The organism is Streptomyces sp. NPDC041068, assembly GCF_040647455.1.
Classification (GTDB): domain Bacteria; phylum Actinomycetota; class Actinomycetes; order Streptomycetales; family Streptomycetaceae; genus Streptomyces.
In genome coordinates this window covers 230686-286313 of the sequence record NZ_JBEZCG010000001.1, presented here as the reverse complement: position 1 = coordinate 286313, position 55628 = coordinate 230686, and the positions used below count along the sequence as shown (strand labels likewise).

Genomic DNA, 55628 nt, shown 5'->3' with positions numbered 1-55628 from the left:
GCGCGAGAGGCAGCTCGTTCTTGTCCGAGGCCACGGGGACGCGCAGCTCATCGGCGTACACGATCTTCTCGGCCTCGAACGAACCCGCGTAGAGCAACCCCGTCACCGCCGCCACCAGCAGGAACGGCGCGATCAGCACACCGGCGTAGAAGTGCAGGCGCAGGACCAGCGGGCGCAAGGAGGCCCAGCCGGTCCTGCGCCCGGCGGGCCGGGCCTCCGGAGCCGGTGGCGACGGCTTCGGAGGCTCGGCTGGCTGCTGCCCGTCGCCGGCGGCGAGGACGGTGGGTTCGGCGGGCATGACGCGTTCTCCTGGATCGACGCGGTCGAATCGACCGACGGGCCGCGGCCCGGCTTCGGCCGGACCGGTCCAGGAGTCGGCCCACGAGCGGACCGAGTTCCCACCCCTTCCTGTGACGTACGCCACCGGGGAGCGGTCAGCTCGCGTCGGCTGCGCCCTCCTCCGGCGCACCGGACCGTCGCCTGATCGTCTGGACGATCGCCGAGAAGTCCCGCGTCGCGCCCTCGCCCGCGGCGAACTCCTCGTACAACTGGGCAGCGCGCAGACCGAGTTCGGCATCCACCCCCGCCGCGCGGGCGGCCCCCGCGGCCAGGCCGAGGTCCTTGGCCATGAGCGCGGCGGCGAAGCCGGGCCGGTAGTCGCGGTTGGCAGGGCTGGCGGGGACCGGGCCCGGCACCGGACAGTTGGAGGTGAGCGCCCAGCACTGCCCGGACGCCGTGGATGCCACGTCGAACAGGGCCTGCGCGGACAGGCCCAGGCTCTCGCCGAGCACGAAGGCCTCGCTGACCGCGACCATCGAGACGCCGAGGATCATGTTGTTGCAGATCTTCGCCGCCTGCCCGGCCCCGGCGGCCCCGCAGTGCACGGCCTTCCTGCCCATCGCGCAGAGCAGGGGCTCCGCCTCGGCGAACTCGGCCGCGCCGCCGCCCGTCATGAAGGTCAGCGTGCCCGCCTCCGCCCCGACCACCCCGCCGGAGACCGGGGCGTCCAGGGCGCGGTGGCCCGCGGCGACCGCGGCCTCATGGGCGAGGCGGGCGTCCGCGACGTCGATGGTGGAGCAGTCGACGAACAGCGTGCCCGGGGCGGCCGCGGCGAGCAGCCCCTCGTCGCGGTAGAGGGCGAGGACGTGGCGCCCGGCGGGCAGCATGGTGATCACCACGTCGGCGCCGGAAGCGGCCTCGACCGCGGAGGCCGCGGGCACGACTCCCTTGCTCGCGGCCTCCTTCAGCGCGTCGGCCACCAGGTCGTGGCCGACGACGCGATGGCCCGCCGCAACGAGGTTCGCGGCCATGGGCCCGCCCATGTGGCCGAGGCCGATGAAGGCGATCGTCCGCCACGGCGCCTGCCCCGTACCGTGCTCGGTCCCGCTCACCACGCCACCTCCTGTCCCGCGCCGCCCGCGGCCAGGGAGAGCTCCCGGGCGCCGAGCGGTGCGAAGTATCGTTCGACGTCGTCGTCCGTCACCTCGGAGAGCGTGCCGGGGTTCCAGCGCGGCGAGCGGTCCTTGTCGATGACCTGGGCGCGGATGCCCTCGGCTAGATCGGGCGCGGTCAGGGCGGCGCAGGACACGCGGTACTCCTGGTCCAACACCGCCTCCAGCGAGCCCAGTTCACGTGCGCGGCGCAGCGAGGCCAAGGTCACCTTCAGCGCGACGGGCGACCGGGAGAGCAGCCCGTCGGCGGCCTCCTTCGCCGGGCGGGAGCCGTCCGCGAGGAGGCGGTCGACGATCTCTTCGACGGTGCCCGCGGCGTAGCAGCGGTCGATCCAGGGCCGCTCCTCCGCGAGGGGGCCCGGCGGCGCGTCCCCGACGTACCGCGCGAGGACTTCTCGTACGGGTGTGTCGGCGAGGTCGGCGATCAGCCGGGGCAGCGACGACGACGGCACGAAGTGGTCGGCGAGGCCGCACCTGAGCGCGTCGCCCGCGGTCAGCTGCGCGCCGGTCAGGGCGAGATGGGTGCCGAGTTCGCCGGGCGCGAGGCCCAGGAGGTAGGTGCCGCCGACGTCGGGCACGAAGCCGATGCCGGTCTCGGGCATGGCCACGCGGGAGCGTTCGGTGACCACGCGCACGCCGGCGTGCGCGGAGATTCCGACGCCGCCGCCCATGACGACACCGTCCATGACGGCGACGTACGGCTTCGGGTAGCGGGCTATGCGGGCGTCGAGGCGGTACTCGTCGCGCCAGAAGGCCCGCGTCGCGTCGCCGCTGCCCGCCGTGACGTCCGCATGAATGGACCTGATGTCGCCGCCCGCGCACAGACCGCGCTCCCCCGCCCCCGTGAGCACCACGGTCTCGACGGCGGGGTCGCTCTCCCATGCGGTCAGCGCCTCGTCGACGCGGCGGACCATGGTGTGGGTGAGGGCGTTGAGGGCGCGGGGGCGGTTGAGGGTGATGTGCGCCGCGCGGCCCTCGACGCGGAGGACCACGGGGTCCTCGGCCGCGGTCATCGGACGGCCTCGGTGAGGCCGCGGGCCACGATCACGCGCATGATCTCGTTCGTTCCTTCCAGGATCTGGTGGACCCGCAGGTCCCGGACGATCTTCTCGATGCCGTACTCGCTCAAGTAGCCGTATCCGCCGTGGAGTTGGAGGGCACGGTCGGCCACGGAGTAGCCGGTGTCGGTGGCGAACCTCTTGGCCATGGCGCACAGTTCGGGGGCCCGTGGGTCGCTCCGGTCGAGGGCGTCGGCGGCCTGGCGCACCAGGGCACGGGCCGCGGAGAGCTCCGTCGCCATGTCGGCGAGCCGGAACCGCAGGGCCTGGGCGTCCAGGAGGCGCGCGCCGAACGCCTCGCGGTCGGCGAGGTGGGCGATGCTGCGGTGCAGGGCGCTCTGCGCGCCGCCCAAGGAGCAGGCGGCGATGCCGAGGCGTCCGCCGTTGAGACCGTTCATGGCGATACGGAAGCCCTCGCCCTCGGCGCCGAGGCGGCGGTCGGCGGGGATGCGTACGCCGTCGAGGAGCACCTGGCGGGTGGGCTGGGCGTTCCAGCCCATCTTGCGTTCGTCTGCACCGAAGGAGAGTCCCGCGTCGTCCCGCTCGACGACGAACGCGGAGACGCCGCCGGGTCCCTCCCCTCCGGTGCGGGCCATGACGACGTACACCTGCGAGGTGCCCGCGCCGGAGATGAACTGCTTGACGCCGGTGAGGACATAGTGGTCGCCGTCGCGTTCCGCGCGGGTGCGCAGGGCCGCCGCGTCGGATCCGGCGCCGGGCTCGGTGAGGCAGTAGCTGCCCAGCGTCTCGGCCGCGCACAGGCCGGGCAGCCAGCGGGCGCGTTGGTTCTCGTCGCCGTAGCGGTCGATCATCCAGGCGACCATGTTGTGGATGGAGAGGTATCCGGCGATGGAGGGGCAGCCGGTGGCCAGGGCCTCGAAGACGAGGGTGCCGTCGGTGCGGCCGAGCCCCGAACCGCCGTGTTCCTCGCGTACGTAGACACCACCGAGGCCCAGTGCGGCGGCCTTGCGCAGCACGTCGACGGGGAAGTGCTTGTCGCGGTCCCAGGCCACGGCGTGTGGCGCGAGGTGTTCCTCGGCGAAGTCGAGCGTGACCTCGGCGAGGGCGAGTTGGTCCTTGGTGAGGGTGAGTTGGCCCTGGGCGAGGGTGCCGGTCAGCGAAGTCATCGCGGTCATCCCATCGTCGGGATGGTGAAGTTCGCGCCTTCCCTCGCTCCCGATGGCCAGCGCGAGGTGACGGTCTTGGTGCGGGTGTAGAAGCGGATGGCGTCCGGGCCGTGCTGGTTGAGGTCGCCGAAGCCGGAGCGCTTCCAGCCGCCGAAGGTGTGGTACGCCACCGGGACCGGGATGGGGACGTTGACGCCGACCATGCCCGCGCCGACGCGGCGGGAGAAGTCGCGCGCGGTGTCGCCGTCCCGGGTGAAGATGGCGACACCGTTGCCGTAGGGGTGCTCGGTCGGCAGACGCAGGGCCGCCTCGTAGTCGGCCGCGCGCGCCACGCACAGGACGGGGCCGAAGATCTCCTCGCGGTAGATCCGCATGCGCGGCGAGACGCGGTCGAAGAGCGTGGGCCCGGCGAAGAAGCCGTCCGCGTGTCCCGGCAGGGTGAAGTCGCGTCCGTCGACGACGAGTTCGGCGCCTTCGCCCACGCCGATGTCGACGTAGCGGCGTACGCGGTCGAGCGCGTCGCGGCTGACCAGCGGCCCGAAGTCGGCCTCGGGGTCGTCGGAGCGGCCGATGCGCAGCTCGGCGACGCGCTCCTTGAGGCGGGCGACGAGCGCGTCGGCGGTCTCCTCGCCGACCGGCACGGCGACCGAGATGGCCATGCAGCGCTCGCCGGCCGATCCGTACCCGGCGCCGATGAGGGCGTCCACGGCCTGGTCGAGGTCGGCGTCCGGCATAACGATCATGTGGTTCTTGGCGCCGCCGAAGCACTGGGCGCGCTTGCCGTTCGCGGCGGCGGTGGCGTAGATGTGCGCGGCGATCGGGGTGGAGCCGACGAAGCCGAGCGCCTGGACACGGGAGTCCTCGAGGAGGGTGTCCACCGATTCCTTGCCGCCGTTGACGACGTTCAGGACACCGGGCGGAAGGCCCGCCTCCAGGAAGAGTTCGGCGAGCCTGAGCGGTACGGAGGGCGCGCGTTCGGACGGCTTGAGGATGAAGGAGTTGCCGCAGGCGAGGGCGGGCGCCGCCTTCCACAGCGGGATCATCGCGGGGAAGTTGAACGGGGTGATCCCGGCGGTGACGCCGAGCGGAACGCGCAGGGAGTGCACGTCGATGCCGGTGCCCGCGTTGTCGGTGAACTCGCCCTTGAGCAGATGCGGGATGCCTGCGGCGAACTCGACGACTTCCAGGCCGCGTTGCAGATCGCCATGGGCGTCGGCGACGGTCTTGCCGTGCTCGCTGGACAGCAGTCGGGCCAGCGACTCCCGCTCGCCCTCGACGAGTTGGAGGAACCGCAGCAGCACGCGGGCACGCCGCTGCGGATTCCACTCGCCCCACTCGCGCTGCGCGGCCTGCGCATCGGCGATCGCCGCGGTCGTCTCCGCGCGCCCGGCCAGCGGCACATGTGCTTGTACGGAACCGGAGTTGGGGTCGTAGACATCGGCGAAGAGCCCGGACGTGCCGGGCACGTGCTTGCCGCCGATGAAATGTGTCAGTTCACGGACCATGAGAGCCTGCTCTCGTCAGATGAGATCCGGGGATGGCACGGCAGACCGACGGCGGCACCGGGGTGGGGGTGCGCAGCCGAGAATGCCGTGGGACGCGAAGGCCTAAGAGCCGTCGCGGAGTTGGGTGCCGTCAGGGGCCACCGCTCGCTCCGCCGGTTCACCTGGGTCGTGGGTACGGACCGGTGCCATGCGTGTCTGCTCCATCCTCGTGGACAACACGGAACACCCCGCGGCCGGTATCCTGACTCCCGGATCAGCGCGCGTCCTCCCGCCTTCCCGACGGCACTTGTCCGTCAGTGGCGTATCGCTCTGCGAGAACGCACTCCCCGGTCACAGTGGCGGGACCGCGCCGGATTCACACCGGCTTCCCTGCACCGCGGGCTCTGGTCACGAACATATAGTTGGACGTCCTAGTAAGTCCACCCCCGCCTTACACGAAGGCCGGAAGCAGCGCCTCCACCACGGTCTCGACCGGGGGCAGGAAGTCCTCGGCCGCCGCACCGAGCAGGTAGCGGTGCATGGCCCGTTGGTGGCCCGCCCCGATGAGGAGCAGGGCCCCCGCCTTCGGATCCAGGGCGGCACCCACCCGTCCCGCCGCGCGTTCGGTGCGGAGCAGGTCGGCCACCACGCCCAGCGCCAGGTGGGGGCCCACGTCGCCACCGCGCCGCGCGAGGAGTTCGCGGAGCTGCCGGTCGGACTGCAGGGCGCCGAGCACCGGCATGATCCGGAGGTAGAAACCCTCCAGGCCGCTCACCACCGCGACCAGGTCCGCCCGCAGATCCCCGTCGGCGTCCCGGCTCCCCAGCACGACCGTCGCGTCGGAGAACACCGGCAGATGCTCGCCGATGACCGCCTCCAGCAGGCCGAGTCGGTCGCCGAAGTGGTAGAAGATGCTCGACTCCGCGACACCCGCCCGGCGCGCGATCTCCTTGGTGGACAGGGCGATTCCCGCCTCGCCGAGCACTTCGCCCGTGGTCCTCAGGACCGCCTCCCGCACCCCGGTCGACGGCCGCCCGCGCCGCGCCTGTGCCACCTCGAAATCCCCTTTCCTTATTGAGTGTTCACTCAGGAAGAGGTTAACTTACTGAGAGATCGCTCAGTAAGTCGTACGCCAGTGGTTCGGCACGCCGTCCCGGAAGGAAGACCTCTTATGTCCGGTCCCTCGCAGGAAGCACGCAAGAACTCCATCCGCAGGCTCTACAAGGCACTTGAGTCCGGCGACGTCGACGCGGCCGACGGCCTGTTCACCGACGACTTCGTCACCACCGAGGGCCTGCACCAGAACGTCCGCGGCCCCCAGGGCTTCAAGGAGGCCATCCGCGCGGTGCACGCCGCGTACACCGACCCCTCCTTCGAGATCCTGGACCTCGTGGCCGAGGACGACGCGGTGGTGGTGCGCTGGCGCATGCGGGCCCGCCACACCAGCGAACTGATGGGCGTGCCCGCCACCGGGCGCGAGGTGAGCATGGAGGCGTTCGCCCTGTTCCGCTTCGTCGGCGACCGCGTCAGCGAACGCCACGCCGTCATCGACCGCCTCGGCCTGCTCCAGCAGTTGCGGGCAACGGAGTAGGGAGGTTTCAGGTCGGTCCGTGGTGGGCCAGGGCGTGGTGCGGGTCCCGCTCGCCGTCGACGGGCGCCGGATCGGCGTGGACCAGCGCCGCGGTCAGCCGGGGCACCGCGTGCAGCAGCGCGTGCTCCGCCTCGACCGCCACGTGGTGCGCCTCGCGCACGCCGAGCGAGCCGTCCACGAGGACCGCCACCTCGGCGCGCAGCCGGTGCCCGATCCAGCGCATCCGCAGCTCGCCGACACCCCGTACACCCTCCACGTCCAGGAGGGCCCGTTCGGCCGTGTCCACCAGCGCGGGATCGACCGCGTCCATGACGCGCCGCAGGACCTCGCGGGCGGCGTCCCGCAGGACCAGCAGGATCGCGGCCGTGATGAGCAGGCCGACCACGGGGTCGGCGAGCCGAACGCCCAGGGCGGCGCCGCCCGCGCTCAGCAGCACGGCCAGCGAGGTGAACCCGTCCGTACGGGCATGGAGTCCGTCGGCGACCAGCGCGGCCGAGCCGATCTCGCGGCCGACGCGGATGCGGTACCGGGCCACGCCTTCGTTGCCGACGAAACCGACGAGGGCCGCCACCGCCACGACGGGGATGTGCTCCATGTCCCGCGGATTCAGGAGCCGTTCGACGGCCGTCCACCCGGCGAAGGCGGCCGAGGCGGCGATGGTGAGCACGATGACAAGGCCCGCGAGGTCCTCGGCCCTGCCGTATCCGTACGTGAAGCGGCGCGTCGCGGCTCGCCTCCCGAGGACGAACGCGATGCCGAGCGGCACCGCGGTCAGGGCGTCCGCGGCGTTGTGCACGGTGTCGCCGAGCAGGGCGACGGAGCCGGAGAGGACGACGACCACGGCTTGCGCGAGGGCCGTCAGCCCCAGCACGGCGAGCGACACCCAGAGCGCCCGCATCCCACGCGCCGAGCTCTCCATGGCGGTGTCGACCTTGTCGGCGCTGTCGTGGGAGTGCGGCACGAAGAGATGCCGGACACGGCGTCGAAAGCCGGATCCGGAGGAATGCGGGTGCCGATGCGGATGCGGGTGGGAATGAGAGTGGGGGTGAGGATGGGAGTGGGGGTGGGGATGAGAGTGGGGGTGGGGCTGGGGGTGTCGATGCGGGTGAGGGTGCTCGTGGTCGTGACGATCGCTCACGTGGGGCCCCTTCCGGTACGCGGACGTCCTGCACGCGGACGGCGCCCCTCATTGTGTGCGTACGAGCGCCCGCGAGGCGTACGTATGACTACACGCATGCGGCCCTCACCTGCGCATCTCTCGCACCGGCACGGTGCGGTGTCGCGGATTGTGCGACTACTGCGCCCTCAGCAGCCCATCGCCCACGTGTGGGAGTCGCCGCGGTCGTTGGCGGTGGCGTTGTAGCCGACCTCGTCACCCGGACGGAGACAGATCGTCATGTCGCCGCCGGTGGAGGGCCACTGGACGGCGTCCTCGTGGACCTGGACGTGGTCCTTGACGCCCGGCCCGGAGATCCCGTGGTTCGCCCAGGAGGAGTCCGCGTCGGCGATCCAGCTCTCCCACCATTCGTCGTCGCCCGAGGCGTTCATGCGCTGGCCGCCGAAGTTGGCCTCGGTCCAGACGCAGAAGTTGCCGCTCGGGCAGTCCGCCGCCGACGCGGGTGCGGCCGTGGTCAGGCCCGTGCCGGTGGCGAGCAGGACGGCGGCGAGCAGGGCTACGGGGTGTTTCATGAAGGGGTCCTTTCCTTGCCTACTGCGGTGAGTGAGTCGTGCTGCGCGGACGGTCCGTCGAGTTCTGCGGTGAGCAGTTCCCGCGCCTCGGCGAGTGCGTGCGCGCGCAGCTCCCGGTAGGCGGCACGGTCGCTCGACGGGGCCTTGGACTTGAGGTTGTTGACGTTCGTGACCGCCCGGAACCAGCGGCGCTGGTCGCCGTAGAGACGCCGCTCGGCGGTCGCCAGGCAGCCGTCGGTGTGGTGGCCGATGACGTGCCCGCTGGGCAGCTTGAGGGTGAGCTCGGTCGGACCGGTGCCGAACAGTGCGCGTTCGACCCGCCGGGCTTCGGCCGCGTCGGATGGCGGGCGGCCGGGGCGCGGCGGCGTGAGCCCTCGATGGGTCAAACAGCGGTCGGTGAGCAGGAGTTGGGCTGCCTTGAGGGTGTCGGAAGGGCTCAGCGAGACGGTCGGCTCACGGGGCGCGCCGCAGCCGGTGAGTCCGGTCAGGCCGGCGAGCAGACAGGCGGCCGCGAGGAACGAGGCGGCGCGCGGGAGCCGTTGCCGGGGGCGGTGACGGTGAGACATCGGGCGCGACCTCACGAAGCGGTCGCGGGGGCGCCGCCGAGGGCGGTCGGGGTGACCGCCGTGAGGGCGTTTGCCGGGGCGGCGGCTGGGTGGCGCACGAGGCCTCCAGAAGTGACAGGCGGGAGATGCATGCGCTTCTTTCCCAGGTGCCCTCGCAGGTAGGCACAGCATCACTCGCACCAGTGAGTAGTCGTACCGCAGTTGTCACTGGCATCTCCCTGGGTCCGTACGCCTCCCGGGCCGCTACCGGAGGTGTGGTGTCACACGCTCGTGTCCCGGTGCGTGGGGCGGCCGTCGAGGACCGTCAGGAGCACCGGCAGCTCCGGCAGGTCGGTGGCGGCGGCGGTGAGCGGGTCGTCGGCGAGGACGGTGAGGTCGGCGCGGTGGCCCACGGCGATGCGCCCCGCCTCGTGCTCGTCCCCCGCCGCGCGGGCGGCGTTGACCGTCATGCCCCGCAGCGCCTCCAGGGCGGTGAGCGCCTGTTCGGGCCCGTGCGGGGCCTGGCCCAGGTCGCGGCTCGGACGGCGGTGGCGGGCGCCCGCCATGACGCCGAGCGGCGGGTAGGGGGCGATGGGCCAGTCGGAGCCGAGGACGACCGTGGCACCCGAGTCCCACAGGTCACGGCAGCGCCAGGCGCGCGAGGCACGCTCCTCGCCGAGGCGACGGGACCAGTTGTCGGTGTGGTCGGCCCGGGTGAAGTCGCAGCAGTGAGTGGGCTGCATGGAGGCGATGACGCCGAGCTCGGCGAAGCGGCCGAGAGTGTCGTCGGGCACGGTCTCGATGTGCTCGATCCGGTGCCGTACGTCGCGTCCGCCGCAGGCCAAGGCCTTCTCGACGGCGTCCAGGGCGTGCCGTACGGCCGCGTCCCCGATGGCGTGGGTGGCGGTGGGCACGCCCGCGCGGTGGAGCGCGCCGATGACGTCGGTGTACGCGGCCGGGTCGGGCCAGAAGGCGTGCGTGGACTCGCCGTGGCAGTCGGGGTGTTCGAGCCAGGCGGTGCCGTTGTCGATGGTGCCGTCCATGAAGAGCTTGACGCCGGCGGTGTGCCACAGGGAGCCGCCGGTGCCCTGCTGCTCGATGAGCGCGCGCAGCCCTTCGGCGTCGGTGCCGGGCTGGCACCAGGGGGCGACGCGCAGCCGCACCGGCAGTTCGCCCGCCGCGTCCAACTCGGCGTACAGCGCGAGGCTTTCGCCGTTCGCGTCCATGGCGTGGCCGCCGGTCAGGCCTGCGGCGGCCATGCCGCGCAGGGCGGTGGCGAGCCGGGCGCGGCGCTCGGCGTGCGTGGGCTGCGGGGCCGCGCGTTCGACGAGTTCGCAGGCGGCGTCCTCCAGGAGCAGCCCGGTGGGCCGCCCCGCGTCGTCGCACACGATCTCGGCGGCCTGGTCGAAGGTGCGCGGCCCGTCGACACCGGCGAGTTCGAGTGCGCGGGGGCTGGCGACCATGGAGTGGGCGTCGAAGAGTTGGAGCAGGGCAGGTACGCCGTCGAGCACGGGCGCGAGAGCCTCGGCGGCCACGGGGCGGTCACCGAAGACGTTCGGGTCGAGGCCCCAGGCGTGCAGCCACGCGCCGGGCGCCAGTGCCCTGACCTCACGGGCCAGCGCCTCGCGCACCGCGGCCAGGTCGGCGCAGCCCGACAGGTCCAGGCCGTGGGTCAGCTCGGCGCCGGAGACGGGGTGGAGGTGTCCGTCGACCAGGCCGGGCGTCATGACGGCACCCTTCAGGTCGATCACCGTCGTGGCGGAGTCCGCGAGCGCGCGCACGTCACGGTCGTCGCCCAGCGCGGAGATCCGCCCCTCGGACACGGCCAGGGCGGTCTGCGGCAGGAATCCTCCGGTGGCCGGGTCGAGCAGACGAGCGGAGAGCAGGACGAGAGGGGTGGACACCAGAGGGCTCCTCGTTGCGGGGTCGGTGAGCGACGGACAGGTCAGCGAGCGGCGGAAGTGTCGGGATCGACATCGGGGGTGGCGGTCAACGTCCCGTACTCCAGGCCGAGTTCACGCTCGGCCGTGGTGACAGCCATCCGCATCACCGCCTCGGGGCGGTTGCCGATGTCGGTACTGGCGTGGGTGCCGAGACCGTCGAGCACCACCAGAATCTGAATGGCCGTCACATCGGGGTCGGCGGTGCGGAATTCGTCGCGCTCGACGCCCTCTCGGATGAGGCCGACGAGACGCCCGCGCCAGGCGGCCTCCTGCTCGGCCACCCGGTCGCGGAGCACGGGGCGGTAGCGCCTGAGATGCCGCGCGTTGATCCAGAGCCGGCTGATGTCGTCGTACGCCTCGCCCGTCGCGCGCGCGAAGAACCGCGCGAGGTACCACGTGGGGTTTTCCTCGGGCCGCTCGGCCGGCAGGAGGCCGTCGAGCTCGGCGCTCGCGGCACTCCCGAACGCCTCCGCGACGAGGTCCTCGGCGGAGGGGAAGTAGTGACTGATCAACCCCGGACGTACGTCGAGCTCGTCGCCGATCCGCCGCAGAGTGATGCACTCCAGCCCCTCGGCCAGGGCGACTGCGGCCGCCGCGGCGACGATTTCCGCACGTCGGGCGGCCGGTGATTTCCGAATTCGCTTGCGCTGAACGCTTGACGACATGCCCGCAACGCTATTGAGTGTGCGACCAATAAGCAAGCAGGCGGCTACGGCGAGCACCCTCGGAGGGCTTCATGGCGTCCACGATCCCCGACCCGTACCCAGGCACGGACGGTGCGCACGCGGCGGCCGCGCCCCTGGACCCGGCGGGCCGCATCGAGGTGCACGGGATCGACCACATTCCCGAGCGGGAACGCCACGGCCGCCCCCGGGAGCTGTTCGCCGTGTGGGCCGCGGCCAACGTGAACTATCTGAGCCTGGTCGTGGGCGGCACCCTGATCCTCATGGGCCTCACCCTCCGGCAGGCCCTCGCGGTGATCGTCGTGGGCAATCTGACCTGGCCGGCGGTGGGGCTGCTCGCCGTCTCCGGTCCCGCGTCCGGCACGCCGAGCGAGGTGGTCATGCGGGCCATGTACGGCGTCCGCGGCAACCGCGTGAACATCGCGATCACCGGCTGGGCCATCTGCATCTGCTACATCGCGCTCAATCTGGCCGCCGCGGCGCTGGCAGCCTTCTCGCTCGTCGACAGGGCCGGGGTCCCGCTCACCACCGGCACCAAGATCGCCGTGGTGGTCGTCATCGCCGCGCTCACCCTGGCCATCAGCGTCTACGGCCACGCCATGATCATGAAGCTCTACCTCCCGATCACCGTGGCCCTCACCCTGGCCTTCGCCGTCGTGGCCTTCTACGTGCTCGACCGCACCGACTTCGGCTACACGCCCGCCGAGCAGCTTTCCGGAACCGCCCTGTGGGCGGCGCTCGTGGGCGGCGTCACGCTCATCGCCTCGGGCCCGCTCTCCTACACCAACAGCGCGGACTTCTCACGCTACTTGCCCCGCACGACCTCGCGTAAGGCGATCGTGGGCTGGACCGCGCTCGGCGGGTTCCTGCCCAGCGTCGTGGTCTGTTCCCTGGGCGCGTTCGCGGCGACCGCGCTCGACATGACCGACCCGCAGACCGCGCTCGAAGGCATCCTGCCGGGCTGGTTCACGCCCGTCTTCCTGCTCGCCCTGGTGCTCGGCACGATCTCCCTCAACGCGCTGACCGCGTACAGCGCGGGCCTCGCCCTGCAGTCCGCGGGCGTACGCATCCGCCGTTCGTTCAGCGTCCTGGTCGACGGCGCGTTCGCCGTCGCCCTCACCCTGTACGCGCTGCTCGTGTCCAACTTCCTCGACACCGTCAGCAACGTCCTCCAGCTGACCGTCGTCCTGCTCGGCCCCAGCATGGCGGTGTACGCGACGGACATCGTCCTGCGCCGAGCCCGCTACGACGGCCTCGCCCTCACCGACGAGTCCCCCGGCAGCCCCCACTGGTACACGGCGGGCGTCAACTGGCCGGGCGCCCTCGCCCTGACGTCGGGTACGGCCGCGGCGGCCCTGTGCGCGAACACCCTGTACACCGGTCCCGTCGCGCACGCGCTCGGCGGCGTGGACCTCGCGCTGCCCGTCGGCGTCGTCGTGGCGTCGGGCGTCTACGCGATCACTTACCGCCCCGCCCGCACGTCTGCGGACACGGACACCTGCACGGCTACCGGCACAACCGGCGACACAACCAGCGGCACAACCGGCGGCACCTTCACTGGCCGTCCTTGAGCGTGACGGTCCTGCCGTCCTTGTCGATCGTGTGGGTGTTCCAGTACTCGTCCCACTTGTCCCCGACGCGCTCGGGGACCTTCCCCTGCGGGTAGCACGCGTACCCCTCAGGGGGCTCCTCGCCCTTGGGTACGCACGCGTCGCCCTTGGGTATGCACGCGCTGCCGCTGCTGCCCACCGCAAGGACCGGATACTCTCCCCCGCCGCAGATCGCGTCCTGCACGGAGCAGCTCGTCAGCACCGCGACCGTCGCGCCCGCCGGCGCGAGGCCCGCCAAGGCCCGCGCGGGACGGCCGCCGAACGCGGGCGACGTCGTTCGAACTCGGCTGGTCTTGCGCACTGTTGACTCCCTCTGATCGTCTTGTACCACCAGCCTGCGGCGCGTCCGAGGACCGATCATGAGTAGGCGTACTCACTGAGCGTTTGGTTCGGTGATTGGTGTTTGGACCCGGGTCAGGTTCCTCGCCAGTTGAGGGTGGCTTCGCCGGTGAGGCGGCCGGCCATGAGGTCGATCATCGCGAGGTGGACCATGGCTTCGGAGCGGTGCGGGTGGGTCTCATAGTCACGGGCGAGTCTGCGGTGATGCATGAGCCAGCCGATGCTGCGCTCGATGGTCCAGCGCTGCGGGATGATCGTGAACCCGCGGGTGCCGGGTGGGCGTTGGACGGGGCGGACGTCGATGCCGAGGCGGGCGCCGTGATCGAGGGCGGTGGTGCGGTAGTCGGCGTCGACCCACGCCTTGGTGATGCGCGGGTGGGCGGCGGCGATGCGGGACAGCAGGGTCACACCGGCCGCGGTGTCGGAGACGCTGGCCGCGGTGACCATGACGGTCAGCAGTGGTGGTGTAGCGTCCAATTTCTGACGCCATATTCCAGATCGGTATGACCACCGTCTGCTGGATTGGTCGGCAAACCTGGACAACTCCACGCCAACCTAGCCATCCCAAGCGGTGGTTTGGGGCCTCTTCCTGTATCCCGTGCCGTCTGCCGGAGAGCGTACTTGCGTCAGACGGAGGTCTGGCGGGCACGGCTGACCCGCCTGGATCACGGGGGTACAGCGTGGATCGTGAGGTCGGCACCGTGCTGGTGCAGGTGCGGCGTACGGATGGGGTCATCGATGAGGAGCGGTCTTGGTCTGCTGGGCAGGCGGAGGCATTTCAGCCTGCGGCGCCCTGGCGGACGTTCCGCTGGTTCTACGGGCAGAAGCACTACTCGGGCACGTACTGGTCCTCGACCATGAGCGATCACGTGATCTACGAGTCGCGACTGGAGCTGACCCGGCTCCTTTATGCCGACTTCGATCACCGGGTGAGAGCCCTCTATGCCCAGCCGTTCCTGATGAAGACGGAGATCGACGGAAGGTTGCGGCGACACTGCCTGGGCATCAAACAAGGTTCGGCCGCCGACGAGGTCAGAAGTGATGCGGTTCGCAGGTTCGATGTGATGGACGACCAGGCAGACCTCATCGTGCAGTCGATCAAGACCACGTTCTGCGGCGGACAACAAGGAAGCTCACCACACACCCTGCTCACACAACAGCGTGAGCGCCATGAGACGTTGAGTGCACTTACGGGACAGGCTTCAGGAGAGCGGTCAAGGTTCCTCCAGTTCCGGCTGGGGAAGGGCTGCCACCGGGAAGCCGTCAGCGCCGGGTGACGGCGTGGTTCTCGATGACGTCTGCGGCGGCGGCCACGCCTCGATCAGCGCGCACCGCGGCCGCCAGCGCCGCCGCCCGAGTGGCGATCGCCGGATCGTCGATGGCGGTTCGCACGGCGGCGGCCAGCCGGTCGCCGGTCAACCGGGAGAACGGCACCGGCGGCGGTGCGACGCCCAACGTGGTCATCCGGCTCGCCCACACCGGCTGGTCGGCATAGCAAGGTACGACGACCTGTGGCGCGCCAGCGGACACCACGGCCGCGGTGGTGCCCTGGCCGCCGTGGTGCAGTACGGCGGCGGCGCGGGGGAGCAGCCAGACGAAGTCGGCGCTTTCGGTCCGGATCGCCTCGACGCCGGCGGGCAGCGGGCTGTCCGGGCCACCGACGACCACCAGCCGGTGTCCGGTTGCCGCCGCTGCCGCCACGCTCGCCGCGAGCAGGCCGGGACCGTCCACCGCCCAGGCACTGCCGAAGGTGGCCACCAGCGGCGGATCGCCGCGTTCGACGAACTCGGTCACCTCCGCCGGATTGTCCCAACGCACGTTGTCCGACCAGTACCCGGTGATGTGACAGTGCTCCGGCCAGTCTGCGGGCGGCGCGAACACGTGCGGGCTGAACTGGTACAGCAGCGGCCGGGTGACCCCGTCGTCACGGAAGGGTGAGCGGAGCCCGAGTCGTGGCAGCCCGGCGGCGGTCCGGCCGCGGTTCACGCTGGGCCGGTACACCAGCCACTCCAGCGCGCCCATGGCCCGGTGGGTGAACCGGTTGTAACCGCCGCCCAGCGACAGCTCCGGCGCGCCCAGCGCGGGCCACGCGGCGGTCTCGGTCACCGGCCAGGACGCGACCGAACACCACGGCACGTCCGGCCGGGCCAGCGCGCCCATCCGGGTCAGCGTGGTGTTGATGACCATGTCCGCGCCCTCGCCGGCGGCCACCATCTCGTCGATCAGGGCCTGCTGCTGGGGACCGGATGGCCGTGGCGCCGCCATGGCCATCCGGTACATCGACGGCCCACGCCGCAAGGCGGCCCGCACCTTCGGATCGCGCAGCACCGACTCGGCGAAGCCGGCGGGCAGCGCTTCGAGAGCCCGGAAGCCGAGACCGGCCCGGTCGGCCAAGCTCCTGAACTCCGCCCCAGCTGCCAGCACCACCTCGTGCCCACGAGCCTTCAGCTCAACGCCGAGCACCACGAACGGCTGCACGTCACCGCGCGAACCAATGGTCAGCAGGACGATCCGCATCGTTCTCCTCGAGTCCGTCACTCCGCCGGACGGGCGTCAGGCCGGGGTCAGCGTCAGGTACCGCTGCTGCCAGTGGTCCTCGCCCGTCGATGAGCTGACAGCCCGCCCGCCATCGAGCAGTCCCGGCCAGGCCGAGCCTAACCGACTGGTTGGTCCGGCGGTTGGTGTTCGGTCCCGGGTCAGGTTCCGCGCCAGTTCAGGGTGGCTTCGCCGGTGAGGCGGTCGGCCATCAGATCGATCATCGCGAGGTGGATCATGGCTTCGGAGCAGTGTGGGTGGGTCTCGTAGTCGCGGGCGAGGCGCCGGTGGTGCATGAGCCAGCCGATGCTGCGCTCGATGGTCCAGCGTCTTGGAATGACCTTGAATCCCTTGACTCCCGGGGCGCGTTGGACGGGGTGGACGTCGATGCCCAGTCGGGCGCCGTGGCCGATGGCGGTGGCGCGGTAGCCGGCGTCGACCCACGCCTTGGTGATGCGCCGGTGAGCTGCTCGAACACGCCGTCGGTGTGCCACTTGGCGAAGTAGCCGTACGCCGTGGCCCAGGGCGGGAAGTCATGGGGCAGATAGCGCCAGGGGATGCCGGTGCGGTCCACGTACAGGATCGCGTTCATGATTGCGCGAAGATCGTGCTCGGGCGGGCGGCCGATGTCCAGGGCGTCCCGGCGGCGCCGGGCCCGCCAGGCGGTGAGCACCGGCTCGATCAGCTGCCGGCGTTCGTCGGGCAGGTCTCTGGGATACCGGTCGGGTGGGGGCCTGTTTCCGATGTACCGCGCGACGCTTGGCCCGACCAGGGGGTAAAGGACCACGGGCCGGGGCGTGTTGGGATGAGACAGGAGATGCTGGAACGAAACAGTTCTCTCCTGCCCCATCACCGACCGACCAGCCCGTCGCCCTCTCCGGCCTCAAAGCCTCGGCCACGCAGAACTGCTGCATACCGCAGTGAAACAGCACCAAACACTCAGTCAGAAGGCGTCGTTGACCTCCTAGGGAAAGTGGCCTCCATGAGCATTCTCGACTCCTCGATACCTCGGTTCCATCTCGCCATGCCGGTGGACGACCTGGCAGCGGCTCGCCGCTTCTACGGCGGAGTCCTCGGCCTGGAAGAGGGCCGCAGCGCGGACACGTGGGTGGACTGGAACCTGCACGGCCACCAGTTCGTCACGCACCTCGCACCGGAGCGCGCGCCGCACGCGCACAACCCGGTCGACGGCCACGACGTCCCGGTGCCGCACTTCGGTCTGATCCTGACCGTCCCCGCGTTCCAGGAGCTCGCGGAGCGGCTGCGCGCGGCGGGCACGGAGTTCGTCATCGAGCCGTATGTGCGCTTCGCGGGGCAGAAGGGCGAGCAGTGGACGATGTTCCTCCTGGACCCGGCCGGCAACGCCCTGGAGTTCAAGGCGTTCGCCGACGACTCACAGGTGTTCGCCACCTGAGCCAGGTGATCGCCACCTGGGCCAAGTGATTGCCACCTGGGCCAAATGATCGCTACTTGAGCCAGTGGCTGCCCCCCGGCATGGGCACATCGGAGTGCGTCAGGGCGGCATATGGAAACCGCGTCCGAGGTTGAACACGGGTTCCTGGAACGCTTCCATGGACGGTGTGAACAGCGCGTGGCTCCTCCTCGACCGGCCCCCTCATCGGGCGCCCCGTCGCATGCCCCGCTGCCCTCTGACGGGAGCGTCCGCCGCGCGCTGACGCGTGCTCCCGAGGAGCTCAGGGGCGCCGTGACCTGAACCGGCGCCCCTGTGTCACACCCATCAACGCACCCTCTTCGTACGTGATGTGAGATGCCGTCAGGCCTCTCGGACGTCGCGTACCCCTATCCCTGGATGCCCCATGCTCGAATCCGCCCTGCCCGCCTCCTCCTCCCTCACCGGCCGCACCGTCCTGGTCACCGGAGCCACCTCCGGCATCGGCTTCGCGACCGCGCGCCGACTCGCCGAGCGGGGCGCCACCGTGCTGCTGCACGGGCGCACCGCCGAGGAGGCCCGCGCCGCCGCCGACCGGCTCATCGCGACCACCGACGTCTCCGCGACCCAACTGCCCGTCTTCGGCGCCGACTTCACGCGCCTCGACGAGGTCGAGGAACTGGCCGCCCTGATCGTGCGGGACCACCCCCACCTGGATGTCCTCGTCAACAACGCCGGGACGGCGGCCCCCGAGCGGCACACCGTCACGACCGACGGCAACGAGATCGCCTTCCAGGTCAACTTCCTCGCGCACTACCTGCTGACCTGCCTCCTGGAGCCGGCCCTGACCTCCGCGCCGGGCGGCCGCGTGGTCAACGTCTCCTCCTCGCTGCACCGCACGGCGTCGATCCAGTGGAGCGACCCCAACCGCGCCCGCCGCTACTCCCGGCTCGCCGCGTACGCGCAGTCGCAGCTCGCCCTGACGGTGTTCGCCGCGGACCCGCGGGTCACCGCGGTATCCGTGCACCCCGGGGTGTGCGACACGGCGCTCCTGCCGCTGTACGCGAACGAGGGCGTGACGGCGGCCGAGGGCGCCGCGCATGTCGTGCGGCTGTGCGATCCGGCCGTGGAGATCGTCAACGGCGCCTACTACGACCGTGCCGAGCGCGTCGCACCCGCCCCCGCCGCGACCGAGGACCGCACCATCAAGCGCCTCAACAAGCTCGCCGACGTGCTGGTAGGCCGCGCCGCAGCCTGACAGCCGCTCGGCGCGGCCCCGCACCGCGTGACGCTGCCTGAGGTCGCCTGACACCGCGTGACGCTGCCCGACGCCGCCTGACGCCGATCACTTTCGGACTCTCTCCCCTGCTCGCAGAGGAGTTGTCGCCGGACCTCCCCCGGCCCCAGCACGCCCTCCGCCTCGCAGTGACGCCAATCCAGCGCACACCGGGGGCACTTTGACGCCATGACGAGCCAACTTGGCCCATCATGGCGTCATTTGCGTGCCATGCTGGCGTCACGGCACTTCCCGCACCGGAGGGACACCATGCAGCACGAACTGACGAACGATCCCGTAGACGGCCTGCCGACGGACCGCCCCGAGGGCTGTCCCTTCGATCCGCCCACCGCTCTCGGGCAGCTGCGCGACGAGCGGCCGCTCGCGCGGATGCGCTTCCCCGACGGACACCTCGGCTGGCTGGCCACCGGGCACTCCGCGGTCCGGGCGATCCTGCGCGACGCACGCTTCAGCTCCCGCTACGAACTGCAGCACATGCCGGTCGACGTCGGCACGACCGGCGAGATGGCGCCCGCCCCCGTCGGCGACCTCACCGGCATCGACGCACCCGAGCACACCCGCTACCGGCGGCTGCTCATGGGCAAGTTCACCGTGCGCCGCATGCGGCTGCTCACCGAGCGCGTCGAGCAGATCGCCGCGGACCACCTCGACGCCATGGAGCGGCAGGGACCGGTCCTCGACCTGGTGGAGGCGTACGCGCGCCCCATCCCCGGCCTGACGATCTGCGAGCTCCTCGGAGTTCCCTACGCCGACCAGGACAGGTTCCAGCAGCACATCGAGACGTCCATGAAGCTGAGCTCCACCACGGAGGAGCGGATCACCGCCATGGAGGCGATCCAGGCGTACATACACGAACTGGCCCTCGACAAACGGGCCACCCCCACCGACGACCTGCTCAGCGACCTGACCCGCAGCGACCTCAGCGGCGAGGAACTGTCCGGGATCGGCGGCTTCCTGCTCGGCGCGGGGCTCGACACCACCACCAACATGATCGCGTTCGGCACCTTCGCGCTGCTGCGCCATCCCGACCAGTTCGCCGCGCTGCGCGACGACCCCGGGCTCACCGACAGCGCGGTCGAGGAGCTGATGCGGTACGCGACCATCGCCCGGGCCGGGCTGCGCGCCGCGCTGGAGGACGTCGAGGTGGAGGGGCAGTTGATCCGCAAGGGCGAGAGCGTCGCCGTCTCGATGGAGGCCGCCAACCGCGACCCCGCGAAGTTCCCCGATCCCGACGTGCTCGACCTGCGCCGCGAGGCCGGCGGCCAGCTGGGCTTCGGCCACGGCATCCACCAGTGCCTGGGCCAGCAGCTGGCCCGCGTCGAGATGCGGGTCGCCTTCCCTGCCCTGGTCTCCCGCTTCCCGACGCTGCGGCTCGCCGTCGCGCCCGAGGACGTACCGCTGCGCACAGGCATGAACATCTTCGGGGTGCATGAACTCCCCGTCGCCTGGGGCGAGGAGTAGGAGGCGCGGGAAGCCGCCGACTTCTTCGGGAGCCGTCGGGCGGCAGGCGGGTTCGGGAGCCGCCGGCCGGACTGGCGCACGACCGAGCGCTGACGGAGGGCGGGTCTCAGCCGTCGGCCGCCGCGACCTTCAGGCCGAAGCCGATCAGGACGACTCCGGTGACGCGGTCCAGGCCACGGCGCACCGCCGGTTTCTCGAAGAAGGCGCGGGCCTTGGCGAGGACCATCACATAGCCGCCCAGCCAGATCAGGGTGAGGGCCGCGTGGAGGAGGACGAGCAGGGCCATGCCCAGGTGCGAGGGGAGTTCGCGGGGCGCGAGGGTGGGCAGCAGGCCGGTGTAGAAGACCGCGATCTTCGGGTTGAGCACATTGCTGACCAGGCCGGTCCGCCACGGGTTGCCCCCGGTCGCCGCTGGGCTCGCGACAGCGACCGGCTGCCCGCTCCTGCGGCTCTTCACCAGGGCCTGTACGCCGAGGAAGACGAGGTAAGCCGCGCCGAGCAGCTTCACGGCCGTGTACGCGGTCGCCGACGCGGCCAGTACGGCGGCGAGGCCGACCACGGTCAGCACGCCCCAGACCAGGAGCCCGGCGGTGATCCCGCCGACCGTGCGCAGCCCGTCGCGCCACCCCGCACCCACGGCCCGTTTCGTCACCACGGCCATGTCGGGCCCCGGCACCACTGTCAGCAGCGCGAGCACGCCCGTCGCCGCGATGATCTGCGTGAACATAGAGGCAGTCTCACATCGGGCGGGATCACTCCGTGACGGCGGGTCCGGCTCCGGCTACCTGTCCGGCCGGGCCGCGGCGCTCGTGCGGGACGTCCGGGCACGGCTTCCGCCTCGGGCTGGAGTGACTCCCGTGGGCCCGACCTTCTGAATCGATGGGGCGGTGAGCGGTGAGGCGATGATCCGATGTCCTGGGTCTGCTCGCTCTTCCCCTGGTACCGACGCCGTACGTCGAGCGATGCCGTACGTCAGGAAAGCGTGCGCACCACGTCCCGCACCTGTCCCGCGACGGATTCCGGCAGCGGCGCGTAGTGCAGCCGCGACAGGTTCTTCTGGCCCGCCTCGCTCGCGGTGTAGGTGAGGAACGACTTGAGCGCGGGGAGGGTCTCCTTCTGGTTGCCCCTGTCGCAGACGATCTCGTAGGTCACCTGGACGATCGGGTACGCACCCGGGGTCTTCGTGTCGTGGCGGAACTTCAGGGTCATGTCCTTGCCCTTGCCCGCGACTTGGGCCTCGGCGATGCCTGCCGACGCCGTGATGGGCGTGGGCTCGACGGGGGCGGGAGCGCCCGTGTCGACGGCGACGGTCTTGATCTCGTGGGCCCGCGCGAAGGACAGCTCGAAGTAGCCGATCGCGCCGAAGCCCGAGGTCACCTCCGCGGCCACACCACTGGATCCGCTCGCCGACGCGCCGCCCCTGCCCTGCCAGGCCTTGCCCACCGGGTGGTTCCAGACCTCGGGCGCGGCGCCCGCGAGGAAGGCCTGGAAGTTCTGCGTGGTGCCCGAGTCGTCCGACCGGTGCACGGGCCGTATCGGCATCGACGGCAGGTCCGCGCCCGGGTTGAGGCGCGCGATCTCCGCGTCGTCCCACATGGTGATGCGGCGGTCGAAGATCTTGGCGATGGTCGGCGCGTCCAGGACCAGGTCCTCGACGCCGGGCAGGTCGTAGCCGATCGCGATGGGGCCGCCGACCATGGGCAGGTCTATCGCCCGTCCGCCCCGGCAGACGTCCTTCGAGCTCTCGACGTCCGCGGGCTTCAACGCGCTGTCGGAGCCGCCGAACGCGGTCGCTCCGCGCAGGAACTGCGCGCCGCCGGCCCCGGATCCGATGGGGTTGTAGGCGATCCGCACGCCGGGGCAGGCGCCTTGGTACTGCTTGATCCAGTGCTTCATCGCGTTCTGCTGGGCGCTCGATCCGGTGCCCTGCACCTTGCCCGACCTCGCGCAGTCGATCCCCGCGACCGTGGCGGACCCGGCCGAGGCGCGGTCGTCGCTCTCCCCGTCGTCGTCCCCCAGGCCCACGAGGCCGCATCCCGTGAGCGACAGCGACAGCAGGGCCGTCAGTGAGGCCGCCGCGAGCGTCTTCCCGCTTTGGTACGTACGTCCTGGACGTCGGCGTTGCAACGTTGTCCCCTCGGGGTGCCGCGAACGCGTCGCGGAAGTTCTACGGATGTTCTTGAGTGACAGCCTCAGATGATCGTCGATGCAGGGCGTCGGCGGGTGACCAGGAGGCGAACATCCGTAGACGCACTGACGTACGGGAACCGAGAGGTAGTCGCGAGGAAGCGCAGGGTGAACGGCCGGGCGGGCCTCGAACACCGTGTCCTACACTCCGCCCCATGAAGATCGCGAGTACTTCCGTCATCGAGGACCTGGCACCAACTGGCGTGCTGCGAGCCTCCATCAACCTCGGCAACCCCGTTCTGGCGCAGGGCACGCCCGCCGCCCCGGCCGGTATCACGGTCGACATCGCGCGCGAGATCGGCGCACGCCTCGGCGTCCCCGTGGAACTCCTCTGCTTCGACGCGGCACGCAAGTCGTACGAGGCGATGGCCTCGGGCCAGGCCGACCTGTGCTTCCTCGCGGTCGAGCCGGCCCGCGAGGCCGAGGTCGCCTTCACCGCGCCGTACGTCGTGATCGAGGGCGTGTACGCCGTGCCCCACGACGCGCCCTTCACCACGTCCGCCGACGTCGACCGCGCCGGTGTGCGGATCGGCGTGAAGCGCGGTTCCGCGTACGACTTGTTCCTCACCCGCACGCTGCGCGACGCGAGCGTCGTGCGGGGCGACGAGGGGGTCCAGGTGTTCCGCGACGAGAAGCTGGAGGTCGCGGCGGGCATCCGGCAGCCGCTGACCGCGTACGTCGCCGAGCACCCCGAACTGCGGCTGATCGAGGACCGGTTCATGCAGATCCGGCAGGCGGTGGGCACGACCAGGAGCCGCGCGCCCGAGACCGTCGACTTCCTCCGTGAGGTCGTGGAGGAGCTGAAGGCCACCGGGTTCGTCGCGGATTCGCTGCGGCGTGCGGGACAGGCGGAGACACTGGCCGCCCCGCCCGCGTAGTCCTCCAACAGATCGTCCCCTGCGAGGAGTTGGTCGCCACACCCGGACGCATGGGCACGCGCTGACGTATCAGCTCGTACGACCCGTCATCGCGTGCTGCCCCTGATGCGCGGCACAGCGAGCCCTTCCTTCCCGCCTCTCCTCCAGGGGTTCCTGCGCCATCCCTCTTCCACGAACGTGATTTCCGTCTGCTCCGGGCAGGTCAGAGCGCCTCGCAGTGCGGGGAGCAGGCCGGTCTCGTCGTCCTGCCGCTGATCGCCGTGCTGACGCTCGATGCCGGGAACGGTCGACTCGGGGTCTTCGACGTCGCGTATCAGGCCTGACTCGTACGGCTGGTGAGACGCGATCAGCTGGCTCAGGGAAACAGTGCGCTGGAGGGCAGCAGGTCGGCGGCGCGGGTCGGGGGCGGTCGTGGGGTCGCCGCTGTCGGCGTGGCTGCCGGGAAGGGGCCGGGAAAGGTCGGGTACGGCAGGGTGCTGGTGTGCTCGGCCGCGCTCGCCGACGGGGTGATGCTCTGTGTGCCCGCGCTGTACGGTTCCTCGGCCGTCACCGTCGCCTTGCTGATGGGCATCAACTTCGTGTTCGGCGCCTTCGGCCAGACGGTCAACTTCGTCGGCATGGGGCTGACTCCGCTCGGTTCGCTGCCCGGGGCTTTCCTCGCGGACGCGTGAGGGCTGCGCGTCGGGCTGGCGGCGACCGCGGCCGGGCTCGCGCTGTCCCCCGTGGTCATGGCCTGCTCCCCTCTGGCCCGTCTGGTGAGACGGCTACCACCGGCCTGACGTGGACGTTTATCGGCCACACGTGCGCCTCACGACGTACGACACGCCACACTTGTCACTCCCGTTCGGGCCGTGAAAGGACCACCCCATGACAGAACCCAGCTCCTCGGCGGAGGCGGAGGCGGAGGCGGAGGCGGAGAGGGACGCGGAGACAGCGCCTGGGACGGAGAGGGAACCCGAGCCGTCCGCGCCCGGCGGCCCCGGCCGTCGCAGAGTGCTCGCGTACCTCCTCGCCGCCCCGACCCTCGCCGTCGGCGTCCGCTTCGGCGCGGACACGGTCGCCGGGCAGGAGGCCGAGGCCGCCGTGCCCTCGCCGCCGCAGCCGGAGAACCTCTTCGACCTCGGCGATCTGCAGAACCTGGTCGCCGCGCCGACCTCCGGGCTGATCACGATCCAGGTGCACACCGACGGCACCGCCTCGTTCGCGGTGCCCCGCGCGGAGGTGGGCCAGGGCATGACCACCGCCGTCGCCATGATGATCGCCGAGGAGATGGACCTGCCCTTGGAGAAGGTACGGGTCGATCTCGCCGACGCCCGGCCCGAGTTGCTGATGAACCAGTTCACCGGCGGCTCCAACTCGATGCGCAGCATGTATCTGCCGGTGCGCACCGCGGCGGCCGTCGCACGGCACCGCCTGCTCGCGACGGCGGCGGCGCAGTGGGGTGTCGCGGCGTCCGAACTCACCGCCGAGGACGGCGTGATCAGGCACGGGTCCGCGCGCAGCGCCACGTACGGCTCGCTCGCCGAGAAGGCCGCGAGCGCCAAGGTCCGCGCGGCCTCGGCGCCCCTCAAGTCCCGCGAGGACTTCACGGTCCTCGGCACGCCGCGCAACCGCATCGACGCGCTGGAGATCGTCACCGGCCGCAAGAAGTTCGGTATGGACCACGACGTGCCCGACGCCAAGCCGACGATGGTGCGCCGCCCGCCGACCATCAACGGCACGGTGAAGGCCGTCCACAACGCCGACGCGGTCCTGAAGATGCCCGGCATCACCGATGTCGCGACCATCGAGCACGGTGTGGCCGTGCGCGGCGAGACGTTCGGTCAATGCATCGACGCACTGCGGGCGTTGGAGGTGACCTGGGGCCGGGGCACCGTGGACAAGGAGTCGGACGACAGCGTCCTGCGCAAGATCAAGGCGGCGGCGCTGCCGATGGTCGTGCCGCCCCTGCTCACCAAGAAGTTCGACGCCGAGTTCACCTTCGCGTTCGCCAGCAACAGCCCGCTGGAGCCGGACAACGCCATCGCTGACGTCCGCGCCGACCGTGCCGAGATCTGGTCGAGCCTCAAGGTGCCGATCGTGGCACAGCAGGACATCGCCGCCCGCCTGGGCCTGCCCCACAAGGCGGTGACCGTGCACGTGGTGGAGGGCGGCGGCTCCTTCGGCCGGCACCTCTTCCACGACGTGGCCGCCGAGGCCGCGGAGATCTCGCAGAAGATGGGCAAGCCGGTCAAGCTGTCCTGGTCGCGCACGGACAACTTCCGTCAGGGGCGCACGCATCCGATGTGCGTCTCGCGGATCCGCGCCACGTACGGACTCGGCAACGTTCTCAGCTACGAGCAGCGGCACACCGGCTCGCAGACCGACTTCGGCCACGGACTCGGCGAGATGATCACGTCGGCGGCGGCGAAGCTGCCCGTCGCGGGCAATCTGACGTTCGCCGAGACGATCTTCCAGCTGACGCAGTCCACGCCGTACAACTTCGGTGTCACCACGCAGCTGCTCAACGAGGTGCCGCTGAAGTTCAACACGGGCAGCATGCGCAACATCTACTCGCCGAACGTGGCCTGCGCCCGAGAGCTGGTGGTGGACCAGCTCGCCGCGAAGATGGGCAAGGACCCGGTCGAGTTCCGCCGCTCGTTCCTCAAGGACAAGCGGCTGCGCGCCGTCCTGGACAGGGCGGTCGAGGAAGGCGAGTGGGGCAAGAAGCTGCCCGCGGGAATGGCGCAGGGCATCGGCCTGCACGCGGAGTACCGGGGCGCGGTCGCCACGCTCGTCGAGATCGACTGCCGCCCCGAGACCGTCAACCGGAAGATCCGTGACGCGGTGACGGGGCCGCGCGTCACCAAGGCGCTGATCGTCGTCGACGCGGGATTCGCCATCAACCCCCGCGGTCTGGAGGCCCAGATGATGGGCGGCTTCAACGACGCGCTCGCCATGGCCCTCACCTCCAGCCTGCACATCGAGGACGGCCTCCCGCTGGAGGGCAGCTGGGACAACTACTTCTATACGAGGCAGTGGAACACGCCGCTGGAGCTGCGGGTGGTCGTCATGCCCAGCAAGAGCGAAAAACCGGCCGGAGCGGGCGAGTTGGGGGTGGCGCCGGCATTCGCCGCCATCGCCTGCGCGTACGCGCGCGCCACCGGCACCCTGCCGACGAGCTTCCCGATCAACCACGGCACGATCAGCTTCGACCCGCTCCCCCGCGAGCCCTCCACGCCCCAGTCCCCCACCGACGGTCTCGACCGCGCCTTCTGAGGAGCCGAACCCTCCATGGCAAGCCACACCTTCAAGCTCAACGGCGAGCGCATCACCGTCGAGGCCGAGGACGACGTACGCCTCCTGTGGGTCCTGCGCGACCTCCTGGGCGTCACGGGCCCCAAGTACGGCTGCGGCCTCGGCGTCTGCCAGGCGTGTACGTCGCACATCAACGGCAAGGCGTTCAACCCGTGTTCGGTCCCGGTGGCCAAGATCGCGCCGGGCGACGAGATCACCACGATCGAGGGCCTGCCCGCCACGGTCGGCAAGGACCTCCACCCCATGCAGGAGGCCTGGCTCGACCTGGACGTGGCCCAGTGCGGCTACTGCCAGCCGGGCCAGATCATGACGGCGGTCGCCAAGGTCCGCCAGGCGGCGGCCGAGGGCCGTGAGATCACGGACGCCGACCTGGACGAGATCCGCAACATCTGCCGGTGCGGGACGTACAACCGGATTCGGGATGCGATCAGGGCGGGGGCGAAGAAGATGTGACCCGGCGGGCCGTGCTCACAACGGCCCGCCCCCGAGAAGCTGTCCCCCGTCCACGACCAGCGTCTCGCCCGTGATCCAGCGCGCCCCGTCCCCCGCGAGGAACGCCACCGCCTCCGCCAGGTCCTCCGGTTCGCCGATGCGGCCCAAGGGGGTGGCCGCGGCGACGCGTTGTTCGTTCTCCTGCCAGAGTGCCTCGGCGAGCTTCGTGCGGACGACGCCGGGGGCGATGGCGTTCACCCGGATCTTCGGCCCCAGTTCCAGGGCGAGTTGCTTGGTCAGGTGGATGAGTGCGGCCTTGGAGACGTGGTAGATGCCGACGTCCTGGGCCACCGAAAGGCCGCCGATCGAGGCGGTGTTGACGATGGCGCCGCCGTGTTCGCCCATCCACGCCTTCACCGCCAGCGACGTCCACAGGATCGGTGCCCACAGGTTGACGTCCATCGTCTTGGCGAAGCGCGCGTGGTCCTGGTCGACGACCGGGCCGTACGCCGGGTTCGTACCGGCGTTGTTGACCAGGATGTCGAGGCCGCCGTACGTCGCGACGACGTGGTCGACGCAGGCGCGGGCGGCGGCCTCGTCGGTGGCGTGGGCTCCGAAGCCCGCGACGCCCGCGCCCAGTTCGGCGGCCGCCTCCTTGGCGCGTTCCTCGCTGCGCGAGGTCACCACGACCTGTGCGCCGCGGTCGCGCAGGGCCGCGGCCGCCGCGAGCCCGATGCCCCGGGACGCGCCCGTGACGACGGCGACCTTGCCGTCCAGCGGGGCGCTCATCGCGCGGCCCGCTCGGTCTCGCGGCGGCGCAGCTCGCGCAGGGCGATGGTGCGCTTGTGCACCTCGTCGGGGCCGTCGGCCAGACGCAGGGTGCGCAGGTGGGCGTACATGGAAGCCAGCGGGAAGTCGTCGCTGACGCCCGCGCCGCCGTGCACCTGGATCGCGCGGTCGATGACCTTGAGCGCGGCCTGTGGCGCGGCGACCTTGATCGCGGCGATCTCCGTACGGGCCTCCTTGTTGCCGACGGTGTCCATCAGGTGCGCGGCCTTGAGGGTCAGCAGGCGCGCCATGTCGATCTCGATGCGGGACTCGGCGATCCAGTCCTGGATGTTGGACCGGTCCGCCAGGGGCGCGCCGAAGGTGGTGCGCGACTGTGCGCGGTCGATCAGCAGGTCCAGGGCGCGTTCCGCCATGCCGATCGTGCGCATGCAGTGGTGGATGCGGCCGGGGCCGAGCCTCGCCTGGCTGATCATGAAGCCGTCGCCCTCGCCCGCGAGGAGGGCGGTGCGCGGGACGCGTACGTCTTCGAAGAGGACCTCGGCATGGCCCTCGCGGTCCTGGTAGCCGAAGACGGGCAGGCCGCGCAGGACCGTGACGCCCGGCGTTTCGAGCGGGACGACCATCATGCTCTGCTGGCGGTGGCTCGGCCCGTCCGGGTCGGTCTTGCCCATGACGATGAGCACCTTGCAGTTCTTGTGCAGGGCGTTGGAGGTCCACCACTTGCGGCCGTTGAGGACGTAGTCGTCGCCGTCGGGCACCATCCGCATCTCGATGTTGCGGGCGTCGGAGCTGGCGACCGCGGGCTCGGTCATCGCGAACGCGGAGGCGATCTCACCGGCCAGCAGCGGCCCCAGCCACTTCTCCTTGTGCTCCTCGGTGCCGAAGAGCGTGAGGACCTCCATGTTGCCGGTGTCCGGCGCGTTGCAGTTGGTGGCCTCGGGGGCGAGGTGCGCGCTGCGGCCCATGATCTCGGCCAGCGGCGCGTACTCCAGGTTGGTCAGGCCCGGTCCCCACTCCGGGTGCGGGTGGAAGAGGTTCCACAGGCCCTGCTTCTTCGCCTCGGCCTTGAGCTCCTCCAGGACCGGCGGGTGGAAGTGCGGATCGCCCGACTCCGCCATCTGCGCCTCGTACACCTCCTCGGCGGGGTAGATGTGCTCGTCCATGTAGGCGAGCAGCCTCTCCTGGTACTCCTTGGCCCTGTCGGTCACGTCGAACACAGGTCGTCCTCCCACGGTCTTGGTCCGGAGTCCGGGTTTCACGTCTTGGCCCGGGGTCTGGGTCTCACGCGCCGGGCGTCGGCGCCAGGAGGCGCGCCAGCTCCGCGGCCGTCGTGGCCGCGTCAAGGTGCACGACTCCGGCGATGCCCAGCCGCTCGGCCGCCGCGATGTTCTGGCGCAGGTCGTCCACCATGACGGTGTCCTCGGGCCGTGCGCCGAGGCGCTCGCACGCGATCTCGTACGCGCGGCGCGACGGCTTGCGCACGCCGATCTCCCCTGACACCGTCACGGCGTCGAACATCGCGGGCAGGTCGAAGCCCGCGTAACAGTTGTCGCCAAGGGAGTTGGAGAGCAGCCCCACGCGATGCCCGTCGGCCCGCACCTTCGCCACGAGGGCGATCGATTCGGGGTCCTGGCGCAGCTTGCCCTGCAGGCGGTCCACCAGGCCGGGGCCCTCGATCGCCACTCCGTGCGCCCTCAGCCGCGCCGCGAAGCCGTCCTCGAACTGCCGCTCCCCGATGCGCCCTTCCTCGTGCGCCACGAGCAGCGCGGCGCTCTCCTCGTCCTTCGAGAGAAGCCGCAGCAACAGCCTGGGTTCCGCGCTCAGTTCGGCGCCGAGCTCCTCGAAGGCGGCGACCACACTCGTGGTCAGCACCCCGCCGAAGTCGAACAGGACCGCGCTGCGCGTACGCGTCTCAGTCATCGCCTGACACCTTCACTCGCCTCGGGGACTTCACTCGCCTCGGGTCCCGTCAACATAATTGAATCCGGATTCAGGTTCAAGGGTTTGCACTCCGCCCTGCATGCTGTCACCGAGGGGGCCCTGTACATTTGAACCCAACGTCAAGTTCAGTACCTTGAAGCAACCTCCAAAACAACCTCTGACACGGCCTCCAACACGGCCTCCGCCAGCGCGAGTTCCCCGCACCCCACCTGCGGATCACAGGAGTTCTGCCCATGACCACACACATCCCGATCGCCGAGTGGAACCGCGTCGCGACGCGCGATGTCGCGACGAACGGCATCACGCTCCGCGTCTTCGACCACGGCGACGAACGGCCGGGCAGGCCCCCGGTCGTGCTGTGCCACGGCTTCCCCGAGCTGGCGTTCTCCTGGCGGCACCAGCTCTTCGCGCTGGCGAAGTCGGGGTATCGCGTCCTGGTCCCCGACATGCGGGGCTACGGCGGGAGTTCACGTCCGGCCGACCCCGACGCGTACGACATCCTGACGCTCTGCGGTGATCTGGCCGGGCTCCTCGACGCCGTGGGTGCGGACGACGCCGTCTTCGTCGGGCACGACTGGGGCGCCGCCGTGGTGTGGCAGATGGCCCTGGCCCATCCGGAGCGGGTACGCGCGGTGGCCGGGATGAGCGTGCCGGTCACGCCGCGGGCCCCTGCGCCGCCGCTGCCGATTCTGCGGGGGCGCCTGGGCGACGACTTCTACATGGTGTGGTTCCAGGAGCCCGGCGTCGCCGAGGCCGCCCTGAGCAGGAACGTCCGCAGGACCATCGTCACCAGGGAGATGTTCACCGCCACCTGGCCCGAGCACGACGACGAGCAGTTGACGCTCCCTCCGTGGCTGGACGAGGACGAACTGGCTCATTACGTCGACACGTTCGAGGAGACGGGCTTCGGCGGAGGCCTCAACTACTACCGCAACCTGGACCGCAACTGGACGCTCACCGAGCACCTCGCCGACCGCGTCGTCACCCAGCCCTCGCTGTATCTCACCGGTTCAAGGGACCCCGTCGGGCAGTTCATGCCGGCGAAGGACCTCGACCGGATGCTCACCGACCCGCGCGGCCACGTCGTGCTCGACGGCGCGGGCCACTGGGTCCAGCAGCAGCGTGCCGACGAGGTGAACGCCGCTCTCCTGAAGTTCCTCTCCGAGGTCGGCTGATAACATCCGCTGCCACCGGTGACGTACAGTTCGAACGACAGCGAATGGATCGCAGTGGCTGCCCAGGCCCCGGCCGCAGACGGCGGCCAGAAGCAACCGATCACACCCCGCAGCGCGCGCGGCGTCAGGACCCGCAACGCCCTGATCGCGGCCGCCCGTGAGGTCTTCGAGCGCGACGGGTATCTGGACGCCCGCATCACGGACATCTCCAAGGCGGCCCATGTCGCCTCCGGGTCCTTTTACACGTACTTCAACAGCAAGGAAGAGATCTTCCAGGCGCTCGTCGAGCAGGTGCAGGAGGAGATGCTCCACCCGCACCTGCGCGAGCGCACCGGCATCACCGACCCGCGCGAGCTGATCGACGCCTCCAACCGCGAGTATCTGCGCGCGTACAAGAAGAACGCCCGCCTCATGGCGCTCTTCGAGCAAGTCGCCCAGATCGACGAGCAGTTCATGGCGCTGCGCATCGAGCGCGGCAACGCCTTCGCCCGGCGCAACGCCAAGCTGATCCGCACGCTGCAGGAGAGCGGCAGGGCCGACACGAGCCTGGATCCCCTGGTGACCGCGCACGCCCTGTCCGTGATGGTCAGCCGCATGGCGTACATGGTGTTCGTGCTCGGCCAGCGCGTTCCGTACGAGCGGCTCGTCACGACGCTCAACAGGATCTGGGAGAACGGGCTTCAGCTCAAGGATCCGGACGTCGAGGACTGATCCCGGGCGCGCAGGGCCCGGGTCCGTAGCGCGATCAGCGCGTCCAGGCGGAACATCGGGTCCGAAAGCCCCTTGCCGAAGAGGTCGTTGAGTCGGCGCAGGCGGTTGCGGGCCGTCTGCGGGTGGATGCCCAGCGCGGACGCCACCTCGGGAGCGGTGCGCCCCGCGGACATGAGCAGGGCGTCGAGCGTGTCCGCCAGGCGTTCCGCCTTGCCCTCCGGGAGGGCGCGCAACGGGGCGAGGGACTGCTCGGCGAGGAGTTCGCCCACGTGCGCGCTGCCCAGCAGGTGCAGTTCGCCCAGATGGTCCGCCGCCGTGACCGGCGCCCCGGTGTCCGTGGCGGCTGCCGGGCCCGGCAGCCGGTGCAGGGCGAGGCGGGCGCAGTACAGCGAGACCCACGCCTTTCTCCGGCGGGACGGCCGGGCCGATGACCGCGCCGCGGCCGTGCAGGACCGCGCGCAGCTGCCGCAGCCGGAGCTCGCCGCCGGACGCGGGGACGACCAGGTGGAGTTCGCCGCCGCGGGACGTGGTGAGGACGTCGCCGTCCAGGCCCGGCAGTTCCGGGTACACCTCCGCCGGGGAACGCAGGGCGACGCAGGCGAGCGTGGCGGGAAGCGGCCACTCGGCGCGGCGCGCGAGGTGGGTCAGGGGTTCGCCGCTCGGGTCGGGCCGCCGTTCGACGAGGCGGCCCGCGAGCGTGCGGCGGTTGCGCTGCACCTCGTCGCCGGAGCGGGCCCGTGCCTCCTCGAAGCCCTTGGCCGACTCCTTGGCCATGGCGTGCACGTGGGTGAGTACGGCCTCGCTCAGGGGGACGGCGATGTCGCCGGGCAGGCCCGCGTTCCGTGCGGCGGCGACATAGCCGCGGCAGGCCGCGCGCGCCCCGATGAGGTAGGCGGCGTGCAGGTCGTCCAGGCCGCGCCCGCTGAGGAACTCCAGCCTGCCGAGCCGCCGGAAGCCGGGCGCGTAGTGGTCCTGCGGGGCGTCCGGGTCCTCGACGAGCTCGGCGAACTGGGTGGCGGCCAGGCGCACGGCCACCGTGAGGTCCCGCCCGACCGCGGATCCTGCCGGGTGCCGGTAGCCGTGGATCTCCCGGTGGATGGCCTGCACCATGTCGGTGGTCGACTCCTCGATCCGGGAGCGCAGGACCGGGGCGAGGGCAGCGGGCAGCTCCTTCCACGGCGCCCTCGGCAGAGGAAGGTCGGCAGCTGTCAACTCTGGCTTTTTTCCCAGCAGTTACCGGTGAGTGTGCGGAGGCGGAGTGTAATCCGCGTGACATTCTCCGGACCCGCGCGCCCCGTACATCTGGCGCGTACCGCTCGGTCGCACGCACGCTTACGAGCCGCCGGGTCCCTGCCCCGGACCAGAGCCGCTCGCCGCTGTTGGAGAACGCCCATGACCATCGCACTCGCGCACCGCCACGATCCCGCGCCCCGCCCGCAGGAACTGCGCAGACTCCTCGGCCCGCATCTGCCCGCGGCGGTCGAGGAGATGACGTCCGAGGTCGCGGCCCGACTGCTGCACTACACCGACGCGGTCAGCTGACCGACGGGGCGCTCCCGAGCGCCGAGGACCGCCTGGAGACGATGCTGGTCCTGACGTGGCTGCTCTACGAGGCGTGACGTCCGTTTCGCGGCTCAGGAGAGCAGCGGCTTCACGTGGTCCGTGACGAAGCGGACGAACCCCTCGGGGTCCGGTTCGTCGGCCGTGGGCTGCAGGACGACCGTGTCGGCCCCCGCCTCGGCGAGCCGCCGCACGGCCTTGGCCACGTCCTCGGCGTCTCCGGCGGCCCCGAGGCCGGGGACGTCGCCCCGGCCGTCGTTCCTGATCTCGGCGCGCAGCCGCTCCGCCGCGTCGGGGCCGGTCGCGGCGTGCAGGTAGACCACGACGGGGTGCGCACCGGTGCGCCCTGCCGACTTCCGTCCCTCGTCGATGAGTTGACGGGACTTGCGTACCCCTTCCACCGGGATGCTCGCGTCCAGGATGGTGCCGTCCGCGGCCTCCCCGGTGAGCCGGACCGAGCGGGGCCCGCGCGCCCCGGCGTAGACCGCGGGGGCCGAGGCGGGCGGCCAGTCGAGAGCGACGTCGTCGAGGTGGACGTACCGTCCCCGGGCCGTGACGCGCTCGCCCGCCAACAGGGCCCGCATGGCGTCGAGATGCTCGCGGAGCAGGGTGAGCGGCGATTCGACGCGTGCGCCCACCTGCCCCATCCAGTCCTGTACGCCGTGCCCGACACCCAGCATGACCCGGCCGGGGAAGAGCCGGTGCAAGGTGGCCGCCTCCATCGTGGTGAGGGCGGCGTTCCGCAGCGGGACGGGCAGCAGCCCGACGCCCACACGCAGCCGCTCCGACCAGGCGAGGGCGGCGGCCGCACTGGCGATGCCGCTCTCCAGGAAGCAGTCCTCCCAGAGCCACAACTCCTCCAGACCCGCGTCCTCCGCCGTGCGCACCATGTCGCGCAGGCGCTCGGGGGGAAGCTGAGGCCGGAACACCACACCGAGAGTCGTCATGGCGCCTTCCTACCTCCTCGTCTCGCGGGCGATCAACCGGAATTCGGCTGCCGCCGACGGGATTCGGCTGTCACGTCCCGCACGTCCTCGCGCCCACGTGGAGGGCGACGGCGGTGTCGGTGCCGAGGGTGACGGTGAACCGCCGTGCGGAATCGACGGTGACGCGCCTGCCGGACTGGACGTCGCAGTAGTCGCCCGGGGGCAGGGAGGTCTGGAAGGTGCGGGTCAGCGACGATCCTTCGTGGTTGATCGCGACGTACGCCTTGTCACCGCGCCCGAAGGCGATCCGGTTGCCGCCGTCGTCCCACCAGTCGGTGACGCCCTGGCCGCGTGCGGCGTTGCGGAAGGCGACCATGCGGGAGATCTCGGGCCAGGCGTGCTGGCACTTCCAGCCGTCGGAGTAACAGGCCTTGACCGTACCGCCGTTGGGGGGTCCCGCGTCCCGGTCGGTGAACTCGTAGCCGGAGTGGACGTCGGGCGCCCCGTACGGCCAGGCGAGCATGAAGACGTTGGCGAGTGTGTAGCTGGCGCCGTCCTTGTAGCTGAGGGTGTCGCCGCCGCGCTCGGTGTCGTGGTTGTCGACGAAGACGGCGGACTTGCCCGAGGTCATGTAGCCCCAGCCCTCGCCGTAGTTCTTCAGGTAGGCGAGCTTCTCGCCTGTGAAGACGCGCTTGAGGTCGCGGGCGTAGCGGAACTCCTGCACGTCGCCGTTGCCGAGGTACTCGCTCGGCGAGACGGCCTCGCCCGCGCCGAAGATGGCCTCCTGCTTCCAGTGGACGCCCGGGTCGCTCAGCCGCGACTTGATGGCGGCGAGGTCACCGGCCGGCATGTGCTTGGCGGCGTCGATCCGGAAGCCGTCGACGCCCAGCGAGAGCAGGTCGTCGAGGTAGGCGGCGATGCGGCCGCGCACGTAGTCCTCGCCGGTGTCCAGGTCGGCGAGACCGACCAGTTCGCAGTTCTGTACGTTGCCGCGGTCGCCGTAGTTGTCGATCGGCGACCGGCAGTCGTCCATGTCGGCACCCGAATAGATGCCGGGGTAGTCGTACTTGGTGTACGACGAGCCGCCGGTGCCGGTGCCGGATCCTGCGGACATGTGGTTGATCACCGCGTCCGCTACCACCTTGACGCCGGCGGCGTGGCAGGTGTCGACCATGTTCTTGAAGGCCGCGCGGTCACCGAGCCGTCCCGCGATCTTGTAGCTGACCGGCTGGTACGAGGTCCACCACTGGCCGCCCTGGATGTGCTCCTGGGGCGGTGACACCTGCACGAACCCGTAGCCGGAGGGGCCGAGTCGATCGGTGCACGCCGTGGCCACCGAGTCGAAGCGCCACTCGAAGAGAACCGCGGTGACGTCCTTCTGTCCGGGCGGGGCCGCTTCCGCCGGCGGGGCCGTCGCGAAGAGGCTCCCCAGGACACCCACCGCGAGGGCGAGCGTCGCGGCAACGGGTCTGCGGCTTCTGGTCGTCGGGCCGGGCACGGGGCCTCCAGTGCGGGGAGACGATGAGGGGACATGAAGCTTCTTGCAGATTGAATCTGCAAGAACTTGCGAACCGGGACGGTATGCGCCCCCGGGACCCCGGTCAACCCTTCCCGCACCGCCCCCGTCAGTGCCCCGCCCGCGCCCGGTGCCGGCGCACGGCGTCGCGGTTGGCGCATCGGTGCGAGCAGTATCGGCGGCGGCCCGTGCGGGACGTGTCGGCGAAGATCATGGCGCACTCGGTCACGTCGCACCGCCGCAGCCTGTGCATGCCACGGCCCACCAGGTGGAGTGCGGTGCCGACCGAGAACAGGGAGAACAACAGGGCACCCAGCGGCTGTCGGTCGTCGCGGTAGTGCAGGTGCCAGCCGTCGCCCGCGTGGTCGGTCAGCCGAGGGTAGGCCGCGGCCGCCGCCATCATGCCGTTGATCAGCTGGGCGCGCTCGTGTTCGTCGGTGGCGTCGACGACCTTCTCCCAGTCGTCCAGGGCGGCATGGGTGCGGTCCAGATCGCGCGGTGTGACCGGGCGCTCCAGCGTCAGCCCGGCGGCGCGGCAACGGTCCGCGAGCTCCTCGGCGCTGGTCGGGCGGCGGTTGGCCAGGTCCGCGGCCAGGTTCACGGCATCGCCGCCGTAAGGGTTGAGGTGCATAAGCTCATTACAGCAGGCTGATCGCCATGACACAGCCCACCGGACAGCTCTCCACGCCGTCGACCGCTCAACTCCCCGGCGATTTCCGCGACGTACGCCATGCCACGAACGACGACCTACCGGAGCTGGTGCGTCTACGGGCCCTGCTCTTCGAGGACTTGGGCGGCGACTACTTCAACCCCGCGTCGGCAGGCGACGACTGGAGACACTCCCTCGCCGCGGTCCTCGAGGAGAAGCTCGCGTCGGGCGACGCGCACATCGTGGTGGTGGACGGCGAACACGGCCTCGCCGCCTGTGGCATGGGCACGGTCGAGCAGTGGTTCCCCGGCCCGCACAACCTCAACGGCCGGGTCGGGCATGTGATCGGCGTCGTCACGGACCCCGCGTACCGGCGGCGCGGCCACAGTCGGGCGATCGTGCGGGCACTCCTCGACTGGTTCCGCATACGACAGGTCTCCCGCGTGGATCTGTACGCATCCCACGAGGGTGAACCGCTCTATCGCGACCTGGGGTTCGTCGATCACCCCGACCCCGCGCTGTACTGGCGCCCGTGAGGGGCGACCGGTCGACGTCGACGTCGGCGTCGGCGTCGGCGTCCTTGCCCGAGCCGTCGTCCGGGACCGCGTACCGCTGGGTCGTCCTCGGCATCGCCACCTTCACCCAGGCCGCCGCGGCCTTCTTCGTACAGGGGGTCGGTGCGCTGGGCCTCCACCTCCAGCGCGATCTGCACCTCAGTACGACGCAGCTCGGCCTGCTGCTCTCGGCGGCCCAACTGGTGCCGCTGATCGGGTTGTCGGCGGCCGGTGCGTTGCTCGACCGCCACAGCGAGCGCTGGGTCGTCGGGGCGGGTGCGTGCGTGGTCGGCGCGGGCCTGCTCGTGGGGAGCGCGGCGCCGGGGTACGCCTCCCTGCTCCTGGTGATGCTGGTCGTCGGCGCGGGCTACAGCACCGTCCAGCCCGGCGGAAGCAAGTCGGTGGCGGCGTGGTTCGCCCCGTCCCGGCGAGGCCTCGCCATGGGCATCCGCCAGGCGGGGCTGCCGCTGGGCGCGGCGCTCGCCTCGGCATCGCTGCCGGTCCTCGCGGAGGCGTACGGCCTGCGGTCCGCGCTCGTGGCCGGCGGGCTCGTCGCACTCCTTGGTGCCGGTGTCTTCATGGCCTTCCACCGCAGACCGCCCCACGGCACCACCCGCACCGGCGGCGGGCCGCCCATCCCGCTCACGACGCAGCTCCGCGAGCGGCTGCGGATGCTGCGCGAACCGTCCATGGCGCGGATCATGCTGTCCGGTACGAGCCTGATCTCGGTGCAGTACGGCGTAGGCGTCCTGACCGTGCTGCACCTGCACAGGACGGCGTCCGTGGACGCGGACACGGCGGCCGTCGTCCTGGTGGCCGCGCAGGGTGCGGGGGTGGCGGGGCGGATCTGCCTGGCGGCCTGGAGCGACCGCGCCACCTCGGGGCGCTACGCCTCCGTCAGGGCGTGCCTCGTCGCCGTGACCGCGGGGACGGTCGCGCTGATGACACCCCTGGGCCACTCCCCCACGGCAGCCTGCGTCGTCTTCGTCGGGCTCGGCTTCTTCGGACTCGGCTGGTACGGCCCGTGGGTCGCGTACGTCGCCGAATCGGCCCCGCCGGGCAGGACCGGGTTCGCGCTCGGCCTGGCCATGTCCGTGAACCAGATCGCCATCGTCCTCGCCCCGCCCGCCCTCGGCCTGCTCATCGACCTCACGCACGGTTTCACCCCGGCCTGGGGCGTCCTTTCGGCGCTGACGGCGGCGGCGCTCGTCCTGACGTTAGATCCACGGTCACCAGGGCACCCGGGCTCAGATACGCAAGAACACGCCTCACGTGCACAAGGACGCCCGCAGAAGTACGCGTGACCAACACGCACAGAAGCCCGCGTGAGACCAGCCAGGAAAGGGAGATGACCCCTCTCATGCCCATGCGCATCGCATTTCTCGTGGCGCCCGAGGGCGTCGAGCAGATCGAGCTGACCGATCCCTGTCAGGCCGTGCGCGACGCGGGCGGCGAAGCCGTGCTGGTGTCGACCGAGCCCGGACGAGTTCAGGCCTTCGACCACCTCGACAAGGCGGACACCTTCCCTGTCCAGGAGGTGGTCGACAAGGCCAGGGCGATCGACTTCGACGGGCTCGTGCTGCCCGGCGGCGTCGCCAACCCTGACGTCCTGCGCCTCGACGAGCGGGCCGTGGCCTTCGTGAAGGAGTTCTTCCACCTGGGCCTGCCGGTCGCGGCCATCTGCCACGCCCCGTGGACGCTCATCGAGGCGGACGTGGTGCGGGGACGCGCGCTGACCTCGTGGCCGAGCCTGCGCACGGACATCCGCAACGCGGGCGGCACCTGGGTGGACGAGCAGGTGACGATCTGCGACGGCGGCTCCAACACCCTGATCACCAGCCGGAAGCCGGACGATCTCAAGGCGTTCTGCGAGGTGATCGTCGCGGAGTTCGGCAAGTCGACCGAACGGGCGGCACGGTGACCGCCACGGGGAGCGTGACCCTCGACCTGGTCGAAGCCGCTTCTGTCACATGACATGGCTCCCTGCGGGGGGGGCGCTCCGCATGCCTTCCCCTCGTACTCATCACGTCGGACGCGACAACACCCGAGGTTCGCCGGAGCGCGTATTCGGCCGTGGCGGCCGGGCCGTGTCCGGGGAGGACGCGAGGATCAACACAGGCGCGGGCGACGACCGCATCCGCGTGCTCGCCGGGACCAGCAGGACCGCCCTGGTCGGCGGCGGGCACAAGCCCTACGGCCAGTCGGGAGGGCAGGTACACGACGTGGAGGGGGACGACCACATCGAGATCGAGGCTGCACGCGACCCAGGGCGCGCAGGTAGCGGGCGGCGCAGGTAACGGGCGGCGAAGGCAACGACGTCGTGGCGGTCCGAGGCGGCAGCAGCCTTCCCTCGCTGTTCGAGGGCGTAGTCGCACTCCCGCAGTCGGCGGTCGTGGCTGACGGGAACCGTGGAGTCGGCGAACGCGATCCGTGCGGTGTCCACGGCCCGCTGCAGGTCGGAGGTGACAACCGCGGTGATGCCGTCGTCGCGGCGGCGTTCGCCGAGTTCGCGGGCCTGGCCGCGGCCGGCCGACGAGAGTCGGCCGGGCAGCCACCCGGTGGCGATGCCCGCTTCGTTGTCGGTTGTCGTGGCGTGTGTCTCGTAGACGATCTCGATGGCCACGCGGACCTCCTGCTTCAGGCCGCCTACGCGTCCGGCCCGGAATCGGCATCCGCCATCGCCCGTTCCAGGATCGCCGCCACGACCTCGGACTTGGCGTCGGCGTAGTTCTGCATGTACTCCCAGGACTGCTGGGACAGCGACCGCTTGGCGTCGGCGTAGAGCTCGCGGTCGACGGTGTCCGTGCGCAGCCGGTCGCGGAAGCGCAGCATGCGGACGACTTCCTCGCAACCCCCGGGCAGGACGTGCAGGTTGACCGATTCGCCGCTCGGGGCGAGGTCGTGCTTGCGCAGGACGCGGTGCTCGTACCATTCGGGCTCACGGATGACGAGCGTGAAGCCGAGGTCCTCCAGGGGCGGTACGTAGCTCGCCTCGTCGCCGGAGTCGGGCACCGTCAGGAGCATGTCGATGACCGGCTTGGCGGGCAGGTCCGGCACGGACGTGGAGCCGACGTGCTCGATCCGGTGGTCGAGGTGGCCGAGCCGCTCGCGCATGAGGGCGGCCTCCCGCTCGAAGAGTGAGGGCCACCGCGGGTCGTACTCCCGCAGCGTGACCTGGCCGTTGAGCTTGGGCGGCGCGACCACGTGGGCCGCCTCGATCTCCTCGGCGGTCATGGGGACGCGCGCGGCTTCCTCTTCGGGGCGTTCGGACATGGGAGCTCCTGTCTGCGGCTGATGGCCATCGTTACACGGCGTACGGGGAGACCGGTCGCTCGAAGAACGTCTCCAGCACCACCGTGGCCTGCGTCCCGCTGACGCCCTCGATGGCGTAGATCCGCCGCAGCGCGTCCTGCAGTTGCTCGGTGGTCGCGGCCCTGACCTTCACCAGCACCGAGGCGCTGCCCGCGATGACGTGCGCCTCCAGGATCTCCGGGAGCGCGGCGACTGAAGGGAAGATCCCTGCCATGACCAGCGAGCGCCCCGCGTTGTACGAGATGCTCGACGACCGGTTCCGCACGGGTCGATGCATGAACGGCGATGGCGAACTGGAGGTCCTGTACACCGGCTGCCGCTGGGCCGAGGGGCCGATCTATCTGCCCGCCTGGCGGCAGTTGATCTGGAGCGACATCCCCAACGACCGGATGCTGCGCTGGGACGAGGAGACCGGCGCTGTCGGGATCTTCCGTCGCTCCGCCGGGCACACCAACGGCAACACCCTCGACCGCGAGGGCCGTCTGATCACCTGCGAACAGGGCAACCGTCGCGTGACCAGGACCGAACACGACGGCACGGTCACGGTGTCGGCCGACCACTGGGAGGGCAAACGCCTGAACAGCCCGAACGACGCGACGGTGAAGTCCGACGGCTCCATCTGGTTCTCCGACCCGGACTTCGGCATCACCAGCGACTACGAGGGCTACCGCGCGGAGAGCGAGATCGGCTCCAACAACGTCTACCGCGTGGACCCGGACACCGGTGAAGTGCGGCTCGTCGCCGACTGCTTCGACGCTCCGAACGGCCTGGTCTTCTCGGCCGACGAGCGGCAACTGTTCGTCTCCGACACCCGCGCCAACCGCGTCCGCGTCTTCGACGTACGCGAGGACGGCACGCTCTTTGACGGCGAGGTCTTCGCCGACGCGGGCGCCCGGCCCGACGCCCGCTCCGACAACCTCCGCTTCGACGACGGCGGCCGCCTCTGGGTCGCCGCCATGAACGACGGCGTGCACTGCTACGCCCCCGACGGCACGTTGATCGGGCGCCTCGGGGTCCCCGAGGCGGTCGCCAACATCTCCTGGGGCGGCGCCAAGCGCAACCGCCTCTTCATCGCCGCCGAGACGAGCCTGTACTCGCTCGTCATGGCCGTCACCGGCGCCCATCCGACCGGGCCGGGGCACCGCCCTTGGAGCATGGCTTGATGTGATGGGCTTCACGCGTGTCGCGCGGGCGCCGCTTAGGAGTTCCCTCCCCCTGAGCCCAGGATGTGCCCATGAACATAGGCATGGACGTGGGCATCGCCCTGCCCCAATACGGCACACACGCACTGCCCCACACGATCGGCGGGTTCGCCAGGGCCGCGGAGGACGCCGGCTTCGACTCGCTCTGGACCGGCGACCGTTCCCTGACCCCCGTCGAACCCAGCGACCTGTATCCGGGCCACTCGCCCGAGAACCCCTATCCGCCCGAATTCAAGACATTCCTCGACCCGCTGACCGTGCTGACCGTCGCCGCGACGGCCACGAGCCGGGCACGCCTCGGCACCAGCACCCTCAACGCCCCCTGGTATCCGCCGATCCTCCTCGCGCGCACCCTCACCTCGCTGGACCAGATCAGCGGCGGCAGGCTCGACGCGGGTCTGGGCATCGGCTGGATGCGCGACGAATACACCGCGATCAACGCCGACTTCGGCAAGCGGGGCGCGCACCTGGACGAGATCCTCGACATCCTCGAAGGCATCTGGACCGAGGAGGAGTTCGGGCACGAGGGCCGGAACTGGACGATCCCCCGTTCGCACGTCGGTCTGCGGCCCGTCCAACAGCCGCGCCCGCCCGTGTACTTGGGCGGGTTCGGCCCTGCCGCGATGCGGCGTGTCGGGCGGCGGGCCGATGGATGGGTCGGTGTCGTCATGCCTCCGCAGGTCCACGCCGGGCTGTGGGACACGGCCCGGCGCGCCGCCGAGGACGCGGGCCGGGATCCCGACGCGCTGCGCCAGTTCCTCCGCTACAACCCGCCGTCGGGAGCCACGGCGGAGCAGATCGCCACGGTCGTCGCGGGGATACGTGACTCCGGCGCGGACGGCGGCTTCATCGATCTCCAGCAGTGCGTGCGCGAGCCGGACGAGGCGCTGGAACTGGGCATCAAGGTTCTCGACCGGCTCCGCTGAATCCAGCCGGACCGCGTCGGCTGACGGACGAACGTGTATTGGCTGACGGACGAACGTGTCGGCCGGCGCACCTACATGTCGACTCGCGGACGGATACGCCAAGTCCCTGCGCTGTTCCGCCTTTCCAGGCGCAGGGACGCGGACGCCGCACGGGTCATCTCATTCGGATCTACGCGCCGGAGACATGGCGAGCCGGTCCGCGGGCAGCAGGTGCGACTCGAAGCTCACCGGATGACCGCCGTACGCGCGGGTGCGTGCCGAAGGCGGTCAAAGGGATACCCGACGTCCCCCTCACGGCCTCATGATGTGCACTAGGCGAAACGGGGGTGCCTTAATGGCTGTTCGCTTCGGTTCAGGACCCGTGCGGCTTCCGGGCTGGGCCTTCACTCTCGCCGGGTTCGTCCTGGTGGTGGGGTTGTTCTTCGGGGTACGGGGGATCGCGTCACCCGACGGCGGGGCGCAGGGCGGTGGGAGCGGCGGTTCCCACGGCGGCGGTACGAGCGCGGGGGCCGGCGGCGGGGACGCGGGCGGTGCGAGTGGGAGCGGAGGCTCGGGCGGCGGCTCGTCGAGCGGTACGTCCAGCGGTACGTCGAACGGGAGTTGGCAGACCGGCGGCGGGGACGGGGAGCCGGGCGGAAACGGGAACGGGAACGGCAACGGGAGCAGTGGGACCGGGAACACCGGGAGCGGCACGTCACCCGGCTGGCTTCCGTGGGGGCCGAGGTCGCCCAACACCGACGAGGAACTCGAACCGGACAGCGCGTACGACCTGCTTCAGCAGGGCGAGTGCCAGGAGGCCTACAACGCCGCCATCGACCCCGCCAAGCAGACCGGCAACCAGGCGTCGCCCGACTCTTGGAAGGTGATCGAGGGCCTGGGCGGCATCTGCAAGGCCGCGCAGGGCGAAAGCGACGGCCTCGGTATCGCGGCGAAGGCCGAGAAGGGTCTGCGCGCCTCCAACTACCAGCCGGGCAGCACGGATCAGCTGTGCAAGGACGGGGAGGCGTACGCGGTGCTGCAGCGCTTCGTCGGCTATTACCGGCAGCACCCCGACGAAAAGGTCGTGCTCCGACCCTCGGCGTCGGGTTCCGAGGCCTGCGAGAACAAGATCACCGCCTCGGACAACAGCTATGCCCCCGGTACGTCGGCCTACTTCTACGGAACGTGGCCGGATCAGCCGGAGACCGTGGAACTGAGCGCGGCGGAGCTGACGGACCCCGTCGTCGTGGAGCCCTTCGGCGACAAGGAGGACAAGGCCAGGTGCTGCAAGGACGCGACGATCTCCATCGACCTGCCGGGGCCTGAGGGCTACGGCGGCCGGCGTCCGACCGTGATCGACGTGACGCTCGTGACGGAGAAGGGCGCCAGGGTCGTCCAGAAGTCCGCGTTCACCCTCGACTGGACCGGCATAGACCCACCGCCCTCACCGGACCCGCCGTCACCGAACCCGCCCTCACCGAACCCGCCCTCACCGGATCCGCCATCGCCGGGCCCTTCGACACCCAGCCCCGTGTCGTCCAGCCCTGAAGCATCCGGTTCCGGTGCATCCATCGCTGCCGTCCCTGCCCCACGCGCCCCATGACCGACCCTCAGCCCACGGGACCGAACCCCGCACCGGGTCCGTCCCCGGCCCCACAACCGCCCCACCCACCGACACGGCCCCCAGCCCCAGCCCCAGAGCCGGAACCGGCACCGACACCGGCCCCTGACCCCGACCCCGACTCCCCACGGCCCTCACCCCCGGCACCCGCACCTCCCACCCTCGACCCCAAGCTCGGCTGGGTCGAGATCGTGGGGGCCATCGGGTCCCTCGTGACTCTTCTGACCGCCGTCCTCTTCTACTTCGGCTGGGCCAGCACCGACGCCGAGGCCAAGGCGCTCGGGCTGCGGGACACCGTCTTTCACTTCTCCACCAGCGACTATCTGCTGCGCAGCGTCGACGCCCTCTACGTGCCCGCCTGGCTCGCGGCGGGTGTTGCCCTCGGCATGCTCGGGCTGCACCGCTGGACCACGAGCGAACCGGAACGCCTCGCCCGCGCCGTCCGCGTGCTCCGCTTCGCCTGGGCGGTGCCGCTCGTCCTCGTCCCCCTGTATCCGCTCGGACCATGGCTGTTCGACCTGTTGCTGCCGCTCACCGCGATCGCCGCCTTCTCGCTCAACGCGTACGCCCGCACCCGCGGACGCAGGGACCTGCGACTGTGGGGGCTCACCCTCTTCATCTGTGTTCTGTCGCTGTTCTGGGCCGTTTCCGCGTACGCGGAGATCGCCGGCCGCGGCCGCGCGGAACTCACCGAGCGGACCGTCCGCGCCGACTTCCCCTCCGTCGTCGTCTTCAGCAAGAAGGACCTCATGATCCGCGGCGGCGGCAGCTGCTACCGCCGGGTCACCGAGAAGGGAAGTCAGTACGCGTACGAGTACGCCGGACTGCGGCTCTTCCATGTCTCCGGAGACCGCGTCTTCCTCGTACCCCGCAACTGGTCGCCCGGGAACGGCACCCTCTACGTCCTCAAGGAGGGCGACGGGCAACGCGTCGATCTGCTCAGCGGAGCCGTTCACCGGGCGAGCGAGTGTCGGGGGTAGGACGGGGACGGCGTCGGTTACCGCGCCATCTCGTACGTCCCTGCCAGCGCCTCCACCCGCTCCCAGACACGCGCCGAGCGGGCCTCGTCGACGACCGGGCGGCGCACCGCACCCAGGGCCCAGCTCTGCTGCGCCTCGGTGGCGGAGTCCTTGCCGTGCAGTTCGACGGCGTGCGCGGAGAAGTCCCGTACGAGAACGGCGAAGAGCTCGTCGAGGACGTCCTCCTCAAGGCCGGTCAGACGCGCCTGCTCCAGGATCAGCTGGCCGTGGACCACCAGCGCGAAGAGCTGGCCGACGGCGAGGAGGAGGTCGAGGTCGCGGCTCTGCTTCTCGTCCGGGGCGGCCGTGGTGACGAACTCGCAGAGCGCGTCGGCCTGTTCGCGGAAGCGGGCGACGTTGGGCAGCTCGGCGAACGCGTCGAAGGCCGTGCGCCAGTCGTGGAAGCGGATGGCGCCGAGGCCCCTGGCCGGTCCCTGCCGGAAGAGGAAGTCGTCGTCGGCCGCGTCCAGGCGCGTGGGCACGGGCGCGTACTCGGCCGGGTTCAGCAGGTGGTTGCCCATGAACTTGAGGATCAGCGCGAGGTTGACGTGGACCGTGCCCTCGAGCTTCGGCAGGCCGCGGATCTCGACGGCCGCCTGCGCGAAGTAGTTGTCCTTCTCGAAGCCCTTGGCCGCGATGACGTCCCACATGAGGTCGATGACCTTCTCGCCCTCGGTGGTCACCTTCATCTTCGTCATGGGGTTGAAGAGGAGGTAACGGCGGTCGTCGGGCCCGGCGGAGCGGAAGTAGTCGACGGCGCGGTCGCTGAAGAGCTTCATCCCGACGAGGCGGACGTACGCGTCGGTCAACTCCCGCCGCACGTGCGGGAAGGCGGTGACGGGACGGCCGTACAGGATGCGGTTGTGCGCGTGCGTGACGGCCTCGTACATCGCGTGCTCGCAGATGCCGATCGAGGCGGTGCAGAGGTTGAACTTGCCTACGTTGACCGTGTTGAGGGCGGCGTCGAAGGCGGCGCGGCCGGTGTGCAGCACGTCGTCGGGAGCGACCGGATAGTTCTCCAGGCGGAACTCGCTCACGTACTTCGACGAGTCGACGACGTTCTTGACCAGGTGGTACGCCTCGTGGCGGCTGTCGGCGGCAAAGAAGACGTAGCCGTCGGGGCCCTCGACGTCGGTGCGGCGGCCGAAGACGGAGACCAGGCCCGCGGCGTTGCCGTTGCCGATGTAGTACTTCGAGCCGGTGGCGCGGAAGCCGCCGTTGCCGTCGGGCTCCAGGAGCATGTCGGTCGAGTAGATGTCGGCGCCGTGCGTCTTCTCGGACAGGCCGAATGCGAACACCTCGCCCTGGTCGAGGAGTTCGGCCGCGCGGGCGCGGGCCACGGCGTTGTCGCTCTGCCAGACCGGGCCGAGGCCCAGGATGGTGACCTGCCACGCGTACCAGTAGTCGAGGCCGTAGAAGCCGAAGATCTCGTTGAGTGCGGCGATGCGAGCGGTGTCCCAGCGCTTGTCCTCGGCACCTTCGGTACCGTCGGCCGCGGCGGACGGCGTGAGGAAGGTCGCGAACAGGCCCTCCTTGGCGGAGAAGGCGAGGAAGTCGGCCAGCCAGGCGCGGGAGCGGTAGTCCTCGATCAGCTTGCGCTTGCCGCGCGCCTCGAACCAGTCCACAGTCGCGCGCAGCAGCCTGCGGGTCTCGGGGTCGAAGTGCGTGGGGTCGTAGGTGGTCGGGTTGAACAGCAGAGGGTCGGCCATGGCGGTTCGCCTTTCCTGCTCGGGAGGTGGGTGGCAAGGGATGAGAATGAGGGGTGAAGGCTTCGGGTCCGGGTCAGCGCTCGGGAGCGAGCCGGTGGAGGGTGGCGATCACGTCGTCGAGCCAGGCGATCGTCATCCGTTCGTACGCGATGCCCCCGCGCAGCACGACGTGCTGGAGCTCCCGCCCGGCGTCGGGCGTCGCCCCGGGGATCTCGGCCTCGGGCCCGGTGAAGTCGCGCCGCTCCCCCGCGAGATAGTGCGCGAGCCGGTCGGCGTGTGCCTGCCGGTGCCGCTCCACCTCGCGGATCAGCGCGACCGGATCGTCGAAGGCCGCGCCGCGGATCTTGACGGCGAGCTCGTGCCGGACGCTCTCGGGTTCGATCGGCTCGTGCAGCCACCCGGAGAGGGCGGTCCTGCCGAGGGCGGCGACGGAGTACTCCTTCTTGTCCGGCCGGTCCTGCTGGACCACTTCACGGACGTCGATCCAGCCGTCGCCCTCCATGCGCTTGAGGACGCGGTAGATCTGCTGGTGCGTGGCGGCCCAGAAGTAGCCGATGGACCGGTCGAAGCGCCGGGCCAGCTCATAGCCGGAGCCCGGCTTCTCCAGCAGGGAGACGAGGATCGCGTGCTCGAGGGCCATGCCCGAATCCTTCTATGCAACTCGTTGCATAGACAAGCGGCACCGTCCAGGTGAGACGCGGCTCACCTGGACGTTCGCCGACTCGGCCCAAGGGCTCGGTGCTCAGCCCAAGGGCTCGGCGCCCGCGGGCACCTCGTAGATCTTTCCGTCGACACCCGAGCGGTACAGCTTGCCCGCCGAGAAGCCGCGGCCGCCCTGTCCGTAGGTGATCTGTGTGGAGAGATGCATCCCCGACTCGACCGCGCAGAGCTTCCCGCCCTCGACCCGCCAGATCTGGCCAGCCGCGTGCGTGGCGACGAGCGGGCGCCCGGCGCTGTCGAGGGTGATCCCGTCGGGGAGGGCGAGGACGTCGGAGGGCGCGACGGAGATCCAGCGCTCCGGGCGCGAGGGGTTGTCGACCGGGATCCGGTACAGCCCGGGGGCGACGGTGGTCTGGATGACGTAGACCTGCTTGCCGTCCGGGGAGACGGCGACTCCGTTCGGCTGCGGCACCTTCGCCCAGGCGGGGTCGACCCGGCCGTCCGGCGTGACGCGGCCGATGTTCCGGCCGCCCAGGGTCGTGGTGTAGACGGTGCCGTCGGGCGCGAGGGCGACGCCGTCGATGCCGCCGAGTCCCGAGGCGTACGTGGTGACCTTCCCGGATTCCGGGTCCACGAGCAGGAGCTTCGACGTGGGGTGGAAGTCGCCGGTGAGCGAGTGGGCGAGGTCGTTGCCGGTGCCGACGAGAAGGCGGCCGTCCTCGCGGACGACGACACCGCCGTTGGCGCCGATGTTCCCGGTGATCGCCACGGGCTCGCTGCCGGGTGCGTCGATCCGGTACACGCGACCCGTGACGTACGCGGTGGCGAACATCCGCCCCTGCTTGTCGACGGCCATCGACTCGACCCAGTCGGGGATGTGCGCCACTTGGGTCGGTGGTGCCGCCTCGGGGGCGTCACAGGTCGGTGCCGCGTGCGCGGGGGCGGCCATGAGCAGGCCCGCGGCCATGACCGCGCCCACGGCCGCCGCGATCGCGCGTCCCGGCCCGCGCAATGCGCCGTGGAGCGGCCGTCTCACCTTCGACTGCATCGGTCTCCTCCGTTTTCAGGTGTCGGACTCTCGTTGCAGTCTGCGCGGAGCGGGCCCCGTCGTGGACCGGATCACCAATTCCGGGTCGAAGAGGAGTTCACCGGTGGGTACGTCGCGTCCGCTGACCAACGACAGCACGCCGCGGCCCACTTCGAGCGCGAGCCGGTCGCCCGGCTGACGGACGGTCGTCAGCGGAGGATCGACGAACTCGGTGATCATGGAGCCGTCGTAGCCGACGACGGAGACGTCGTCGGGCACCGCGCAGCCCTGGCGGCGAATCCCGCGGATCGCGCCGAGAGCCATGTAGTCGCTGGCCGCGACGACGGCGGTGGCGCCGAGCCGCAACAGCGACTGCGCCGCCGCCTGACCGCCCTCGACCGAGTAGGACTGTCGAATCACCCAGCGCTCGGCGTCCTTGCTCCCCCGGCGCTCCATCGCGTCGAGGAAGCCGCGCACCCGCCGGTCGGCGGGGCGGTTGCCCAGGGGGCCCGAGGCCATGCCGATGGCACGGTGACCGAGCCGGTGGAGGTGGTCGACGGCCAGCTCGGCGGCCAGGGCGTCATCGGTGGAGTAGACGGGCGCCGGCACCTTGTCGGCGAACTCGCCGTTGACCCCGAGGTAGGGGATGCGGCGGGCGCGGAGCATCTCGTACGTCTCGGTGTCGGCGCCTTCGACCGTGTTGGAGGAGGAGAGGAACACCACCGCGGCAATGCCCTTGTCGACCATCGAGGCGATGAAGTCCCGTTCCTGCACACCGCCCGGGAAAGCGGGGCAGAGCACCGTCTTGAGGCCGTGCGGCGCGAGGAACGCCTCGATGCGCTCCGCGAGATCGGCGAAGAAGGGGTTGGAGACGTGCTCGGTGATCACCGCGACGAGCTGTCCCTCGACCGCGCGCTCGTAGCCGAGTTCCGCCATGGCCGCTTCGACCGCGTCCCTGGTCTTCTTGGCCACGCCCTGGCGGCGGTTGATGACCCGGCTGACCGTCGCCTCGCTCACTCCCGCACGGGCAGCGATCTCAACGATGCCGACCTTCATTCTCTCCCTTTCCCGTGACTTTCCCGTGACGGGTCACGCGGTCTTCGTCAGCAGAGCAAGCCCCGTCGTCGGGACCGGAACGCTGTGCAGGCCGGGTACGAGCGACATCTGGGTCCGCTCGATGATACGTCCGTCCGGACCGCGGACTTCGATCTCCGTCCGGGCACCCTCGTCCTGTACGTCCACGATCACACGGTCCTTGGCCGTCGCGTTGACCAGGACGGTCTCGCGGTGGGTGAAGGGCCGTACCGGAACGGCGCGTTCGTCGTGCACGGTCACCACGGCCACGTCGTCCGACTCGGAGCGCACCAGCGTGTAGAGGCCGTCGGGCCGGCCCGGCTCGACCGTGCCGTCGAGCAACTGCGGGCGCAGACGGCGCCATTGGGACAGCCAGAAGCGGACCGCGTCGGCCTGCTCCGCGGTGAGCGCGTCGAGTCGTACGGAGATCTGCGGCACCGCGTGCAGGGCGCCGATGAGTTGTCGCGCGGCCACCTCGACCGGGGCGAACGTGTCCCACAGCAGCGGGTCGGAGTGGACGGCGCCGCCGACAGCGAGCAGCGACGTGTCGATCGTGCGGACGCGGTTGGCGGTGGAGTCGGCCGGGCAGTCGAAGGACCTGAGCATGTTCCCGAAGGCCGCCATGCCCGGGCCGACGTAAGGCTGGCGCAACTCCAGGAGCAGGTCGGCGCGTTCGGCGAGCAGGGCGCCCCGCAGATCGGTGAGCAGCCGCATCAGGGCCTGTCCGACGTCACCCCGCCCGTCCCCGGCGTAGACCATGGCCTCGTTCAGGAAGTCGACCTTGAGGCCATCGAGTCCGTGGTCGCGGACCAGGCGCAGGCACGTGCGGACGACGTGGGCGCGGACCTCGGGTCGGCGGGGGTCGAGGACGTGCGCACCGGGCACGCCCGCGGCGGCGGGGGCGAAGGGGTCCCATGTCGTGTGGCAGTCCGCCCCCGGGCCCAGGAGCAGCGGCGCCACCCAGACCATGTAGCGCAGTCCCCCGCCGCGTACACGCGCGACATGGGCGGTGAAATCGGGGAACTTGGCGGTGTCGGGTGTCCAGTCCCCGACTCCGCCGTAGCCGCGGCCGCTGCCGTACCGCTGCCAGCCGTCGTCCACGATCAGGGTGCCGAAGCCCATGTCCGTGGCGAGTGCGGCCTGCCGCTCGACGTCGGCCGCGTCGATCCGCTGGTTGAAGGCGTACCAGGTGCAGTACAGGGGGAGCCGGGCGGCCTCGGGCACCGGCATGGGTTCCGGCATCGCGGCCTCGAACCAGCCGCGCAGCGCCCGTAGGGCCGAAGCCACGGACGGGCTGCGGGGCACGAAGAGCAGGCGGTGCGGCGTGGTGGACGCCGGGAGCCCCAGGTGCACCACATGGGTGTTGCTCTCCTCGGACACCCCGAAGCGCAGCGAGACCTCGGGGACCGGATCGGCCGCGGCGAAGGTGAGGAGCGTGGCGCCGGTGCTGTCGTAGAGGCAGCCCGCGGCGAGGCCGTCGACCAGGCTGACCTCGGAGCGCCCCGCCCAGTCGGCGACCAGGGTGCGGTTCCATCCGGCCTTGGGGTGCCAGTAGCCCGCGGCGTCACCGAGCGGGTTCGAGAGCCGGATCTCGACGGCAGCGCCGGGCGCATCGACCTCCAACATCCTGAGGCCGCCGGGGAGTTCGGTCAGGGTCCATGCGGGGTTCCCACCCGGGGCGAGCACCGCCACCCGCACCGTGTCGAGCAGGGGCTCGAAGGGGACCGGGGCCAGCTCGGCGGTGGTGACGGCCTCGGAGGACAGGATGCTCACGGTTACTCCTTGACGGCTCCGGCGAGCAGGCCGGAGACGAAGTGGCGTTGGAGGGCCAGGAAGACGAGCGCCATGGGCAGGGCGGCGACGGCGGTTCCGGTGAGGAGGGCGCCGTAGTCGGTGTCGTCAAGGCCCTGCAGGGAGGCGAGCGCGACGGGGATCGTGTACGAGGCGTTGTCGCGCAGGACGATCAGCGGCCAGACGAAGTCGTTCCACTGGAAGAGGAACAGGAAGATGGCGAGGGCGGCCAGGGCGGGTTTCATCGGCGGCAGCACGACGCGCAGGAAGAGGCGGAACTCACCGCAGCCGTCCATGCGCCCCGAGTCCAGGAGCACATCGGGCAGGGCGGCCATGGACTGGCGCATCAGGAAGATCCCGAAGGGCAGTGCGAGGTTGGGCATGATCACGGCTTGGTAGGTGTTGAGCCACTGCCACTGCGCCATCATCTGGAACAGCGGCACGAGAGTGACCTGGTTGGGGATGACCAGACCCAGCATGAGCAGGCCGAAGAGCCCGTCGCGGCCCTTGAAGCGGTACTTGGCGAAGGCGTAGCCGGCGAGTGTGCACACGAGACCGGCACAGAGGGTGTAGATCCCGGCGATGAGCAGGGAGTTGAGCACGACCTGCCCGAAGGACGCCGTCTCCTGGAGGGCGGAGAGGTTCTCCGTCAGGTGTCCGCCGGGAAGCAGCGGTGGCGGGGAGCCGAAGATCTCGGCGCTGCTGTGCGTGGAGGCGATGACGAGCCAGTAGAAGGGGACCAGGACGGCGGCGAGCACCACGGCGAGTCCGGACGTGAGCATGACGCTTCGCTTCATGTTTTGTCTCCAAGGACCCGGAACTGGATCAGGCCGAGCGCTCCGATGAGCACGGCGAGTACGTAGGCGATGGCCGAGGCGTAGCCGAAGTCGAAGTACGTGAAGGCGTTCTGGTACAGGTACACACCGATGGTGAGCGTGGCGTTGTCCGGTCCGCCGCGGGTGAGGACGTACGGCTCGTCGAAGATCTGCAGGGTGCCGATCGTGGAGAGCACCGTGGTGAGCAGGATCGCCGCCCGCAGCCCCGGCAGCGTGACGTGCCGGAAGGTCTTCCAGGCGCCCGCGCCGTCGACGGCGGCGGCGTCGTACAGCTCGCCGGGGACGGTCTGCAGCCTCGCGAGCAGGATGACGGCGTTGTAGCCGGTGTAGTGCCAGGTCAGGGCGAGGCCGAGGGAGATCTGCGCCCACAGGGGGTCGGTGAGCCAGGACACTTCACCGATGCCGATGAGCGAGAGCAGCCAATTGACCAGTCCGTACTGCTGGTTGAGGAGTACGGAGAAGATGACTCCGTAGGCGACGAGGCCGGTGACCATCGGCAGGAAGAAGCCGAGGCGGAAGACCGCGCGCGCCCGCAGGAGAGTGGAGTTGAGCGCGACGGCGAGCCCGGTGGCGAGTGCGAGCATCACCGGCACCTGGATCGCCAGGATGACGGCCGTGTTCTTCAGGGCGGTCCAGAAGAGCGGGTCGTCGGTCAGCCGGGCGTAGTTGTCGAGTCCTACGTAGGTGTCGACCCCGTCGATGGACTTGAAGAGGCTGAGGACGAAGGACCGGCCGATGGGGTAGAGCTTGAACACGGCGAAGAGGAGCACGGCGGGCAGGACGAACACGTACGGCGCGAGACGGCGTGCGCTCGGCCTCGGCCGTCGGCTCCGCCCTTTCGTCCGGGGGCCGCGGGGTTCGGACACCGCGCGTATCTGTGTGACGGGCAGGGTCATCGGGCCACCTTGCGTGCGGTCTGTGCGGCGAGTTGGTCGGCGGCCCTGCGCAGTTCGGTGGCCGGGTCGGCCCCTCGGAGCAGCACGCGGGTCTGTGCGTCGGTGACGGCCTTGAGCGCGCGGGCGTAGTCGGAGGTGTAGTTGAAGGCCGGGGAGTCGGCCTTGAGGGCCTCGAGGAAGACCTCGCCCTTCCTCCGACCGCCGAAGAACTCGGACGGTTCATGGAAAACAGGGTCCTCGTAGGCCTTCATCAGGGCCGGGGCGATGCCCTTGTTCTTGTAGATGCGCACCTGGGACCGGGGGCGGGTCAGGACGAACTCGACGAACTTCCAGGCCGCGGCCTGGTGACGGCTGGTGCCCGAGATCGCCAGGTGGGTGGAGTTCACGGTGGCGGCGTTGGTGCCGCCGCGCCGGACGGCGGGCGGCAGGCGTACGCCCCAGCGCCCGGCCTGGTCGGGAACGGCCTCCTCGATGACGTCGCCGAACCAGGTCGGCGAGGGCAGTACCGCCGCGGTGCCGTTCTTGATCGAGCCGATCAGGGCGTTCCAGCCGCCCGAGATGTCGTTCACCAGACCGGCATCGTTCATTCGCTTGATGAGCGTCATGGCTCTCACGGCCTCGGGCGAGTCGACCGTGATGTCTCCGTCGAGGTTGAAGTACATGGTGCCCTGGAGCTGGAGCAGCAGTTGGAAGAAGTTCGCCGAGTCCTGCTGCGAGGCGGGCTTGTCGATGCCGAGCAGGTACTTGCCGGTCTTCTTCTTGATCTTCAGCCCGGCCTCGAAGGCGTCGTCCCAGGTGTCGATCGCGTCCACGTCCACACCGGCGTCCTCGAAGACGTCGGAACGGTAGTAGAAGCCACCGGAGTTGGCCTCCCACGGCAGGGCGTCCACCCGCGAGCCGTCCAGGGAGACCGTCTGCCACAGGCCGTCCGCGAAGGCCGTGCGGTATTCGCCCGCGCCGAGTGCGCGCAGATCGGCGAGCTGTCCGGGGAAGCGGTCCGTGTACGCCGGCAGGTAGTCGACACCGATGTGCAGTACGTCCGCGAGACCCGCGCCGTCCGCCGCCATCGAGGTGGTGATCTTGTCCCAGATGGCCGGATTGCCGATGTCCTGGACCGTGACCCCGATGCCCGGGTGCCGCTTGGTGAACTGCGGTACCAGAGCCCGCATTTCGGCGGCAGGTCCCGCCCAGCTCCAGACCGTGATGTCGCCTTTGGCGGGGTCCCCGAGCGCTCCGGCCCGCGCGCCGGACGAGCAGCCGGTGAGCCCTGCGAGGCCGGCGCCCGCGACGAGAGCCCCGCCGACTCCCAGAATTCTGCGACGACTTGTTCCCATGCGCCCCCACCTCTGCCCGCGGCTCGATGCCGCTCCCTCCCCAACGGAGGTGCGACGCAGGGAAGTTAGCAATGAGCCAAATCCACTTGCAACACTTCGCTGAAAACTTTCCGACCGATCTTCTTTCTTCTCTTGCACATGTCTTGAAAGGGAGTTGGACGGGCGGCTAGCTTCCAGCCGTCCCGTCCTCCACCCCTCAGGAGCGAGTCAGCTATGAGACGCCCCCGCCCCGCACGCCTCGCGACCCTCGCCGCACTCGCCGTCCTCGTCCCGCTGACACCCCTGACCCTGGGGGATCCGGCCACGGCCGCACCGGCAACACCTGCGGCATCTGCGGCACCCGCAGCACCCGCAGCACCGACCGCACCTTCTGCACCGACGCCGCTCGGCATCGAGAACCCCGGCTTCGAGCAGGGAACCGCCGGCTGGACCTTCACCACCGGCACCGGAGTGGCCACCAACCAGCCCCACGGCGGCGCGAAGCTGGCCTACCTCGACGAGGGGGAAGGGAAGAAGGTCTCGCAGAAGATCACGGCTCCCCGCGACGGCACGTACGACTTCTCCGCGTGGATCGCCACCGGGGGCACGGGCGGCAGGTTCGTCGCTCGCGTGAACGGCAGGACGGCCGGGTCCGTGACGCTGCCCGCCCGTCCCACCTATGCCCGCCACACCCTCAGCCGGATCGCGCTGAAGAGCGGCGACGAGCTGGAGCTCGCCTTCGAGTCGGGCGGCGGCTGGGTCAACGCCGACGACCTCATGGTCTCGCCCTCCGCTCCCGCCGACCCCGTGGTCACGTCGTCCGACCCGAAGATCGTCGAGATGTTCGGCTGGTCGAAGCGCAAGGCCAACAGCTGGGTGCAGCAGCCCGGCACGGTCGGCCCCCTCGACGTCGACGAGCGCAACCCCGCCGGGACCGGGACCGGTGTCTACGCCCCCTCCTACTGGGCCGGTTACGCCCATCGCAGCGGCTACTACGCGCGCGACATGGCCCACCAGGTCGGCGGCGCCTCGGTCCTCGGCCTGGGCGAAGCGAACAAGGCCATGCTCCGTACGTTCGCCTCCACCTCGACCGAGGAGCACGCCTACTACCCGGTGTGGGCGGTCAACTTCGACAACAGGACGCCGCTGTCCATCGACTACCACAGCCCCACGTCCTTCGTCCGCGAGGTGCCCGCCCCCTTCGAACTGGTCCAGAAGGCGAACGAGGCGTACCGCTGGAGCGGGGACCGCGCCTACGTCGACGACGACACCCTCTGGGACTTCTACCGTCACGCGACGAAGGAGTTCATCGAGCGACACGACGGCGCAAGGCCCAACGGCGTGGCGGAGGGCACGGGCAAGGGCATCTTCGCCGGCGCCGCAAGCTACAACGAGGCGAGCGACGAACCGCTCGCCGAGGCGGGTGACGCCATCGGGTCCCAGTA

51 protein-coding genes, 5 pseudogenes and 1 riboswitch (2 of these 57 only partly in view) are annotated in these 55628 nt (G+C 70.7%); of the genes and pseudogenes, 21 read left to right on the top strand and 35 right to left on the bottom strand.

Annotated features, from left to right (window positions below):
- The 6 genes from AB0B50_RS01030 to AB0B50_RS01005 all read right to left on the bottom strand — a co-directional run.
- Positions 1–298, bottom strand: the 5' portion of a protein-coding gene (locus AB0B50_RS01030) for a PepSY domain-containing protein (protein WP_362323574.1). Its footprint begins 1190 nt before the window's first position; the window shows 298 of its 1488 coding nt (coding positions 1–298); the start codon lies at positions 296–298; the stop codon falls past the left edge of the window.
- A gap of 136 nt (positions 299–434) precedes the next feature.
- Positions 435–1394 (bottom strand): 3-hydroxyisobutyrate dehydrogenase, encoded by a 960-nt coding sequence (gene mmsB / locus AB0B50_RS01025; protein ID WP_362323572.1) that lies wholly within the window; start codon positions 1392–1394, stop codon positions 435–437.
- The gene (locus AB0B50_RS01020; protein ID WP_362323570.1) at positions 1388–2464 is read right to left on the bottom strand and encodes an enoyl-CoA hydratase/isomerase family protein; all 1077 of its coding nucleotides are present in this window, start codon (positions 2462–2464) and stop codon (positions 1388–1390) included. Before AB0B50_RS01020 ends, mmsB begins: the two co-directional genes overlap by 7 nt.
- Complete coding sequence (locus AB0B50_RS01015) at positions 2461–3645, bottom strand: acyl-CoA dehydrogenase family protein (RefSeq protein ID WP_362323568.1); 1185 nt, start codon at positions 3643–3645, stop codon at positions 2461–2463. Before AB0B50_RS01015 ends, AB0B50_RS01020 begins: the two co-directional genes overlap by 4 nt.
- On the bottom strand, positions 3642–5141 hold the full coding sequence (locus tag AB0B50_RS01010) for a CoA-acylating methylmalonate-semialdehyde dehydrogenase (RefSeq protein WP_362323566.1): 1500 nt from the start codon (positions 5139–5141) through the stop codon (positions 3642–3644). The genes AB0B50_RS01015 and AB0B50_RS01010 overlap by 4 nt, the downstream gene beginning before the upstream one ends.
- A 213-nt stretch (positions 5142–5354) precedes the next feature.
- A riboswitch (cobalamin riboswitch) is annotated at positions 5355–5535 on the bottom strand.
- A 36-nt stretch (positions 5536–5571) separates the two neighbouring features.
- Positions 5572–6174: a TetR/AcrR family transcriptional regulator gene (locus AB0B50_RS01005; RefSeq protein WP_362323564.1), complete on the bottom strand. Its 603-nt coding sequence runs from the start codon at positions 6172–6174 to the stop codon at positions 5572–5574.
- A gap of 117 nt (positions 6175–6291) precedes the next feature.
- Between AB0B50_RS01005 and AB0B50_RS01000 the strand changes: the two genes are divergently transcribed.
- On the top strand, positions 6292–6711 hold the full coding sequence (locus AB0B50_RS01000; RefSeq protein ID WP_362323562.1) for an ester cyclase: 420 nt from the start codon (positions 6292–6294) through the stop codon (positions 6709–6711).
- A 7-nt stretch (positions 6712–6718) separates the two neighbouring features.
- Here the strand turns inward: AB0B50_RS01000 and AB0B50_RS00995 are convergent, their stop codons facing one another.
- The 5 genes from AB0B50_RS00995 to AB0B50_RS00975 form a co-directional block, all read right to left on the bottom strand.
- Positions 6719–7849, bottom strand: coding sequence for a cation diffusion facilitator family transporter (locus AB0B50_RS00995; RefSeq protein ID WP_362323559.1), 1131 nt, complete (start codon positions 7847–7849; stop codon positions 6719–6721).
- Between the two features lie 167 nt (positions 7850–8016).
- Complete coding sequence (locus tag AB0B50_RS00990; RefSeq protein ID WP_362323557.1) at positions 8017–8400, bottom strand: peptidase inhibitor family I36 protein; 384 nt, start codon at positions 8398–8400, stop codon at positions 8017–8019.
- Positions 8397–8966, bottom strand: coding sequence for a hypothetical protein (locus AB0B50_RS00985; RefSeq protein ID WP_362323555.1), 570 nt, complete (start codon positions 8964–8966; stop codon positions 8397–8399). Before AB0B50_RS00985 ends, AB0B50_RS00990 begins: the two co-directional genes overlap by 4 nt.
- Positions 8967–9226: 260 nt before the next feature.
- Positions 9227–10849 carry an amidohydrolase gene (locus AB0B50_RS00980; RefSeq protein WP_362323553.1) on the bottom strand — a complete coding sequence of 541 codons (1623 nt, stop codon included), beginning with the start codon at positions 10847–10849 and terminating at the stop codon, positions 9227–9229.
- 41 nt (positions 10850–10890) lie between these two features.
- The gene (locus AB0B50_RS00975) at positions 10891–11553 is read right to left on the bottom strand and encodes a TetR family transcriptional regulator C-terminal domain-containing protein (protein ID WP_362323550.1); all 663 of its coding nucleotides are present in this window, start codon (positions 11551–11553) and stop codon (positions 10891–10893) included.
- A 71-nt stretch (positions 11554–11624) separates the two neighbouring features.
- Between AB0B50_RS00975 and AB0B50_RS00970 the strand changes: the two genes are divergently transcribed.
- On the top strand, positions 11625–13142 hold the full coding sequence (locus AB0B50_RS00970; protein ID WP_362323548.1) for a cytosine permease: 1518 nt from the start codon (positions 11625–11627) through the stop codon (positions 13140–13142).
- On the opposite strand, the gene AB0B50_RS00965 is transcribed toward AB0B50_RS00970, so the two are convergent.
- Together AB0B50_RS00965 and AB0B50_RS00960 are read right to left on the bottom strand one after the other, a co-directional pair.
- Positions 13126–13419: a hypothetical protein gene (locus AB0B50_RS00965; RefSeq protein WP_362324996.1), complete on the bottom strand. Its 294-nt coding sequence runs from the start codon at positions 13417–13419 to the stop codon at positions 13126–13128. The two genes, AB0B50_RS00970 and AB0B50_RS00965, sit on opposite strands and share 17 nt — an antisense overlap.
- 176 nt (positions 13420–13595) lie before the next feature.
- Positions 13596–13979, bottom strand: a pseudogene (locus AB0B50_RS00960) (transposase); the annotation flags it as partial.
- Between the two features lie 221 nt (positions 13980–14200).
- On the opposite strand from AB0B50_RS00960, the gene AB0B50_RS00955 reads away from it, so the two are divergent.
- Positions 14201–14797 (top strand): hypothetical protein, encoded by a 597-nt coding sequence (locus AB0B50_RS00955; RefSeq protein WP_362323546.1) that lies wholly within the window; start codon positions 14201–14203, stop codon positions 14795–14797.
- On the opposite strand, the gene AB0B50_RS00950 is transcribed toward AB0B50_RS00955, so the two are convergent.
- Complete coding sequence (locus AB0B50_RS00950; protein ID WP_362323544.1) at positions 14784–16037, bottom strand: glycosyltransferase; 1254 nt, start codon at positions 16035–16037, stop codon at positions 14784–14786. The two genes, AB0B50_RS00955 and AB0B50_RS00950, sit on opposite strands and share 14 nt — an antisense overlap.
- 179 nt (positions 16038–16216) lie before the next feature.
- A pseudogene (locus AB0B50_RS00945) lies at positions 16217–16800 on the bottom strand (transposase).
- Between the two features lie 237 nt (positions 16801–17037).
- Here AB0B50_RS00945 and AB0B50_RS00940 point away from each other — a divergent pair.
- The 3 genes from AB0B50_RS00940 (at position 17038) to AB0B50_RS00930 (ending at position 20203) form a co-directional block, all read left to right on the top strand.
- Positions 17038–17469 carry a VOC family protein gene (locus AB0B50_RS00940; RefSeq protein ID WP_362323542.1) on the top strand — a complete coding sequence of 144 codons (432 nt, stop codon included), beginning with the start codon at positions 17038–17040 and terminating at the stop codon, positions 17467–17469.
- A 403-nt stretch (positions 17470–17872) separates the two neighbouring features.
- Positions 17873–18703: an SDR family NAD(P)-dependent oxidoreductase gene (locus AB0B50_RS00935; protein ID WP_362323540.1), complete on the top strand. Its 831-nt coding sequence runs from the start codon at positions 17873–17875 to the stop codon at positions 18701–18703.
- Positions 18704–18991: 288 nt separating this feature from the next.
- A complete protein-coding gene (locus AB0B50_RS00930) occupies positions 18992–20203 on the top strand; it encodes a cytochrome P450 (protein WP_362323536.1) in 1212 nt (403 codons plus the stop codon).
- 106 nt (positions 20204–20309) lie between these two features.
- Here the strand turns inward: AB0B50_RS00930 and AB0B50_RS00925 are convergent, their stop codons facing one another.
- Together AB0B50_RS00925 and pstS are read right to left on the bottom strand one after the other, a co-directional pair.
- Complete coding sequence (locus AB0B50_RS00925) at positions 20310–20930, bottom strand: LysE family translocator (protein ID WP_362323534.1); 621 nt, start codon at positions 20928–20930, stop codon at positions 20310–20312.
- A 245-nt stretch (positions 20931–21175) separates the two neighbouring features.
- Positions 21176–22330: a phosphate ABC transporter substrate-binding protein PstS gene (gene pstS, locus AB0B50_RS00920; RefSeq protein WP_362323532.1), complete on the bottom strand. Its 1155-nt coding sequence runs from the start codon at positions 22328–22330 to the stop codon at positions 21176–21178.
- A gap of 215 nt (positions 22331–22545) precedes the next feature.
- On the opposite strand from pstS, the gene AB0B50_RS00915 reads away from it, so the two are divergent.
- The 4 genes and pseudogenes from AB0B50_RS00915 (at position 22546) to AB0B50_RS00900 (ending at position 27018) form a co-directional block, all read left to right on the top strand.
- On the top strand, positions 22546–23268 hold the full coding sequence (locus tag AB0B50_RS00915) for a transporter substrate-binding domain-containing protein (protein WP_362323530.1): 723 nt from the start codon (positions 22546–22548) through the stop codon (positions 23266–23268).
- Positions 23269–23456: 188 nt separating this feature from the next.
- Positions 23457–24047: pseudogene (locus tag AB0B50_RS00910) on the top strand (hypothetical protein).
- An 88-nt stretch (positions 24048–24135) separates the two neighbouring features.
- The gene (locus AB0B50_RS00905) at positions 24136–26526 is read left to right on the top strand and encodes a molybdopterin cofactor-binding domain-containing protein (protein ID WP_362323528.1); all 2391 of its coding nucleotides are present in this window, start codon (positions 24136–24138) and stop codon (positions 26524–26526) included.
- 15 nt (positions 26527–26541) lie between these two features.
- The gene (locus AB0B50_RS00900) at positions 26542–27018 is read left to right on the top strand and encodes a (2Fe-2S)-binding protein (RefSeq protein ID WP_362323526.1); all 477 of its coding nucleotides are present in this window, start codon (positions 26542–26544) and stop codon (positions 27016–27018) included.
- A 15-nt stretch (positions 27019–27033) separates the two neighbouring features.
- Here AB0B50_RS00900 and AB0B50_RS00895 read toward each other — a convergent pair whose 3' ends face one another.
- The 3 genes from AB0B50_RS00895 to AB0B50_RS00885 form a co-directional block, all read right to left on the bottom strand.
- Complete coding sequence (locus tag AB0B50_RS00895; RefSeq protein WP_362323523.1) at positions 27034–27786, bottom strand: SDR family oxidoreductase; 753 nt, start codon at positions 27784–27786, stop codon at positions 27034–27036.
- Positions 27783–28949 carry an acyl-CoA dehydrogenase family protein gene (locus tag AB0B50_RS00890; RefSeq protein ID WP_362324993.1) on the bottom strand — a complete coding sequence of 389 codons (1167 nt, stop codon included), beginning with the start codon at positions 28947–28949 and terminating at the stop codon, positions 27783–27785. Before AB0B50_RS00890 ends, AB0B50_RS00895 begins: the two co-directional genes overlap by 4 nt.
- A 118-nt stretch (positions 28950–29067) precedes the next feature.
- Positions 29068–29706, bottom strand: coding sequence for an HAD family phosphatase (locus tag AB0B50_RS00885; protein ID WP_362323521.1), 639 nt, complete (start codon positions 29704–29706; stop codon positions 29068–29070).
- Positions 29707–29960: 254 nt separating this feature from the next.
- On the opposite strand from AB0B50_RS00885, the gene AB0B50_RS00880 reads away from it, so the two are divergent.
- Together AB0B50_RS00880 and AB0B50_RS00875 are read left to right on the top strand one after the other, a co-directional pair.
- A complete protein-coding gene (locus AB0B50_RS00880) occupies positions 29961–30902 on the top strand; it encodes an alpha/beta hydrolase (protein WP_362323519.1) in 942 nt (313 codons plus the stop codon).
- Positions 30903–30920: 18 nt separating this feature from the next.
- Positions 30921–31613: a TetR/AcrR family transcriptional regulator gene (locus AB0B50_RS00875; protein WP_362323517.1), complete on the top strand. Its 693-nt coding sequence runs from the start codon at positions 30921–30923 to the stop codon at positions 31611–31613.
- Here AB0B50_RS00875 and AB0B50_RS00870 read toward each other — a convergent pair.
- Positions 31583–31882 carry a helix-turn-helix domain-containing protein gene (locus tag AB0B50_RS00870; RefSeq protein ID WP_362323514.1) on the bottom strand — a complete coding sequence of 100 codons (300 nt, stop codon included), beginning with the start codon at positions 31880–31882 and terminating at the stop codon, positions 31583–31585. The two genes, AB0B50_RS00875 and AB0B50_RS00870, sit on opposite strands and share 31 nt — an antisense overlap.
- Before the next feature lie 1123 nt (positions 31883–33005).
- Between AB0B50_RS00870 and AB0B50_RS00865 the strand changes: the two genes are divergently transcribed.
- Entirely contained in the window at positions 33006–33155 is a 150-nt protein-coding gene (locus tag AB0B50_RS00865) for a hypothetical protein (RefSeq protein WP_362323512.1), read from the top strand.
- Between the two features lie 92 nt (positions 33156–33247).
- On the opposite strand, the gene AB0B50_RS00860 is transcribed toward AB0B50_RS00865, so the two are convergent.
- From AB0B50_RS00860 to AB0B50_RS00850, 3 genes and pseudogenes are all read right to left on the bottom strand, one after another.
- On the bottom strand, positions 33248–34120 hold the full coding sequence (locus tag AB0B50_RS00860; protein ID WP_362323509.1) for an LLM class flavin-dependent oxidoreductase: 873 nt from the start codon (positions 34118–34120) through the stop codon (positions 33248–33250).
- A gap of 79 nt (positions 34121–34199) precedes the next feature.
- Positions 34200–35597, bottom strand: a pseudogene (locus AB0B50_RS00855) (alpha-amylase family protein); the annotation flags it as partial.
- Positions 35598–35724: 127 nt separating this feature from the next.
- Positions 35725–36246, bottom strand: coding sequence for a CGNR zinc finger domain-containing protein (locus AB0B50_RS00850; RefSeq protein WP_362323507.1), 522 nt, complete (start codon positions 36244–36246; stop codon positions 35725–35727).
- 26 nt (positions 36247–36272) lie between these two features.
- On the opposite strand from AB0B50_RS00850, the gene AB0B50_RS00845 reads away from it, so the two are divergent.
- The 3 genes from AB0B50_RS00845 to AB0B50_RS00835 all read left to right on the top strand — a co-directional run bounded on the left by AB0B50_RS00845 (position 36273) and on the right by AB0B50_RS00835 (position 38739).
- Positions 36273–36800 (top strand): GNAT family N-acetyltransferase, encoded by a 528-nt coding sequence (locus AB0B50_RS00845; protein WP_362323505.1) that lies wholly within the window; start codon positions 36273–36275, stop codon positions 36798–36800.
- The gene (locus AB0B50_RS00840; protein WP_362323503.1) at positions 36797–38122 is read left to right on the top strand and encodes an MFS transporter; all 1326 of its coding nucleotides are present in this window, start codon (positions 36797–36799) and stop codon (positions 38120–38122) included. Before AB0B50_RS00845 ends, AB0B50_RS00840 begins: the two co-directional genes overlap by 4 nt.
- A 62-nt stretch (positions 38123–38184) precedes the next feature.
- On the top strand, positions 38185–38739 hold the full coding sequence (locus tag AB0B50_RS00835) for a type 1 glutamine amidotransferase domain-containing protein (protein ID WP_362324990.1): 555 nt from the start codon (positions 38185–38187) through the stop codon (positions 38737–38739).
- Positions 38740–39009: 270 nt separating this feature from the next.
- Here the strand turns inward: AB0B50_RS00835 and AB0B50_RS00830 are convergent, their stop codons facing one another.
- From AB0B50_RS00830 to AB0B50_RS00820, 3 genes and pseudogenes are all read right to left on the bottom strand, one after another.
- Entirely contained in the window at positions 39010–39441 is a 432-nt protein-coding gene (locus tag AB0B50_RS00830) for a histidine phosphatase family protein (RefSeq protein WP_362323500.1), read from the bottom strand.
- 23 nt (positions 39442–39464) lie between these two features.
- Positions 39465–40091, bottom strand: a complete 627-nt coding sequence (locus tag AB0B50_RS00825; RefSeq protein ID WP_362323498.1) for a GrpB family protein — start codon at positions 40089–40091, stop codon at positions 39465–39467.
- A 31-nt stretch (positions 40092–40122) separates the two neighbouring features.
- Positions 40123–40320 (bottom strand): annotated as a pseudogene (locus AB0B50_RS00820) (Lrp/AsnC ligand binding domain-containing protein); the annotation flags it as partial.
- Positions 40321–40342: 22 nt separating this feature from the next.
- Here AB0B50_RS00820 and AB0B50_RS00815 point away from each other — a divergent pair.
- From AB0B50_RS00815 to AB0B50_RS00800, 4 genes are all read left to right on the top strand, one after another.
- Positions 40343–41293, top strand: a complete 951-nt coding sequence (locus AB0B50_RS00815) for an SMP-30/gluconolactonase/LRE family protein (protein ID WP_362323495.1) — start codon at positions 40343–40345, stop codon at positions 41291–41293.
- Positions 41294–41364: 71 nt separating this feature from the next.
- Positions 41365–42258 (top strand): TIGR03619 family F420-dependent LLM class oxidoreductase, encoded by an 894-nt coding sequence (locus AB0B50_RS00810; protein ID WP_362323493.1) that lies wholly within the window; start codon positions 41365–41367, stop codon positions 42256–42258.
- Positions 42259–42592: 334 nt separating this feature from the next.
- The gene (locus AB0B50_RS00805; protein WP_362323490.1) at positions 42593–43840 is read left to right on the top strand and encodes a hypothetical protein; all 1248 of its coding nucleotides are present in this window, start codon (positions 42593–42595) and stop codon (positions 43838–43840) included.
- Positions 43841–44070: 230 nt separating this feature from the next.
- Complete coding sequence (locus tag AB0B50_RS00800) at positions 44071–44838, top strand: hypothetical protein (RefSeq protein ID WP_362323488.1); 768 nt, start codon at positions 44071–44073, stop codon at positions 44836–44838.
- Positions 44839–44855: 17 nt separating this feature from the next.
- Here the strand turns inward: AB0B50_RS00800 and AB0B50_RS00795 are convergent, their stop codons facing one another.
- The 8 genes from AB0B50_RS00795 to AB0B50_RS00760 all read right to left on the bottom strand — a co-directional run bounded on the left by AB0B50_RS00795 (position 44856) and on the right by AB0B50_RS00760 (position 54204).
- A complete protein-coding gene (locus AB0B50_RS00795; RefSeq protein ID WP_362323485.1) occupies positions 44856–46586 on the bottom strand; it encodes an acyl-CoA dehydrogenase family protein in 1731 nt (576 codons plus the stop codon).
- A gap of 73 nt (positions 46587–46659) precedes the next feature.
- A complete protein-coding gene (locus AB0B50_RS00790) occupies positions 46660–47226 on the bottom strand; it encodes a PadR family transcriptional regulator (protein ID WP_362323482.1) in 567 nt (188 codons plus the stop codon).
- Positions 47227–47328: 102 nt separating this feature from the next.
- Positions 47329–48294, bottom strand: a complete 966-nt coding sequence (locus tag AB0B50_RS00785) for an SMP-30/gluconolactonase/LRE family protein (protein WP_362323479.1) — start codon at positions 48292–48294, stop codon at positions 47329–47331.
- Positions 48295–48309: 15 nt separating this feature from the next.
- Positions 48310–49329, bottom strand: coding sequence for a LacI family DNA-binding transcriptional regulator (locus AB0B50_RS00780; protein WP_362323476.1), 1020 nt, complete (start codon positions 49327–49329; stop codon positions 48310–48312).
- A gap of 33 nt (positions 49330–49362) precedes the next feature.
- Positions 49363–51120: a glycoside hydrolase family 36 protein gene (locus AB0B50_RS00775; RefSeq protein WP_362323473.1), complete on the bottom strand. Its 1758-nt coding sequence runs from the start codon at positions 51118–51120 to the stop codon at positions 49363–49365.
- 2 nt (positions 51121–51122) lie between these two features.
- Positions 51123–51935 (bottom strand): carbohydrate ABC transporter permease, encoded by an 813-nt coding sequence (locus AB0B50_RS00770; RefSeq protein WP_362323471.1) that lies wholly within the window; start codon positions 51933–51935, stop codon positions 51123–51125.
- On the bottom strand, positions 51932–52870 hold the full coding sequence (locus tag AB0B50_RS00765) for a sugar ABC transporter permease (RefSeq protein ID WP_362323468.1): 939 nt from the start codon (positions 52868–52870) through the stop codon (positions 51932–51934). Before AB0B50_RS00765 ends, AB0B50_RS00770 begins: the two co-directional genes overlap by 4 nt.
- Positions 52867–54204, bottom strand: a complete 1338-nt coding sequence (locus AB0B50_RS00760; protein ID WP_362323465.1) for a sugar ABC transporter substrate-binding protein — start codon at positions 54202–54204, stop codon at positions 52867–52869. The genes AB0B50_RS00765 and AB0B50_RS00760 overlap by 4 nt, the downstream gene beginning before the upstream one ends.
- 213 nt (positions 54205–54417) lie before the next feature.
- Here AB0B50_RS00760 and AB0B50_RS00755 point away from each other — a divergent pair, with 213 nt between their 5' ends.
- Positions 54418–55628 carry the 5' portion of a hypothetical protein gene (locus AB0B50_RS00755; RefSeq protein WP_362323462.1) on the top strand. It continues 811 nt past the right edge of the window, so 1211 of the gene's 2022 nt are visible here — the first part of the coding sequence; the start codon lies at positions 54418–54420; the stop codon falls past the right edge of the window.

Coding starts and splice junctions, on each gene's coding strand:
- AB0B50_RS01020 (WP_362323570.1), bottom strand. CDS start 2,464: ATGACCGCGGCCGAGGACCCCGTGGTCCTCCGCGTCGAGGGCCGCGCG.
- AB0B50_RS01015 (WP_362323568.1), bottom strand. CDS start 3,645: ATGACCGCGATGACTTCGCTGACCGGCACCCTCGCCCAGGGCCAACTC.
- AB0B50_RS01010 (WP_362323566.1), bottom strand. CDS start 5,141: ATGGTCCGTGAACTGACACATTTCATCGGCGGCAAGCACGTGCCCGGC.
- AB0B50_RS01000 (WP_362323562.1), top strand. CDS start 6,292: ATGTCCGGTCCCTCGCAGGAAGCACGCAAGAACTCCATCCGCAGGCTC.
- AB0B50_RS00990 (WP_362323557.1), bottom strand. CDS start 8,400: ATGAAACACCCCGTAGCCCTGCTCGCCGCCGTCCTGCTCGCCACCGGC.
- AB0B50_RS00985 (WP_362323555.1), bottom strand. CDS start 8,966: ATGTCTCACCGTCACCGCCCCCGGCAACGGCTCCCGCGCGCCGCCTCG.
- AB0B50_RS00975 (WP_362323550.1), bottom strand. CDS start 11,553: ATGTCGTCAAGCGTTCAGCGCAAGCGAATTCGGAAATCACCGGCCGCC.
- AB0B50_RS00970 (WP_362323548.1), top strand. CDS start 11,625: ATGGCGTCCACGATCCCCGACCCGTACCCAGGCACGGACGGTGCGCAC.
- AB0B50_RS00950 (WP_362323544.1), bottom strand. CDS start 16,037: ATGCGGATCGTCCTGCTGACCATTGGTTCGCGCGGTGACGTGCAGCCG.
- AB0B50_RS00940 (WP_362323542.1), top strand. CDS start 17,038: ATGAGCATTCTCGACTCCTCGATACCTCGGTTCCATCTCGCCATGCCG.
- AB0B50_RS00935 (WP_362323540.1), top strand. CDS start 17,873: ATGCTCGAATCCGCCCTGCCCGCCTCCTCCTCCCTCACCGGCCGCACC.
- AB0B50_RS00930 (WP_362323536.1), top strand. CDS start 18,992: ATGCAGCACGAACTGACGAACGATCCCGTAGACGGCCTGCCGACGGAC.
- AB0B50_RS00925 (WP_362323534.1), bottom strand. CDS start 20,930: ATGTTCACGCAGATCATCGCGGCGACGGGCGTGCTCGCGCTGCTGACA.
- AB0B50_RS00915 (WP_362323530.1), top strand. CDS start 22,546: ATGAAGATCGCGAGTACTTCCGTCATCGAGGACCTGGCACCAACTGGC.
- AB0B50_RS00905 (WP_362323528.1), top strand. CDS start 24,136: ATGACAGAACCCAGCTCCTCGGCGGAGGCGGAGGCGGAGGCGGAGGCG.
- AB0B50_RS00900 (WP_362323526.1), top strand. CDS start 26,542: ATGGCAAGCCACACCTTCAAGCTCAACGGCGAGCGCATCACCGTCGAG.
- AB0B50_RS00895 (WP_362323523.1), bottom strand. CDS start 27,786: ATGAGCGCCCCGCTGGACGGCAAGGTCGCCGTCGTCACGGGCGCGTCC.
- AB0B50_RS00890 (WP_362324993.1), bottom strand. CDS start 28,949: ATGGACGAGCACATCTACCCCGCCGAGGAGGTGTACGAGGCGCAGATG.
- AB0B50_RS00885 (WP_362323521.1), bottom strand. CDS start 29,706: ATGACTGAGACGCGTACGCGCAGCGCGGTCCTGTTCGACTTCGGCGGG.
- AB0B50_RS00880 (WP_362323519.1), top strand. CDS start 29,961: ATGACCACACACATCCCGATCGCCGAGTGGAACCGCGTCGCGACGCGC.
- AB0B50_RS00865 (WP_362323512.1), top strand. CDS start 33,006: ATGACCATCGCACTCGCGCACCGCCACGATCCCGCGCCCCGCCCGCAG.
- AB0B50_RS00860 (WP_362323509.1), bottom strand. CDS start 34,120: ATGACGACTCTCGGTGTGGTGTTCCGGCCTCAGCTTCCCCCCGAGCGC.
- AB0B50_RS00850 (WP_362323507.1), bottom strand. CDS start 36,246: ATGCACCTCAACCCTTACGGCGGCGATGCCGTGAACCTGGCCGCGGAC.
- AB0B50_RS00845 (WP_362323505.1), top strand. CDS start 36,273: ATGACACAGCCCACCGGACAGCTCTCCACGCCGTCGACCGCTCAACTC.
- AB0B50_RS00835 (WP_362324990.1), top strand. CDS start 38,185: ATGCGCATCGCATTTCTCGTGGCGCCCGAGGGCGTCGAGCAGATCGAG.
- AB0B50_RS00825 (WP_362323498.1), bottom strand. CDS start 40,091: ATGTCCGAACGCCCCGAAGAGGAAGCCGCGCGCGTCCCCATGACCGCC.
- AB0B50_RS00815 (WP_362323495.1), top strand. CDS start 40,343: ATGACCAGCGAGCGCCCCGCGTTGTACGAGATGCTCGACGACCGGTTC.
- AB0B50_RS00810 (WP_362323493.1), top strand. CDS start 41,365: ATGAACATAGGCATGGACGTGGGCATCGCCCTGCCCCAATACGGCACA.
- AB0B50_RS00805 (WP_362323490.1), top strand. CDS start 42,593: ATGGCTGTTCGCTTCGGTTCAGGACCCGTGCGGCTTCCGGGCTGGGCC.
- AB0B50_RS00795 (WP_362323485.1), bottom strand. CDS start 46,586: ATGGCCGACCCTCTGCTGTTCAACCCGACCACCTACGACCCCACGCAC.
- AB0B50_RS00790 (WP_362323482.1), bottom strand. CDS start 47,226: ATGGCCCTCGAGCACGCGATCCTCGTCTCCCTGCTGGAGAAGCCGGGC.
- AB0B50_RS00785 (WP_362323479.1), bottom strand. CDS start 48,294: ATGCAGTCGAAGGTGAGACGGCCGCTCCACGGCGCATTGCGCGGGCCG.
- AB0B50_RS00780 (WP_362323476.1), bottom strand. CDS start 49,329: ATGAAGGTCGGCATCGTTGAGATCGCTGCCCGTGCGGGAGTGAGCGAG.
- AB0B50_RS00770 (WP_362323471.1), bottom strand. CDS start 51,935: ATGAAGCGAAGCGTCATGCTCACGTCCGGACTCGCCGTGGTGCTCGCC.
- AB0B50_RS00765 (WP_362323468.1), bottom strand. CDS start 52,870: ATGACCCTGCCCGTCACACAGATACGCGCGGTGTCCGAACCCCGCGGC.
- AB0B50_RS00760 (WP_362323465.1), bottom strand. CDS start 54,204: ATGGGAACAAGTCGTCGCAGAATTCTGGGAGTCGGCGGGGCTCTCGTC.